This window comes from Flavobacterium cheongpyeongense (genome assembly GCF_003202435.1).
GTDB classification, from domain to species: Bacteria; Bacteroidota; Bacteroidia; order Flavobacteriales; family Flavobacteriaceae; genus Flavobacterium; species Flavobacterium cheongpyeongense.
In genome coordinates this window covers 115,344-173,014 of the sequence record NZ_QJHK01000003.1, presented here as the reverse complement: position 1 = coordinate 173,014, position 57,671 = coordinate 115,344, and the positions used below count along the sequence as shown (strand labels likewise).

The following is a 57,671-nucleotide window of genomic DNA, read 5'->3' as shown; positions in this document are numbered from 1 at the left end:
ATAGTTATCCTACTCTTGAGGTTTTTCGGTTACACCCTTGCTTTTCTGTACAAGTCAGTTAGATATTAAATTGGTTTTGAATTCTTTTATTTTTTGCCTTTCAGCGAATCAATCGCATCTAACAATTCAAACAAAGCAGCACTTATGTCTCCTTGTTCTTTTACCGTTTGCTTTGCTTGCTCAGCAACAGCTTCCATTTTTGCTAAATCATTAGAGGCAATAGCTTCTCTAATTGCTACTCCATACATTGGCATTACTCCCATAACTATTCTGTTTTTTATAATTAGTCCTACTCTTGAGGTTTTTCGGTTACACCCTTGTTTTTCTATTCAGGTCAGTTGATTTTTCGAATCGTTTTTACCTTTTACTTTTTCTTTTTTAACGACTCAATCGCTTCTAGTAATTCCAGCAAAGCCACATGCATATCTCCTTGTCCCTTCACTATTTGTTTTGTTTGCTCTGCGATGGCTTCCATTTTAGCCAGGTCGTTTGAGGCCATAGCCTCTCTAATTGCTGCTCCATAAGGCATTATTACTCCCATAATTTTATTTTTTTAGTTATTAATGAATTATTCGAATTTGATTTTACCTATAAATAATTGCTTTTTATTTGTATCTGTTTTAATTTTTAGAATCTAAACTCTTGCAAAAAAAGTGCAGGTTCGTTAGGACTCAAACAGGTTAAATTACCCATCGTAAAAGTTTTGCCTTCCTTGTTTTTCCCAGTAATCATAATATTTTTCATTCCGGCTCTTAATGTACCAAATCGCTTACCACCGGTTACTTCAATCCCCATTTCGTGAGGTGTCCCTGTTTTAGTGGCGATCACATTCCCCGATCCATTTTCAATTAGCATGATCTCTCCAATTGCAGGAGGCGGGAATAATTGACTCACCGTGACATCTGTAAGAGGACCGAGCGTAATATAAGCGGGCTCTACAGTAGTGCCCATATTAATTGCTTCAGATTCTGGTTTGTTCATCGTAATGGTTCTGCCAAATTGCGGCTGATCACTCGTATTGGTACAATACATCCAAGGGGTAGTAAAAGGGGGTTCGTCTTCTGTCTCTCCCATTGCCACATATCTTTGATGCATACCAAGTTTAGCACTTTGACTTACTGAATCTAGATCCAGATTATAAAATACCGAAATTATAAGTGTGTCCACAGCATAAGTTCCACTAGCTCCTTCAATAACCGGAAGAATAACCGGTCCAATGCCTCCTCCGCTCCAATCTACGTAAGGATATACATTTACATTTTTAACTTTTACAGGTATTGCTTGCATAAGAATTAATTTTTATTCCTACTCATGAGGCTTTTCAGATCCGCCTTTCCATTTCACTGTGCGAAACAGTTCGTTTTTTATTCTCGAGGGACATTTCTCAACAAACATGTTTTTATGAATCCTACTACTTTTCTTTTGAAGAAATACATCAGAAACAAATCCTGAAAATAAATTTTTGACAACTTTATTTTCTGTAATAAAATTACATCAGAAATGAAATCGGAAATAAAAAAATGGTATGGGAAGGAGATTTTTACGTATGGGTACTGTAAAAATTATAACAAAACAATTTATTATTTTTAATCAACTTATTATCAAGACTTAAAACAGTTAAATACAATCAGAAAAATAGCTTGTAAAAAGAAAAAAAATGAGAACATTTACTATTTTAAGGAATGCAGTTGTTATTAAATTTGTTCTTTATTCCTGGATTTAAATGTTACAATAACTTCTCTTTTTTACTGCCTCATTATACTTTAATTTATTTGAGACCTTCTTTCATTGTTGTATCTGATACAAATTATTGTGTTCCTTTTTATTGATTAATTCTTCATCATTTATATCCTTAGCTGATACATCTGAATTATTAAAAAATAAGAAAAGCCACTTAGGGAATCTTGGATATTCCAGGTGCTCAAAATTGTAGAAACAAAAACTCTTTGAGAGCAGGATGTTTTATTAAATTCTCATCGAAAGAAATACAACAATTGATTTCACTTTTTCGGACAGTCTTTCTGAAAAACATCGTTATATCGACAATCCTATTGTTATTGAACAATGTTGCCCTGCGAATAAAAAGGGAAAGTATCAACAGTTATTTCCTGTTGCAGTAACGCAATATCCAGGCTGCCATCATCCTCTGTTTTTATGTAATTTGGTTCTGGCAAATACCGTAATTGAAGGTGCGGATGATACACCGTTTTTCTGCCTTTGCGGAAATACGCACACATTACCGAAAAACTACTATTGGAGCAGACCAGAATATCGGCTTCAACAAAAGATTTAAAAATAGAATGAATTTGATCGTAATTTTTTTCTTCACGATCAGAGCCAATTATTACTCTGGTATGCTTTCTCTTATCAAACCGCTGTAGAATATCTTCTGCATTTTGTTTTTCGGTGTAGATATTAAAATAAACATTACCAGTACCATACGCCTTTTCGATATGCAAAATGATATTTTCGTAATAATCCATATCAAACATATATCTTACTGCAAATGGACTTGTAAAGTGCTGCGGAAATTTTTCTCTGTCATAATCTGTTCCTCTATTAATATGAACAGCAACTTCTACAGGCGATTTGAATTTATTTATTTTTAAAGAGTGAAGTTCATTGAAGTTCTGAGATACTTCTTGTTGAATTTCGGCAAAAATATTTCGAGTCGTTCTTCCCTCCAGATACCAGGGTATCGTTTGAAACGGATGAATTCGCAAAGCATTTTCTAAGATTACCAGTGTGTCATTACTCCTTTTAGGCAAAGCTTTTTCAAAATATTGTAATAACTCTTCATAATCATCAATTCCGCACCATAGAGGTCCTTCAACCCTTACTATATTTTTATATTTCAATTTACGATCTGCTCTTTCTACAACCGGATATCTAAATCCAAGTCCAAAATAATCCAAATATTCGTAAGGAGTATGCACATAATTTAAATTAAATAAGCGACCAATAGTAAGACCGCCTAAAGCATCTTTCAGTTGATGACCGTGATTTCCTCCTGAAGTAAATTCTATTGTAAAGTCCATTTTATATTTTTTATGAAATTTTATTTTATGATTCTCTTTACTGATTTTGCCGATTCAAACATATAATCAACATGGGCTTCTCCTTCTAAATACTCGTAACCATGCTTTTTTTTCCGACTGATTTCACTCATTCGATTGACATATACTTTATGTTTTTTGTATACATAATCTTTACCCAGATATTTATAATGTAGCAGTTTTAATTCAATTCTTGAATCTACATTTGAATTTTCATAAAAGACAGGATTACACAAATGTGCGCCGGGTCTGTAGTTAATCTCTTTTATTTTTTTGGGGTCAAAAATGATTTGTTTATCAAACCTTTCAGATCGCACTCCATGTTTAACCTGCTCTGTTATCCCTTTTTTATAGTCGGCTGGAAACTCATGACTCATCATATTGTATCCCATTACAGCAGGCAGAATTATATTTTGCTGTTTGGCCTGTACTAACTTTTCCTGTAAATTTTCATCATATAAAAATTCATCCATATCACAAACAATGACATAATCTGCGGTACTTCCTTTCCAACAATTATTTTTTGATGCTGTCAATTTATCTTCTACGAATTCATTTCCCGAATCCAGAGATTTGAATACTACATTTTTATAAGTACTGGCTAAGCGCATTGAATCATCTGTACTCTGATTATCAATTATGGTAATCTTACTACAGAATTTAGAATAATAATTTAAAGTATGCCGAATCATCTTTTCCTCATTAAAACAAAGCAGATAAAGCTCAACAGTAATAGTGTTGTTTGGACTCATAATTAGCCTGAGTTACTTTTATGGTTTCAATTACCAAAATATCTGAATCAACAACTTCGAAGAAAAATCTTCCAGTCCTTGGAGTTAAATATTTTTTTATTTCTAAAGTCAAAGCTATAGCAGGAACTTAAATACAAAAGAAAAAATGCCACAAAAAAAAGATTCCTTGTCATAAGACAGACAGAATACTCTTAGAATCACAAAAAAACAATCATCAGCCACCAAAGTACCGGCACGCTTTCGACCCAAAAAGAAGTATAATATTTAGAGCGTTTTGAATTCGCAAACAATATAAATGATATCAACATTCCAACCATAAGAAAATTGATGTAGAGATCACGATAATTACATGTTGAAATACAAAACTCCAGAAACCAAAACGGAATCAGTAACAAGAGTCCCAAAAGTTTCGTTTTTTTTACTCCGATTGTCTGCGGAACGGTTTGTAAATGCGGATCATCATTCGCTAAATCAATAATTTCAAAAACCAGAATCAGTACAAAAACGAGAATAAATCGCTGGATACATTTTATAAAAAAATCAGTAGTGAACAGAATTTCGGCATTTATTAGAGGTAAAACCAAAGTTACCCCTACCCAGCAAAGTGCTACAATATAAATTTTTACGCCAGCCCAGTTTCTGGCATTTTTTTTATTTGGAAAAAAAGGAAGTGTATAAAGCGCCGTTATGGCAAATATTCCTATAGATACAATTTGGGTAATCTGTTTCAATTGAAAAAAATAATAACCAACCAAAATCACCGAAACAAAACTCAAAACAGCAATAATTTTCAGCTGACTTCTAATCGGATTTTTCTTCACCCGAACCAACGCATCATATTTAACAAAATTATACCCCACAATTGTTCCGAAAAAAACAAACAAAGCCATGGGTTCATCATACTGAATATGAAACACATGAAAAGTAATCCGTACCAATGCATAACAGGACAAAGCCACATGAATACTGCTATTGAGGTAAAAATCAAATATTTGTTTTAGTGGTTTCATGTTTCAAATCTAATCAATTGTTAATAAATCAACTCTTTGGTTGAAAAATTCATAAAAATTGAAGTTAAAAATACCCATTAAATTATTAATAATACTTAATTTTGCGCCACAAAAAACAACACATTTACTATAAAATGTAATAAACCTTGTATAACGCAAGATTAATCTGAATTATACTTTGCAAATTACATTTCTCTTTAAAAAAACAGACAGTTACAAATGAGAACAGATGCTTTTGCTTTAAGACACATTGGCCCAAGTAAAAATGACCTTGAACACATGTTCAAAACAATTGGTGTTACTAATATGGATCAATTACTTTATGAAACATTTCCGGACGGAATTCGTTTAAAAAATGATTTAACCCTTGATCCTGCCATGACCGAATATGAGTATGCTGCTCACATCATGGAATTAGGCAAAAAAAATAAAGTTTTCAAATCATATATCGGTTTAGGATACCATCCAACTATTGTACCTGCCCCAATTCAAAGAAATATTTTCGAAAATCCGGGATGGTACACAGCATATACCCCTTATCAGGCTGAAATTGCCCAGGGACGTCTGGAAGCTATTTTAAATTTCCAGACTACCATTATCGAATTGACGGGGATGGAAATTGCAAATGCTTCGTTGCTTGACGAAGGAACGGCTGCTGCCGAAGCGATGGCGTTATTATTTGACGTTCGTACACGCGACCAAAAGAAAAACAATGTAAACAAATTCTTCGTTTCTGAAGAAATATTACCACAAACTTTATCTGTACTTCAAACCCGTTCTACTCCAATCGGAATTGAATTGGTAGTTGGGAATCACGAAACATTTGATTTCTCAAACGAATTTTTCGGGGCTATTCTGCAATACCCTGGAAAATACGGGCAAGTAAATGATTATGCTGCTTTTATCGCTAAAGCAAAAGACAACGAAATCAAAGTAGCTGTTGCAGCAGACATCTTGTCCTTAGCTACCTTAACTTCTCCGGGAGAAATGGGAGCTGCTGTTGTGGTTGGAACTACGCAACGTTTTGGTGTTCCAATGGGATATGGAGGGCCTCACGCTGCCTATTTTGCAACTAAAGATGAATACAAAAGATCTATGCCGGGACGTATCATTGGAGTATCTGTTGATACAAACGGAAACCGTGCTTTACGTATGGCTTTAGGAACCCGTGAACAGCACATCAAACGCGAAAAAGCAACTTCAAATATTTGTACAGCTCAGGTCTTATTAGCCGTTATGGCCGGAATGTACGCTGTTTATCACGGCCCAAAAGGTTTAAAATATATAGCAAATAAAGTGCACGCATCGGCAGTTACTACTGCTGACGCTTTAAATAAATTAGGCGTTTACCAAACCAACACCGCTTTCTTCGACACTATTTTAGTAAAAGCCGATGCTCAAAAAGTAAAAACTGTTGCAGAAAGAAACGAAGTGAATTTCTTTTATGCTGATGCCGATACAATTTCGATTTCATTAAACGAAACCACTTCAATTGCCGACATCAATCAGATTATTAGCATTTTTGCTGAAGCTTTAGAAAAAGAAACTTTAACGGTTTCTGAGTTAACTGAAGCGAGTCAATTACCTGCTTCATTAGAAAGAACTTCCTCTTTTTTAACACATGATGTTTTCAACAACCATCATTCTGAAAGTCAGTTGATGCGTTACATCAAAAAATTAGAGCGTAAAGATTTATCATTGAACCATTCTATGATCTCATTAGGCTCTTGTACCATGAAACTAAACGCCGCTTCAGAAATGTTGCCGTTGTCTATGCCAAACTGGAACAGCATTCACCCATTTGCCCCAATTGAACAGGCAGAAGGTTACATCACAATGCTTAAAAAATTAGAGGAACAATTAAATGTAATTACTGGTTTTTCAGGTACAACATTACAGCCTAACTCTGGTGCTCAGGGAGAATATGCTGGTTTAATGGCGATTCGTGCTTATCACTTATCACGAAACGAAGGGCATCGTAATGTATGTTTAATCCCTTCATCTGCACACGGGACCAACCCGGCTTCTGCAGCGATGGCCGGAATGAAAATCATCGTTACCAAAACCACTCCGGAAGGAAATATAGACGTTGAAGATTTAAGAGAAAAAGCGATTGAACACAAAGACGATTTGTCTTGTTTAATGGTAACGTATCCTTCTACTCACGGAGTTTATGAATCTACTATTATTGATATTACAAAATTAATCCACGAAAACGGCGGATTAGTTTATATGGACGGTGCTAATATGAACGCGCAAGTTGGATTAACAAATCCTGCCACTATTGGTGCTGACGTTTGTCACTTAAACTTACACAAAACTTTTGCTATTCCTCACGGTGGCGGCGGACCAGGTGTTGGACCAATTTGTGTGAACGAAAAACTGGTACCGTTTTTACCAACAAACCCAATCCTTAATGTAGGCAGTGAACAAGCGATTACAGCCATTTCATCTGCACCTTACGGATCAGCTTTGGTTTGTTTGATTTCTTACGGATACATCACCATGATGGGAGCTGAGGGATTAAAAAGTGCTACCGAACATGCTATTTTGAATGCCAATTATATGAAATCCCGTTTCGAAGGACATTATCCTATTCTTTATACTGGAGAATGTGGAAGAGCGGCTCACGAAATGATTTTAGACTGCCGTTCCTTCAAAGAAAACGGAATCGAAGTGGGTGATATCGCAAAACGTTTAATGGATTACGGTTTCCACGCGCCAACAGTTTCTTTCCCGGTTGCAGGAACACTTATGATCGAACCTACAGAATCTGAAGATTTAGCCGAATTAGACCGTTTCTGTGATGCTCTTATTGCCATTAGAAAAGAAATTGAAGCGGCAACTGCTGACGACAAAAATAACGTATTGAAAAATGCACCACACACATTAGCAATGTTAACTACAGATACCTGGGATTTTCCATACACCAGAGAAAAAGCAGCTTACCCGTTAGATTATATCGCTGAAAATAAATTCTGGCCATCTGTTCGTCGTGTTGATGATGCTTATGGTGACAGAAACTTAGTTTGTTCTTGTGCTCCTATTGAAGCATATATGGAAAACTAAAGTTAGTTTCTTAAAACATATCCAACCCCGACACGTTTTAAAAACCTGTCGGGGTTCTTTTTTAGGACAGCCTCGTTTGTTTGACAAGAAACCAAAAGTAATTTAATTCTGAAAACTGTTTATTGTTATTAAAAATTAAAGATTAGATTTTTTTGCATTACTAAAGTTCTGTAATAAATTAGAGGTTTTAAAACCCAAACTGAAACCAATAAAAGAGAATCAAAACCAAGCCAGTTTTGGCTTGGTTTTAAAATAAATTAAAATGATAAAATATATATGTACCACCATAATACTGTCTTTTACAAGTTTAAATGCACAGAAAACAAGTAATACTTTAGAAAATAATCAGTTCAAAGTTAATATAATATCTCCTGGCTTAACTTATGAAAAAAGATTAACAGAATCTACAACCCTATCAACCGACTTAAACCTAAGTACCGGTTTTGCTTATGATAGTAATTCAGGAACCAAGATTTTGGCTACACCTTACATAAGACCGCAGTACAGATACTATTATAATTTTGAAAAGAGAAATTCAAAAAGCAGAAACACTAAAAATAATTCTGCGAATTTCATAGCATTAAGCGGAAGTTACTATTTCAAACCAATCAATAATTCAGACTATGTAAGTGTCTATGATGGATTAACCTTAGGAACAGTATGGGGACTGCAACGAACGTACAAAAGCGGAATAAATATTAGCTTAATTACAGGCACAGGCTATAATTTTGGAACCAATGAAAGAACAGCCAGCTTTGTTCCGGTAATAAATTTTACATTAGGCTGGGTTATTGGTAAATAATAAAAAAATGAAAAAAATTATAGGTCTTTTCTTTGTAATTTCCATAAGCTCTTTCGCTCAAAAAATCAGGCCTTTTGTTGGAGTTTCAGCTTATATTCACACAGATTTTGATAAATCAGTTATTGGAGATCTAAAAGCTGGAGCTGAGTATAGAGCTTTATACTATCTAATGCCAGAAATAGAAATTAATTTTATGTACGGAGTTCTTCAAAACGTCACGAATCGTAATGACATTGGACTTGTTATATCTGAATATTCCAGAAAAGCATCTGTTATAAATTACAGTTTCAGCCCCAAAATCATTCTTGGCAATAAGAATCCAGACGGCTCTGGTTATATCCAGATTCTTCCTAAATATACCTATTCAGACATTTACGCTAAAGGAACTACTTTCAAAAGAAATCCGGCTAATTTATCGCAGCCGCTTGAAGAAAAAGAAAAAGCTTCAAGTAGCCAACATTCTTTTGGAATTGGGATAGGGTATGTGACAGCCCTTTCAGATAATGGATCACAGTCATTAGCATTAAATATTTATTTAAATAATGTTGATCTAGGGAAAGCACTAAATAAATTAAAACATGATAAAACATTTAACACAGAAACTGTAATAGGCATTGGACTTAACTATTACTTTAGTTTAAAAAAGAAATCATGATCTTAAACACGTTTTTAAAATTCAAAAAAATATCATCTTTTCATTTACTAGATAATTAAAACCCTGAAATTATTAATATTTTTCAGGGTTCTACTTTTTGAACAGCCTCTTTTTATTTTAAAAAATAATAAATCTAAATTTCAATCGTTTGAAATCTCTGTAAAATTAAAAAATCATTAAAAAATAATCATTTTATTACTTAAAAAATTACTATTTCATAATTATATGCACGCATAGTAATTTTTATCCCTGTAATAACATATTTATTTATAAATTAGCCTAGAATTTATAGGAAAAGGGACTAATGAAAATAAAGATAATAGGTATCGGAAGTTACATTCCGCAAAAAGAAGTTAAGAATACGGATTTTGATAAACATGTTTTTTTAAATGAAGATGGAACTCCTTTTGGATATCCGAACGAAGTAGTTATTAAAAAATTCAAAGGCATTACCGGAATCGAAAACCGTCGTTATGCAGAAGACAACCATACATCGTCTGACCTTGCTTTTTACGCAGCAGAAAAAGCAATCCAAAACGCTAATATTGATAAAGAAACTTTAGATTATATCATTTTTGCTCATAACTTTGGCGACGTAAAAACCGGAACAAATCAGTCAGATATGATTCCGAGTTTAGCTACCCGTGTCAAAAACAAACTCGATATCAAAAACCCAAAATGTGTGGCTTACGATATTCTCTTTGGTTGTCCGGGCTGGATAGAAGGCGTATTGCAGGCCAATGCGTTCATAAAATCCGGAATGGCAAAAAGAGTTTTGGTAATTGGTGCCGAAACCTTATCCAGAGTAGTTGACGATCATGACCGCGATTCAATGATTTATTCTGATGGTGCCGGAGCTTCAATCTTAGAAGCCTCAAACGATGAAGCCGGATTATTATCTTACGAAAGTGCTACTTTTGCAAATGATGAAGCCAACTTCCTTTTCTTCGGAAAATCATACAATCCGGATCTGGATCCCGATATCAAATACATCAAAATGTACGGGCGCAAAATTTACGAATTTGCATTAAGCAATGTTCCAAATGCTATGAAAGACTGTCTGGATAAAAGCGGAATTGCAATTGATGAGGTTAAAAAAATCCTAATCCATCAGGCAAACGAAAAAATGGACGAAGCCATAATCGATCGTTTCTATAAATTATACGACAGAACTGCTCCAAAAAACATTATGCCCATGAGCATTCACGATTTAGGAAACAGCAGCGTTGCCACCGTTCCAACCTTATTCGACCTGTTAATTCAGGGCAAAATAGAAAATCATGAAATCAATAAAGGAGATGTGGTTATTTTTGCTTCAGTTGGAGCAGGAATGAACATTAATGCCTTTGTTTATAGATATTAGTTTTCAGTCTCAGTATTCAGATTACAGTTTAGCTGATCTGAAAACCGAGACTGAATAATGATTACTAAAAAGTCCGCATTTTAAATGTGGACTTTTTATTTTCCGCCCAATTAAAAAACACAAAAAAGAAGATAACTTTGTATATTTGCGACCTAATATAAAATCAAGAACGAGAGATTGCTTCGTTCCTCGCAATGACTATGTACGAAAAAACGTTTCCCAATAAAAGATTCAGACTTACCTTAGAATTTTTACAAAAACATATAAAAACCTCTGAAACGATCCTTGATCTAGGTGTTGAAAATCCGTTTTCGAAAATCATGAAAGAAGCCGGATATACTGTAAATAACACGACTGGAGAAGATTTGGATCTGAATCAGGATTCTTTAAAAAACGCCAATTCTGATGTCGTAACAGCTTTCGAAATTTTCGAACATTTATTGAATCCCTTTACGATATTAAACGAAATAAAATCAGACAAGCTGTTAATTTCAATTCCGATGCGTTTGTGGTTCTCTCCGGCTTATCGCTCTAAAACCGATATGTGGGACAGGCATTACCACGAATTTGAAGACTGGCAGCTGGACTGGCTTTTAGAAAAAACCGGCTGGAAAATTATCGACAGACAAAAATGGACCAACCCCGTTAAAAAATTTGGATTAAGACCTTTTCTAAGAAGTTTTACAAATAGATATTACATCGTATATGCTGAGAAAGCATAAATTTTAAATTCCAAAAGAATCACAAATTCCAATTTGAAAATCAGTTCGAATTGGAATTTGGAATTTAAAAAATTGGAATTTATTTTCAAATCGTTGGAATTTGGAATTTAAAAAATTGGAATTTAAAATGAAATACTATATCGTCATTCCCGCACACAACGAACAGGATTTAATTGGTCTGACCCTTCAATCTTTAGTTTCGCAAACTGTTTTACCTTCAAAAGTGGTAGTTGTCAATGATAACTCTACTGACAAAACAGAAGAAGTTGTCCTGAGTTTCTCCAAAGAAAACTCATACATTTCAATTGTAAACAAAACTTCTGACACAATTCACATGCCGGGAAGCAAAGTAATTCAGGCGTTTCAGAAAGGTTATGAAACTTTGGACTCTAATTATGATATTATTGTAAAAATAGACGGCGATTTAATTTTTCCTCCTAATTATTTCGAAACTATAATCAAACATTTTGAGGCCGATTCAAAAGTTGGAATGGCAGGCGGATTCTGTTACATCGAAAAAAACGGCGACTGGATTTTAGAAAACCTGACCGATAAAGATCATATTCGCGGAGCCTTAAAAGCATACCGAAAAGAAACATTTCAACAAATAGACGGTTTGCGACCTGCAATGGGCTGGGATACAGTTGACGAATTGCTTTGTAAGTTCTATGACTGGAAAATCGTCACAGATCAGTCCTTACATGTAAAACACCTGAAACCTACAGGTGCCAATTATAACAAAACAGCACGTTATAAACAAGGAGAAGCTTTTTATACGTTAGGATACGGTTTTTTGATTACGGCAATTGCATCTGCAAAACTAGCCATGATGAAGAAAAAACCATTCTTATTTTTTGATTATATAAAAGGTTTTTTGAAAGCTAAAAAGGCGAAAACTCCACTATTAGTTACACCTGAACAGGCTAAATTTATTAGAAATTATCGTTTTCAGAAAATGAAACAGAAGCTTTTTTAGTTGTAAAACTTAAAAAACTGCAAACTGAAACTATTAACTGTAAACTAATCCTTAATTTAGCCAATATTTGTAAAACTATGATGTTAATTCGTTATTTATCCCAGGTAGGAAAATATTTTTTAATGCTAAAAGAAATTTTCAATAAACAGACCAAATGGCCTGTAATGAAAAGTTTAATTTTAAAAGAAATCGACGACCTGATTATTGACTCTCTTGGAATTGTCTGCTTTATATCTTTCTTTATCGGAGGAGTTGTAGCCATTCAGACTGCTTTAAATTTAACCAATCCGTTAATTCCTAAATATTTAATTGGTTTTGCAACACGTCAATCGGTAATTCTGGAATTTGCTCCTACTTTTATTTCGGTAATTATGGCCGGAAAAATGGGGTCATATATTACTTCCAGCATTGGCACTATGCGTGTTACAGAACAAATTGATGCCCTTGAAGTGATGGGAGTTAACTCCTTAAACTATCTTGTTTTTCCAAAAATAATTGCTTTACTAATGTATCCTTTCGTAATTGGAATTAGTATGTTTCTGGGTATTTTTGGCGGATGGCTTGCTTCTGCTTATGGTGGTTTTTCGACAAGCCAGGACTTTATTTCCGGAGCTCAATGGGAGTTTATACCTTTTCATATTACCTACGCTTTCATCAAAACTTTAATTTTTGCCATGTTACTGGCTACCATTCCTTCTTTTCATGGGTATTATATGAAAGGGGGAGCACTTGAAGTAGGTAAAGCCAGTACGGTATCATTTGTATGGACATCGGTTTGTATCATTCTTTTTAATTATATATTAACCCAATTATTATTAGGATAATGATAGAAGTAAAAAATATAGAAAAATCATTTGGTGACAGTAAAGTTTTAAAAGGGATTTCTACCGTTTTTGAATCCGGTAAAACCAACCTAATCATCGGACAAAGTGGATCAGGAAAGACCGTTTTATTAAAAACATTGCTTGGAATACATGCCCCAGATTCAGGAACGATTGAATTTGATGGCAGAGTGTATTCTGATTTAGATAAAGATGAAAAACGCGAATTAAGAACTGAAATCGGAATGGTTTTTCAGGGAAGTGCCTTATTCGATTCGATGACTGTTGCTGAAAATGTGGCTTTTCCTCTAAGAATGTTTACCAGTGACGATCGTGCTAAAATAAAAGAAAGAGTTGATTTTGTTCTTGAAAGAGTAAATCTAGTCGATGCACATAAAAAATTACCTTCAGAAATTTCCGGAGGAATGCAGAAACGTGTTGCGATTGCCCGTGCTATTGTTAACAATCCAAAATATTTATTTTGTGATGAGCCCAACTCAGGGTTAGATCCAAATACCTCAACTTTGATTGACAACCTGATTCAGGAAATTACTGAAGAGTATAATATTACAACTGTAATTAATACACACGACATGAATTCAGTTATGGAAATCGGTCAAAATATTGTTTTTCTGAAAAAAGGGCTAAAAGCATGGCAAGGAACCAAAGAAGAAATTTTCAGGACTGAGAACAAGGATATTGTAAAATTTGTTTACTCTTCGAACTTGTTTAAAAAAGTCAGAGAGGCATATTTGAAAGGATAAATCCTTTTAAATATCAAAATAAAAAATCCAAATTCCAATTTAAAAGTTAGAATTTGGTTTTTTTTTATTGGATTTTAATAATAATTATTGAAATTTTTGATTTATCAATTCCACCTCAGCATTCGGATTAAAAAGATACAATTTCCCGGAACTAATTTCCAGACATTCAAAACGTTTTGTCCGAACAGCTATTTTCCTGAATATTTTTCCGTTTTTAATTCTAAAAACACTTCCGTACGGAAGCTCGAAAACATAATTTTTGTCGTTTTGTGCATCATACTGCTTCAAAGCCAACGACAATGTTGTGTCTGTATCACTGCTTGCCGACGGATTTTTAAAATGTCTTGCTAACAAAGGCAAAATTTGAGCCGGGAATATTTCCGGTCTTATAAATGGTACCATCAAACGCTGAAATGTCAATTTCCATTCATTCCCATGGGGCTTAATATTCCGTCCAAACTTTTCAAAAGCTACTAAATGTGCAATTTCATGAATCAGCGTAATCAAAAATCGATATTTATTTAAACTAGCATTGACTGTTATTTCATGCTTGCCGCTTGGTCCTCTCCTGTAATCACCATGACGCGTCTGGCGTTCGTTTACGATTTTAAGATGCACCTGATTGGCAACGATCAAATCGAAAACGGGCTTTACGGCATGTTCCGGAATATATTTTGCTAAAGTTTCGCTCACAATAGTTATAAATTATTAATTATGAGTTATAAGTTTTTTTTTGGACGTAATTATAATGCTTCTAATTATTTTTAGCACCTCATTACATTGTTGATGTATGGAATCAAACTCTGCTAGAGAAATATAATCCGTTTCTTTTAAGATTTCAAGCCAATACATAGATTCATCACACTCTTTTTGGGCAATTGATAATTTATGAATGAAATCAGCTTTGCTCTGAGCATTGACAGCTTCACGAACATTTGCGCCAACGGAAGTAATAGAACGCAAAAATTGCTTGCTCATTACAAACTCCTTTTTTTCAGAAACTAAATGTTTATAAAAATTAACCCCTCTTACAGCTAATTGAAAACTTTTAGTTTTTACAATACTTTCACTCATAATTCAGAACTCATAATTTATAATTAGTTAAGGATTAGTCGATGAAACTTCCAATACTTTCCCATTAAAATATTTATTACCGTTTAATGTAAAATCAAAAATATAAGTGGCCATTCCCTCTGCAGAAATGGGTGCCTGATACCCCGGAAAGGCTTCGTTAAGCATTTCGGTCTGGACAGAACCAAGAGCCAAAACATTAAAAGAAATTCCTTTTTCTTTATATTCTTCCGCTAATAATTCGGTTAACGTAATTACAGCTCCTTTGCTTGAACTGTAGGCAGCCAAACCTGCAAACTTTAAACTTCCGCGCACACCGCCAATCGAACTGATGGTTACGACGTGACTCCCTTTCTGAAGATAGGGCAAACAGATACGTGTAAGATTGGCTACAGCAAAAACATTCACTTTATAAATACTTTCAAAATCGGCCTGAGTGGTTTCTGCAAAAGGTTTCAGCAACAAAGCGCCTGCGTTATGCACCACAGCATCTACTTTTTTCCAGGTTGAAGAAAGAAAATCGCTTACAATATCGAGTTGTGATTCATCTGCGAGATCAACCGAAAGGCAGGTAACATTTTGGTGTTCTAAAAGAGCCTGTGGAATTTTTCTGGAAATCGCTAACACATTATGTCCTGCATTTGCGAACTGTAAAGCCAGTTCATAACCAATTCCTCTTGAAGTTCCTGTAATAATAATATTTTTCATGTCACAAAAATAATCAAATCTATCAAAAAAGAATCTTTATTTTGTCATCGTAATTTCCTGTGTTGGAGTTGTTGCAATTTGAGTCACAGCAGGTAAAAATTCCTGAATAAATTTCGTGATATGCAGAATATCCATCACCTGAAATTCATCTGACGGATGATGATAAAAATCAAAATTCTCAAAATCAAAAGTACTTATAGACTGACAGGGCTTTTTGAAAACATCATAAAACGAATAATTATCAGAACGATAAAAAAGTTCATATTCGGCTTCTTTTGGCAGGAAACCAATTGTATTCTTTCCTGTGTACTGATTAATTCTCCCGGCCATATTGGACTTATCAAAACCTGTAATATAAGCCTGGTAATCGCGTTTCATTGGTACGCCAACCATTTCGATATTTAATTGTGTGTATAAATTAAAATCTTGTTTTTTAAGTTTTTGAACCAAACTCTTAGATCCCAATAGTCCTTTTTCTTCACCTGCAAAAAACACAATAAGAACACTTCGTTTATTCAATTTCGTCTGAGCAAAATATTTAGCCATTTCTGCAACAACAGTTACTCCGGAAGCATCATCATTTGCTCCGTTATTAATCATATCACCCTGCTTGTTTTTAAGCACACCAATATGATCATAATGCGCACTCAAAACCACAAATTCTTTTTTGAGTTCAGGATCGGTTCCTTCTAAAACACCTACAATATTATAAGCCGTTGTTTCAAAATTAGTAAGCGTATCGCGATAAGACGAAAAATAAGGTTTTACATTGTTTTTCTTTAAAAAATCTTCCAGAAAAACTGCCGCTTTTTCAATACCCCGGGTTCCTGTTTCCCTTCCTTCCAGTTCATCCGAAGAAAGATATTTTAAAAAATCTGAAACGTCTGTTTGTTCGACATTATAAGTTTTTTCACTAACAGTTTTTATATTGGATTTACAAGCCAATAAAACAAATGGTAAAAGAAAGTATCGTTTTTTCATAGCAGAATTTTAGCTTCAAAGCTAAAACGCTGAAGCAGTTGGTTTAAAATATTTTTTATACACCTTAAACACCTGAATGCTCCCTAATAAAACAAAAAAGAGTGGAATAAATACAGGCATTATATACTTTGATAAGTGATTTGTTTTTTGAAGAATAATATGCAATGCCAGGATCAGACTTAACATTCCTAAAAAAATGCCCATCAAAGTGCCTGCAATATAATAATATTTTAACTTTTTTTCGGTTGCAATATAGCTCTCATTCACTAAATATAAATTCCAGCTTGTCCAAAAAGGCAACTGTAAAAAATTAAAACAGTTCAAAACTACTCCAATTACAAATGGAGGATACATTAAATACGAACTCAAATTACTATTTAATCGTGAAGGTGAAGCGGAATTAAAATAAAAGAAATACGCCAAAATAAACATAAAAAAAACGGCAAAAAAATCAAGTGCTTTTATCACTTTTTTATTCTTTACTAATTGTCCGGCAAAAAGCAGCGTAAAATAAATGACAAACGTTTCTATAAAAACAACTCCAAGTAAAAAGAAAACTAAATTAGGAAGTCCTGACTTTGAATAAATTTCTAATCCGGCTAAATTAAGATACCCTAAAGGAATCGACCCAATAAAGCTCACCACAAATCCTACAGCTATATTTTGAGCCTTTTTAAACATTCCTTAAAAATTTAAAATTTTGTTGTTTTGAGCCAAATGCAAGCGGTATTGATTCATACCCGCTTTGTGTTCTAAATAAGGAAACCCTCTTTTATAATTAGCTGCACTTATTTCGTAGAGGTACGTAATGTGTCGCGCCAGTTCTTTCCACGCAAACCATACAGAATGCTTAGAATCGTATATATGTGTTGGTTCACTTGCAGCCCCGTTTAATTCTACAATCTGAAAGTTTTCACCTCTTTCTAATTCTTCAAAAGAGTTGTACATAATATCAAATCTTCCGAAGTAAAACTCTGGAATCTGTGAGCAGATTTTATTAATTGTTTCGGTTAATTTTGGTGTAATCCAGTGGCTTACGTCAATAAATTTTGCACCCCGTGCATGATTGCCAAACGGAACTAAATTCAATTCTTCTCCTTTTGCAAGAGTCCGTTGTAATAAATCTCCATATTCTTTTTGCAATGCTCGCAGCTGTAGCTTAAATCTGGGCGTTTTACGAATTAAATCTTCAATAGTCAAAACGCCATCACCAATAACAATCAGGAATTCTTTGTAAACAATTCCGGTAATTCTGCCTTCATTTTCGTCTGGATGCCGCACATAGAAAACACCAACTTCATTTTTAAACGGAATGATATCCTGAAGCAAAAAATCAAAATTGGCCCTTTCATTATATTTTTTAAGTTCAGAAACAGTATCGATTTTTTTAACTCCTGAGCCCCGTAAACCAATATCCGGTTTTGCGATTAATGGAAAACAAATCCCTTTCTGAGCAAGCTCATCAATAATCGTCTCCAACTGGCTGTTTTCCTTAATTAAAATAGTTTTTGGATAATATTTTTTTGGAAGCAAATCATAAATCTGCTTTTTGCTTTCCATCAGAAATCCTCCGTTTTTAATTTTCGGATTTGAGGCATTAAAGAAAAAAACTGATCTTGCTTTAAGCGCATAATAGGCCCAAAGAAAATAAATCGGAACGTAGAGAACCTGAAAGGGCCAATACTCCCAATTTGCAATTTTATGGAAAAACAATTTCATCTGATAGGGTATTAAATACTAATAAAAGCAGTAGAAAACTCCTTTTCGTTAACTAAATCATGGTAATCAATAACACTCTTGTTCTTGTCTACAATAACTTGGGAGATACTTAATGTTTTTAAAGTATTCTCTCTGTTGATAATTAAGCCGTTTTCAGCATCATCTCCTTCGGTATTTCGATGAAAAACAAGCATATCCAAAGCTGTAATCTCATTTTTTTCTTTTAAGAAATTCACAAACCAGCCGGAGCGTTTTTTTCTAATCTCCTCTGAATATAAAGTTACAGAAGACCAGATATGATTTTGATTTTCATTTAATTGGGAATCTCTTTTAATGAAGCCATCCCAAATAAGTTCATACAGTTTTTTGTCCTGATATAAAACCAGCGTAAATGGTTCGATATCTTCAAGATTGATTTGTTTCCAGAAATCTTTAGGAGAATCACTGCAAATAATATCTAAAGCAATGAGACCCCGGCTTTTTCTATACGAAAACTGAGCTTTATGTTTTTCGATACCGCCATTTAAAAGCACCAGAATAGTTCCGTTTGCGTCAACAGCAAACCACGTCCCGCCGGCTTTTGGATCTTTGGGATACAGGATGTTTTTGCCGTTGCAAATGTAATTTTTAGGCGGAACAGCACCTGGACGTACTATTTTCTCATCTCTATTTGAGGTGATTATTACAGTATTATTGCTATTTATAAAACTTACTGTACACATTGTTTTTTATATTCTATTGTAGATCGTGCCACACCAAAATTTTCATTTAATTCAATATTTTCATATTGCAAAAGAGCCACTTTTATTAAGGCCTGATGATGAATACAATGTTCTAAGTTATACAAAAGTTCCCTGTAGTAGTTACTTTGAATCCTAAACGTAAGTCCATCGATCATTTGATCTAAAAATACTATTTTGTTTTCTTTCTTTAAACTGGCCTTCACATCACAAATACATTGTTTTGCAAACTGTGTTTCGGTTTCAATACGCTTATTGCGATCCCGGTTATCATAATTTAAAACTCCAAAATCGTAACTTTTTTCAAGGCATTGAAACATTTCAAGAATATGTCGTGTATGTTCGCCAATACTGGAATTGGTTAAGGCCTTACAAGATTTTGAGTAAGATTCATCAGACAACTGATCTAACAAATTCACCAATTCATCTAAACTTTGGTTTATTGATTTCAGCAGCATAATTATTTCATTTTTAAAAGATTAATAATTATATTTCTATCCCTATAAAGTAATATCAGACAGCATAAGAATGTAATGACAGCCAGAAAAAAAAGCAGTCCTCCATCGCTCTGAACTTCAATTCCTAAAACAAATAAATGCGAAAGTATCGCACCAATCATAACGCCACACCCGCCTAAAGCTCCCAGCCATGTGGTTTTAGGTATTAAAATTAAGATCACAACAATCAGTTCTGCTATTCCGGAGCCTATTCTCCCATATGGTTCTATACCTAAGCTACGAAAAATATAAACGCTCTCTAAAGCAGCGGTAAATTTAAAATACAATGTCTGTAATAAAATTACCGAAGCAAGTAACCGCAAAATCCAGCTTATTTGTGTTGTTTTCATACCGTTTATTTATAGATTTTTTTCCAGTTCAGATCAGCTTTTGCTTTCAGATTATTTTCGTCTTTATTCCAACTTTTTAATGTATTATTGAAATAAGCATTATAAAAAAGATAGAGCTTTCCATCTGTAATTTTAAATGTTTCGGGATCAATTGTTACTTTTTCTCCGGCACTCCCCATTGCATAAGCACACCAGCCGCCAAACTGAGGTTCAAAACCAGCAGGGTTTTTGAGGAAAATTTCTTTGTTCGCTCCCGATGAGAACTTATAAGTAACTCCCATATAACTTACCGTAAAATCGTTTTTGCCTTTTAGAGGCTTGTTTTGTTTAAAATAAGCTACAGGATCGTAACCCTGAATAGCGAGTTTACTTTCTAAATTGTACTGTGTAATTCTTTTAGCATCATTTTGCGATAATGTTACAACTGATACGAAAAGAAACACTATTGAAAACAGCTTTCTCATCTTGATTTATTTTAAGTTTTTTAAAACTGAAACTAATAATTCAGTTGTCATACGATGTTTAAAATCAGGTGAAACATATTCAAATACAACAGTACCATCTGTGTTTATTACAAAAACAGAAGGAACTGGTAAAAAACCAGTATTAGCTACATTAGAATTTACGTTAATAACTGACTTATAGTTTTCAGGAGCTTCAAAAGCAATTCCAAAGGCTTTGATTAATTCTCCTTTTGAGTCTGAAAGTAAAGTATATTTTACCTTATCTTTAGTCGTTTTTAAATTCTCCGGAGTGTCCGGACTTATGGCAACAATCTGATATCCAGTATCCAGAATTTGTTTTTCGGCTTCCGCCAAAGCAGACAAATGCATGTTACAATATGGGCACCATCCACCACGGTAAAAAACCAAAACTGTTTTCTTTTTCTTAATTAAATCAGAAACACTTACGGCTTCGTTTTCAGATGATTTTAAAATCGAATTTGGAATTTTTTCTCCTATTAGTAAAGGAGCAATATCAGTTGCAGATTTGGGAAGTGCAGTTTGTGCATGGGCAACAGAAGTAAGTATCACCAATATAAAAAGTAATTTTTTCATAATTAATAGTTTTAATCTTTTGATAATGTAAAACTACTGCAGTCTGAAAAAACAAAATGTCGGCTACGTTACACTTGAGACAAAATAATTATAACTTATTGATATCGGCAATAAGGATCTCTTTTCTCTTGTACATTAAAAGATTATTGGCTTCCATTTCATTAAGGAGCTGTGTGGCTGTTTGTCTTGAAGTACAAATAATTTGCGCAATGTCATTTTGAGTCAGATAATTTTCAATCGTAACAGAATTCCCGTTTTTAACCCCTTCCTGCTCTGCCCAGTCTTTTAGGAATTGATATAATCTGGTTTTGGCATCTTTAGAAATTAAGTTCGCATAACTATTCTTGATGCGCTTCATTTTAAGGCCTACAAATTTTGTATAAGAAAGTGCCAGGGTTGGATTTCTTAATAATAAATCTTCAAAATCAGACATTAAAAAACTGCAGATCACAACATCGTCAGAAAGTACTTTTGCGTATTCGTTGGTTTTATGATCTGCCTCTAAAGTTAATTCGCCAAATAAATCCCCTTTCTGTATAATATCCTTGATGGTTTCGTTTCCGTCTTCATCGACAGCAACAATTTTGATATTTCCTTTTTTAAGTAAAAAAATACGGGGCAGATCAGAAGAAGAGAAATAAATAATTTCGCCTTTTGATGCTTTTTTAAAACCTGTAATGATACATAATTGCCTGATTTGACTGAAACTTAAAGTCCTGAACAATTTGTGATCGCGCAAATACCAATATTTTAATTCTTCGTACATAAAAGTAAAATCTATTGCTGTAAAAGTACTTAATTTTTCATCTTAAAATAAAACCCTTTCGAAGCTTGACTTCAGAAAGGGTTTTTATATACATTTAAACAAGGAAAATTATTCTGCAATAATTGCCCTTGAAATTACAATTTTCTGAATTTCTGAAGTCCCTTCGTAAATCTGAGTAATTTTTGCATCACGCATCATGCGTTCTACATGGTATTCCTTTACGTAGCCGTTTCCTCCATGAATCTGAACAGCTTCAACCGCTGTATCCATAGCAACCTGCGAAGCAAATAATTTTGCCATTGCACCGCTTACGTCATAATTTTTGTGCTGGTCTTTATCCCAGGCAGCTTTCATACACAGATGACGGGCAGCTTCGATATTTACCGCCATATCTGCCAGTTTAAAGGCAATAGCCTGATGATTGCAGATTTCGGTTCCGAAAGCTTTGCGCTCTTTGGAATATTTCAAAGCCCGTTCATAAGCTCCTGAAGCAATTCCCAAAGCCTGAGAAGCAATTCCGATACGGCCACCGGCAAGTGTTTTCATGGCAAACTTAAACCCGAAACCGTCTTCCCCAATCCTGTTCTCTTTAGGAACTTTTACATCACTAAACATTAGGGAATGCGTATCAGATCCCCGGATACCCATTTTTTGTTCTTTTGGCCCAACAGTAAAGCCAGGCATATCTTTAGTCATAATAAGAACATTAATTCCTTTATGTTTTAATTCGGCATGCGTTTGGGCAATAACCAAATAAACAGATGCTGTACTTCCGTTTGTGATCCAGTTTTTTGTACCGTTTACCAAATAATGGTCTCCCATATCAAGAGCAGTAGTCTTTTGCGAAGTAGCATCACTACCGGCTTCCGGCTCGCTTAAGCAAAAAGCACCGTGAATTTCACCAGAAGCAAGACCCGGTAAATATTTTTGTTTTTGTTCTTCGGTTCCAAATTCCTGTAATCCCCAACAAACTAATGAATTATTTACAGACATCACCACTGAAGCTGATGCATCTACCTTTGAGATTTCTTCCATTGCAATTACGTAAGAAACCGTATCCAGACCGCTTCCGCCGTATTTTGGATCAACCATCATCCCCATAAACCCTAACTGTCCCATTTTTTTTACCTGCTCGGTCGGAAAAATTTGTTTTTCATCTCTGTCAATTACACCCGGCAATAATTCGTTTTGAGCAAAATCCCTCGCAGCCTGCTGAATCATTAAATGCTCTTCTGTTAGATTAAAATCCATAATAGTCGTTCTTTAAAGTGGTTAAAGGCTCTTTCTGTTTCCATAAAAAAGCTTTTCAAATATAAATTTTAAATACCAAATAACAATGCATGCATAGTATTTTTGTGTGTTTATACAAAAATACGATAACGTTTTCGTAACTGCGTTGAAAATAAATCATTAAAACTTAGATTTCATAGTATATTTCAGATTTTTAGAGGAAAAATATGGATAATAAAATTAAAGGAAAGTGATTAAGATATTAATTAAAACAAAATCATAAGCCATAAAACGACTCTCTAATCTGCAGTGAAATTACCCTTACTATTTTGATTATGAATTCAGTATATTTTAAAAACAAAGACAATATCACAAAAAACTTGTCGTTTAAAGCTCTCAATTTTAGAAATTAAAGGTATTTTTGCAAAAAACAAAAACCACTAAAAACAAAAACCACTAAAAAACAATTATCACGAAAGACTATGAAAAAGATTTTACTAATACTCACGTTACTTTTAAGTCTACAATTTACAGTATCCGCACAAACACATATAGATGTAAATGGCGTTACAGTTCCAAGAAAAATTGATATCCTAAACAAAACTTTACAACTTAACGGTGCCGGCGGGAGATCAAAAATGTGGTTAGAAGTTTATGTCCAGGCTTTGTATTTATCGCAATTGAGCCAGGATCCTCAATTTATCATTGACAGTGATACTGAAATGGCGATACGAATTGAAATTACTTCTTCTATGGTCTCTGCTAACAAATTAACCAAAGCCATGAATGTGGGTTTTGAGAAATCTGCTGGAAGTAACCTTGAAGAATTAAGACCGAGAATCGAACAGTTAAAAACTTTTTTAAGTGATAAAATCACAGAAAAAGATGTTTTTATCTTAGCTTACAATCCGATTGACCAGACCATCAATGTTTTTAAAAATGAAGCCTTTAAAGGAAAAATTACCGGATTTGATTTTAAAAAAGCCTTATTCGGAATCTGGCTTTCTGACAAACCGGTTGATGAAACATTAAAGAAAAATTTATTAGGACAATAACATTTCCTGATTTTACAAATTTTAAAGCCGAAAACAATCTTGTTTCCGGCTTTCTTTTTGCATAAAAGAAAATAGATTCAAAATACATTATTCGCATTATTCTATTTCATACTTTTACAAAAACTAAACATACTTTAACGAAATGAAAGATTTATTGCAGCAATTTGAAAACAAAGACCCTGAAATTGTTTTTAACTGGAAAGATTCTGAAACAGAAGCAGAAGGCTGGACAGTTATTAATTCGCTTCGTGGAGGAGCCGCTGGTGGAGGTACCAGAATGAGAAAAGGACTGGATATGAATGAAGTATTGTCACTAGCCAAAACAATGGAAGTTAAATTTTCGGTTTCAGGACCTGCAATAGGCGGTGCTAAATCCGGAATTAATTTTGATCCGAACGATCCTCGTAAAAAAGGTGTTTTACAGCGCTGGTACAAAGCAGTTTCTCCTTTATTAAAAAGTTATTACGGAACAGGCGGGGATTTAAATGTGGATGAAATTCATGAAGTAATCCCAATGACAGAAGAATGTGGTGTCTGGCATCCGCAGGAAGGTGTTTTTAACGGACATTTTAAACCAACAGAAGCGGATAAAATTAATAGAATTGGACAATTACGTCAGGGTGTAATCAAAGTGATTGAAAACCCGAAATTCTCTCCGGATGTAACCCGAAAATACACTGTTGCCGATATGATTACCGGTTTTGGAGTTGCTGAAGCCGTTCGTCATTTTTATGCAACTTACGGCGGAGATATAAAAGGCAAAAAAGCAATTGTTCAGGGTTTTGGAAACGTTGGTTCTGCAGCAGCTTTTTATCTGGCTGAAATGGGGGCCAAAGTAATTGGAATTATTGACCGTGACGGAGGTTTAATTAAGGAAGAAGGTTTTTCTTTTGAAGAAATCAGAACCTTATTTTTAAACAAAGACGGAAATAAATTAGTTGCCAAAAATATGATTCCTTTTGAAGAAATCAATTCTAAAATATGGACCATTGGTGCTGAAATTTTTACCCCTTGTGCTGCTTCAAGATTGGTTACTCAAAATCAAATTGACAGTTTAATTGTAAACGGACTTGAAGTTATTTCATGTGGAGCGAATGTTCCTTTTGCTGACAAAGAAATTTTCTTTGGTTCTATTATGGAAGAAGTGGATCATAAAGTAAGTTTGATTCCCGATTTTATTTCAAATTGCGGAATGGCAAGGGTTTTTGCCTACTTTATGGAGAAAAAAGTTCAAATGACAGATGAGGCCATTTTTAACGATACTTCAGAAATTATTAAAAATGCAATTGTAAAAACATATGCTTTAAATCCGTTAAAAACAAATATCAGTGCAACAGCTTTTGAGATTGCGCTGAAACAATTAGTATAATTTTTTATAATTCATATATTTTAAACGAGCTAAATTTTTGGCTCGTTTTTTTTATCAAAATTTAACCGCAGTGTCCGGTAAGTTTTACGCAGGGAACACTAATTTATTTCTCGCAATGACCCAAAGTCAGAAAGTTTTTTTTTTAAGTTTTTCTTTGCGACTCTGCCTCTTTGCAAGATTAATACAAACATCTTTGCGAACTCTACGGTAAAATTCTCCCTTTGATTCTAAACAATTTTTAGTACTTTTAAGCGTTTTTATTAAATACAATTACAAAATTCAGAATCAAAATGACTTCTACCGATTCTTCAGATAAAAAGAAATCACTATTAATCTCTACGGCAATTTATGGTATCCTATTATTGCTGTTATTTTTTATACGCTTTTGGCCTCCCTATAATCCGGAAAACAATGTCGCCCTTGCTGATGGTGGCGGAGGTGGTGGTGGCGTAACCGTAAATTTTGGAGACAGTGATTTGGGCTCAGGAGCCAACTACAAAAGTGAAGTTTTAGAAGTTAAAAACCAAGCCAAACAAGCTCCTTCAAAAGCAACTCCGGACGAATCGATTATTACACAGGAAAATGCAGCAACTGATGCCACTGACGTAGTGATTCCGACAAAAGAAAAACCTAAAAAAAATACGCCTGTTGTAAAACCGGAAGAAAAACCTGTTCCTCAAAAACCTAAAGTCTCTAATGCCACAAATGATGCCTTATCGAGCATTTTAAAAGGCTCAAATAAAGGCGGAGATGGGGATGATAAAGTGGCAGGAAATAAAGGAAAAGCTAATGGAAGTTTAGGATCCAATGGGTATTATGGAAACGGAGGTTCCGGTGGCGGAAATGGCGGAGGCAACGGGACCGGAAATGGCATTGGTACAGGAAGCGGTTATGGAGCCGGAAGCGGCGGAGGTTCTGGCGGTGGATCAGGATACTCTTTGGGAAACCGCAAAGCTTTATCTAAACCGGCACCCAAATACACTTGCGATGAGGCAGGAAAAGTTGTAGTAGAAGTTACTGTTGATCAAAGTGGAAAAACAATCAGCGCCACTCCCGGAGTTAAGGGAACAACAAACTTAGCCAGATGTTTATTAGATCAGGCAAAAATTGCTGCCATGAATACCAAATGGGATGCTGACAGTAATGCTCCTGCCAAACAAGTTGGTAAGATTATTTATAATTTTAGTTTGAATTAAAAAAACATATAAAACTTAAATAAGAAAGGCTTTCTGGAAATTTTCAGAAGGTCTTTCTTATTTAAGTTTTGTCAATTTCGACGCTAGGAGAAATCTTCGCGAGAGGCTCGACAAAGATTGGATTTTCGTTACGGAGTTACTTGCGAAGATTTCTCCTTACATCGAAATGACATACTTTATGGCTATGGCTACTATTTCTTTAATCTGTCTTCTTCCTCGTTCCTCTTTCTTCTATGTTCTTGCCTCTATGCCTTTTTCTTTCTTCCATACTTCTCTTTTCTCACGTGAGGGATTACTTCACTTAATCTTTATTTTCATCGGAGTTCAGTGAACTTCGTTTGCAGCTGGCTACCGAAGTAGCGCGTATAGCCAGACCGGAATAAAAAAATGGACCAATCAACTCAATGCTGATTAGCCCATTTTTTTATTGTGGTCACGCCCAAATGATGATTGTTACTTTGGACTTGTGGCAATTACGAATTTCAAATTATTCTTTACTCCTATCTGTAATACATCAACCAAATCCTGCACTTGCAAATTAAACGGAATACGAACAACAACAGTTTGTTCTTTATCGTCTCCAATTTTAGACATCAGGCTCGTTTCTAATTCTTCAAACTCTACCGGTTGTTTGTCGATATAGAATTTTTTATCTTCTGTAACCGATAAACTGATCAGTTGTTTATTTGTTTTTTCGTTAGATTTTGCTTTTGGCAACGTCATCTTAATAACATTCGGATTTGCAAGTGTTGAGATAATAAGGAAAAACAACAGCAGGAAAAACATGATATCACTCAATGATGAAGTCGCCACTTCGGCATGAAATCTTCTTTTTCTCTTAATAGACATACCTATGCTCTTTGAATTATATTGACAAAAGCTAATATTTGTTTCTGGATTTTTAAGGCAAAATCATCAATTTTACCATTCAGAATATGATAAGCACTATAAGCAATAATCCCTACAATAAGCCCTGCCCCGCTACTGATCATTTTTTCATACAATCCACCGGAAATGTTTCCGATACTAATATTTTCTGTTACCGAAATGCTGTAAAAAATCTTAATTACTCCCGAAATGGTTCCAACAAATCCAAGCGTTGGTGCAATACCGGCAATAAGACCAAGATGTCCTAAACGGCTTTCCATTTCACCAATTTCAATATCGGCAGCACGATCCATATTAGCTTCGATTTCGGCAATTGGTCTTCCAATAACCAAAACTCCTTCTTTTAAAATATTCGCAGCAGCAGTATCACTTCTTTCTACGATTGTTCTGGCGAGTTCAATGTTTCCTGTATTTAGCTTATCGCCTACATCCTGTATCAGTCTATTATCTATTTTTGAAGCTTTCGTGATGTAAAGATAACGTTCAATAATTACGTAAAAAGTATAAAATAATAAAATGGCAATTGGTATTAAGAAAAAACCTCCTTTTAAAATAAATCCTAAAACTGAGATTTCGGTATTGGGTGCAATTTTTTCGATAACTACGTTAGATGCGGCGTTTGCGATGGTATCTGTTTGTAATTGAATGAAGCTAAACATATATTAATTCTGGTTTATAATAATTAATTCTAAAAAATATTTGAAATTTGCAATAAAGATAATTTTCACTCTATTATTAAACTAATAAAATCGAAAATTATTTCAATTAAACCCTATTTTATTCCACAATGAACTATCAGGAAACAACAAACTGGATGTTTAACCAATTGCCGATGTATCAGCTTCAGGGAGCTTCTGCTTACAAAGAAGACTTAACCAACATTAAATTATTGGCATCGCATCTTGATAATCCTCAAGACAGGTTAAAATGCATTCACGTTGCCGGAACCAACGGAAAAGGATCGACTTCACATATGCTGGCTTCAGTTTTACAGGAATCCGGATACAAGGTTGGCTTATATACTTCGCCACATTTGAAAGATTTCAGGGAAAGAATCAGAATTAATGGCGTAGAAATCTCAGAAGATTTTGTTATTGCATTTATTGCAAAACATAAAACCTTCTTTGAGGCAAACAACATGAGTTTTTTCGAAATGTCGGTGGGTCTGGCTTTTGATTATTTTGCATCTGAAAAAGTGGATATTGCCATTATAGAAGTTGGACTTGGCGGAAGACTTGATGCAACGAATATCATTACGCCTTTGGTTTCGGTAATTACCAACATCGGTTTAGACCATACCCAGTTTTTAGGAAATACACTGGAAGCTATTGCGGGAGAAAAATCCGGAATTATCAAACCGAATGTCCCGGTTGTTATTGGCGAATATACTCCGGAAACACAGCCTGTTTTTTTAGCTAAAGCCGAAGAAAAAAAGGCACCGATTTATTTTGCATCCGATTTAATTACGGAAGTTTTTCCTTCTGATTTAATAGGTGCTTATCAGTTTCATAATAAAAAAACCGTTCAGCAGACGATTGCAGTTTTAAATGGTCAAAAAGAATTTAAGGTTTCGGATGAAAATTTGAAAAACGGTTTATATAACGTTTCTAAAAACACAGGCCTGCAGGGAAGATGGCAGCAATTGGGTAAAAATCCTAAAATTATTTGCGACACGGCACACAACAAACATGGTTTGACAGTTGTAATGAATCAGATTCAGACAGAAATTTTTGAGAATCTGCACATTGTTTTGGGAGTTGTAAACGATAAAGACCTGGATTCAATTTTACCTCTTTTTCCTAAAAAAGCGCACTATTATTTCTGCAAGCCAGATTCATTACGTGGTTTACCAACCGAAATACTGCAGGAAGCGGCTAAAAAACATGGTTTAATTGGCGAAAAATACGATTCTGTCGAAAATGCTTTTACTGCCGCAAAGGAAAATGCCGGACAAAATGATTTTATTTATGTTGGCGGAAGCACATTTGTTGTAGCTGAATTGCCATTAGGTTAAATGAAACTAAATTTTCATCTAAAAAAATCAAAAAAATCACTTTTATAACAAATTCAATTCCAGCAAAATATAAGTTTCAGCGTAAATTATTTGGAATTTTTAAGCAATTTCTTTGGAGAACTGAAAAACTAACGTATATTTGCACTCGCAATAACGAAAGACATTGCAACCCGAAAGGGCGATTAGCTCAGCTGGTTCAGAGCACCTCGTTTACACCGAGGGGGTCGGGGGTTCGAACCCCTCATCGCCCACTTAAAGAGACGTTCAGATTTGGACGTCTCTTTTTTTTATCAACTCAATGTGTTGATTTACAATAAGTTAAATCCAATAACATCTACTTTAAAAAGTGTTCGATTTTTTTTTGAATTTTTATCAATTAAAATATTTTAGCATCAAATCTTACTGTATATAAGCGTTGCGTGTTCAAAATCTCCCTGACCATTCATTCACCTCATCCGCCTGCTGTATCATCTTTCTTGAAAGAACTTGCCAACAGATATAGAAAATCCAAAATAATAGCCGCCTCGTCTTCATTAACTTTTATACCTCTTTGTCTTAATAATTTTATGGCCTTCCCGACAGAAACCTTTCTGCTTGAAAAAGGCTTCACAATTCTATCATTACTCTTTTGCATAAACTTGAGAATTAGCTTGTTTTACATCTGAATCTATGGCATTACAAATTACTATCTTTTTAATAGCCCGATCGATTTGCAGCGGGTTAAAATCCCTCCTTTGTATGTTTATTGACGAAGGAGAAAACAGGCTCGCAATGTGCCTTTTGCCTACAAAGTCCAGTGCGCTGTAGCACTGGAAAATATTGTTCCCGCTATCTGACCAAATACTTTTATTGCTGGAATCATATCCATTCAGTTTCTGTAGGAGATGTTGCAATCTGCCATTCAAATTATGAATATTTTCAGTATACTCCTTTTTGATAGACCTGAAATCCTCAAAGTCTATTTTCTCGGCAAGCAAGTGCCTTCTGGCTTTTGATATCAACTCTTCAAATTGAGAAATCTCAGTAAGGACAGCTTTTTTTTCATCCAGGCATTGCCTTCTGGCAGAGAAGATATTTTCATCTTCAAGCACCAAACTGAAAAGCTCGTATACGGACGGCGAAAGGCTTATCCTCTTTAACTGGCTTTCATACAAGGCCTCCAGAATGTCAGCCCTATATCTGCCCTTGCATCTCGAAGTAGAGCAATGGTAATATCTGTATTTTGACAATTTTCCCTGTGATATACTGCCTGTAAACCTACATCCGCAAAATGGGCAGTCTGTAAATCCCCTCAGAGGGAATAAAAGCTTTCTGCAAAATTTTGCTTCTTTCTGTTTACGCCTGCCCGTAAGCTGTATTTGGACTTTCCTGAAGAGATCTTCGGATATGATTGGTTCATGTATAGCCTTTACAAATTGGATTTCTTCATCCTTCGTGGCTCTGACCACTATTATTCCGCAATAAATGGGATTTCGAAGTATCTTCCAAAAATTGTTATTGCTGCATTGAAGCCCTTTTTGACATGCCATTGTCCTAACTTGCCTAATGGAAAATGTGCCTTTTGCAAACTGTTCAAAAGCCCATCTAATTAAATCTGCCTCCGGAAACTTCGGTACTATAATCTTCCTGCCTTCTTGTGTTGACTGGTTACTATATCCCATCGGGGCCTTTCCGGGCCACCTTCCCATTTTCCGGGATCTTCGCATGCCATCCGAAGTATTCCTGCCCCTTCTGCTGTTCTCTGCTTCTGGTATTGAAAGGTAAACCGCAAGCATCACTATGCTTTCGGGTACATCGAAATCAATTGGCTGATCGATTGCCCTAGCTTTAGTGTTAAGTCCTCTCAATATCCCCAGCATCTGGTAGGCATATTCAATGTTTCTGCTGAATCGATCCCATTTTATAAATAGTATGCTATCTGGAGGGCTTTTCTTGTTCTTCTTTAATGCATTGATAATTTTCTTCCACTCTGGACGATTAAAATCCTTGGCTGAAAAATCCTCCCTGAATATACCCCTGACTGCAATTTGGTTCTGCTCGCAGTACCTTAACAACCTATCCTCCTGCTCAGGAAGGGAATAGCCTTTTCTTTTCTGCTCGTCAGTACTTACCCTGACATATAAATACGCTGATTTCATAGTATTCAAATTTGATAATTTTCATGTTAAATTACCAAGTTTGATGAAATTAATGATTCTGCTTATGAATTATTGACCTTATTGATATGACCCCAACCCAAGCATGCGCTGAAAATCTATAAAAAGATGCCGTATTCTGCCGCAATGGCATCTATTTCTCATTAGTATCAAAAAGCGCAATGTCTATAATAACTGCCATCGCTTTATGTAATTATACACTGCAAAGCCTTGGGTACTTACTCAAGGTTAATAAAGAATTACAAATTAAAATTCAAAATGACGAACTTGGAAAAGTAAGGTATCTTCTTATCTCAGAGTTAATAGAAGCTATTACCGAAATTATAAAAAGAATTGAGTAACAGCAACGTCCCATAACCACCGCTAACCAAAACTGCCGAGTTTTCGTTAGCATGATGTTTCGATTTCACGAAGGGGCATTATCTTGGGAGAGAGAACAAGCAATCAGTTGGGATTGAAGTTTCCATAAAAAATTATATAGTTGGCTCCAAACTAGGAAAATAATCTATAATGTTTCGTTTATCAACTCTCAAATTGTCTAGCATATTAAAGCAAAAACGACTAACACTACTCTTTTCTTCATATGTAAGTGTGTTAGAAATTACATTATTTGAATTTGCTGTATCAACAATTCTGATGAATTCAATATTTCGTGCAATAAAATAAATTACATTGGTTAAATCTTTCTCAATTTTATTTGTAATTGGTTTTGATTCAAAAGATTTTTTAGCTAACCATTCTAAAAAAATAGATTTAATTTTTAAATTATTTTCAACCTTCCAAATTTTAAGTAATCTTACAATTCTTTGCTCTCTATAATTTAACTTTAGAGACAACATTTGCTTTTCATGATTTGTCTTTTTATACGTTGATTTTTCAAAAAAACCAATTTTATTGACAAATAACTGAACGTCATTTTTTCCATTTTCAATTAAACGAGTTGGAATTATATCTATTCTTTTAACCTCGTTTTCGAGTTGAATTCCGATTCCAATAGAATGTTTTTGTTCTCTTATTTCTTTAATTTCTTTGATTTTTAATTCGTCAAAGATATAATCAGAAATAGTATCATATACACTAGCAATAGAGCCAAAATCTTTTTTAAAACAAAGTTGAATATCTACATCAGAGCCATAAATAGATGTGCCCTTAACAACTGAACCAGTAATTTTAGGCTTCAACGCCAACTCCGATTTAAATTTGGACTGAAAGTTTGATTTTAATTGTTCTGCTTTGTTCAAAAGTAAGGTATTGTCATCTTTGTAATGATTCAATGTTTTATGGAGATAATTTGGGACACTATTAAATTCCAAAAGGACTTTATTCATCTTATTATCACGTATAGCACCTAAAATTAATCCTCCTGTTCCGCCAACTAAGGCACCTTTACCTGCGGCAACAAAAAGTTGACTCCAATCAAATTCGCTGTTTGGGTCATTACTGTTGAGTTGTTTAAATGCATTAATAATTGCATTTCCTATTCCGAATACTAAAGCCCCATTTTGAGCATATTTCTTTCCTTTATTCATACTTATATCTTTTCATCAATTTCAAATCCAACAGCCTTTGCATAAGCATTCAAGTCTATGGCTGCTACTGTTCCAATAGACTGTTGCAAATATCTTGTGAGTTGAAGAAAAAAAGTGACTAAGGAATTTTCCTTTTCACTAAACGTTGTGCTACTAAAAGTCCTTTCAAGGTAGTAATTTGTTATACGTTCCTCGAAATTTGTGTTTGATATATTTTCCTCACCATCATAATTTACATAAAAGCTCCCATAATCTACTGCACATCCCATTTCAATACTTTGCAATCCTGTTAAATTTTTTAAATGTGATTCAATCGTATTATTATTCTTTGAATAGGTATTAGTACTAGCTAATATACCTCCAACAATTTTTGTCAGTGCTCGAGGATTTTGAGGTATTCCAGCATTAATTATGCCGACTGATGTTCTCTTTAATTTCCTTACACTTTCAATTTTCTTTCCGGCGTATTCAAAAAAATTATCACCAGCCGCATTACCCTGAAAATCAGGCTTAACTTCAAAAACTGCATATACACCTTCAGCGGGAATATAATGAATGCCATTTTGGGTAAAAACGAAAGGCGTATATTGCTGATCATAAATCACTAAGTCTAATTGATGACTTAAACTTCCTGTACTATCAATTACTATTGCTTTGTCAACACAATATCTATTAGGTAAATATTTTCTCAGCCATTCTATCCAAACGTTTTCTAAAGAATCTCCTTTTGATCCAGGATGCAAAATAAATTCTCTATTAGTATTTAATTGCGCAACCATTTGATTTTGCAATCCAGCAAATAAGTCACTTATATTTATTTTATTACTCATATCTATATAATTTATTTTTAAATTGAACATAAAAACCAAGTTCAACCTTGGGCTTATCATAACCTATAATCAGCATTAAAGGATTTTTAATTGAAACCTCAGGGTGATTAGCAATTGAATTAATGGCATTGATATCAGTACTGCTGGGGATTGGTAAATTATTTGGATGAGTATGCCACTCACCTAGATAATATTTCTTGGGTTCCTCAGCATAAAATTGCTTTAATTTATCATCAATACCTATCGTATCCCTTTCAAATAAGTAGGGTGTTCCTTTAAATTTATTTGGCAAAATTGTGTTGGTTATTATTAAATGAGTCTGCGTCTCTGAATAATTGCCAATTAAAAAGCCGCCAAATTCATTCGGATAATGTTTTATTCCAATATCTATTAAACTGCATAATAAATCATCTTCGATTTCCAGTGTTAAACCTAATTCATTAATTCTATACATCAAAACTCATCTAATTTTATTGAAAATACATCGCTCTCGTTCGTTTTTAAGACAAAGTTTCTCAAGTTCTTATTGCTATCACTTAATTTTATGTTGATATGCTTAATGGCAAATTGGACCAATGTGTTAATATCATTATATGAAGCCTTGAAAGTTGGACTCCAACATCCGGTTGGGTTATGTAAATTTTCCATCTCATTCTCCAGAACATTTTCATATTGATTCATTACCCAATTATAACTCTTTGGTTCAACTGAGCAAACAAGGTCTTTAGCATTATTAGTTATTGATAATGTTATCAGTCGATTAAGTTCTAATTTACTTAAAATGTATAGCAAATCATTATCCGTAGAACAATCTATTATAATATCATAATGAAGCAGTTTTTTTTGCAATTCAGTATTAGTACTGTTCAATCCTTGTGCTATTTTTGAATCAACATGAAACAATATTGGATTAATTATTCCGACTTCAACAAAAGGAGATATTAAGAACAATTCATTTGATAAATCATCTACTTTATTACAAATTCCTGACAAAAATGAGTATTCTGATCTACATACATTTTCAGGCTCTTTAATATCATAATCAACTACATCAATGCTTGTACAGCCACATCTTGTCAATGTCTTGGCAACCATACTACCTATTGCGCCTATCCCAATAATAAGTATTTTGCTTTTAGTAATATTTTCGGTTAATCTACCTCTGCCAAAGAAATAATCATAAGAACAATTTTTAGTGATACCCCATACAATATCTTCATCAATAAATCCACCTTTCCATACTTTGTCTTCTTTATAAGACTCAATTGGAAATTTTCCGATTTCTAAAATAGCAACCTGCCAATGTATTTCTTTATCTGATACCCTATAACCTATTAAAAAAGGAATTGGTTTTCCATTCAGTTTCAAATTGGTTTTCTGTACACTATAGAGGAAATTATGAAGATTTTGATTAACTAAACCCTCTAGATCTTCCCAATTGCTTATTATAAATTTACCCATCTTAGCAGGAGGATTATCTAAAAAAACATATATACCAAGGTCTTTGTTGGATAATTGTTTTATAGCACTACTCCATTTACACTCTGTAACCTTTTTACTTGAAGAATCTCTGAATTCTTGAATAATATTATTAAAAATAACCTTTTCATGATACAGTCCGTTATTTATTTTTGAAAACTCGAAAAAACCAAATTGCTGATTGCTGAAAATATGGTCGACTTCAGTAAACAAAAAAGAAAAATGATTGCCCTTAAATTCTTTAGGCTGTAAAATCAAATGTTCATAATGCTTGTCATTATCTTTATTTAAGTAATATTTCCAGATCCATCTTTTTAGTGAATTAATATCGATCTCAATTTTTTTCTTTAAATCAGTCTGGTGAGAAGTGTGTCTGCATATAGATCCATCTCCCATCACATGACCATATTCTAAATAATCGCTGTTGGAAAAAGTAATAGATTCTGTATCCATTCTTTTTAATGGGTACTCAGGATAAATCTTAACATCAAAAAACAAGCAATCGTCTGTTGACTCAACTGGAACTTTAATTTTTCCAACTATATTAAATTCTAAATCTGAACTAAATGAGGTCTCAATTGAAATCCCATTTAGTTCAGAAAAAATTTGCTGGATTGTATTTAGTCTTTTGTCTATCATTTAACCGAATCTTTCATTTTTTGGTGGATTAGAATAGAATCCGTTTCCTTTGTTTTCGTATTTGTTGTCACTTTCTTCTTCCTCAAGAAATTTTGAATTTTCAGGGAAATACGTTTTGATATTTTCATCGTTATCCTCAATTCTTTCAAGCATATTCTTCATATCATCAGACAGAGTCTGTCTCTCTGTTGTCGTTAAAGTATCGATTAAATCATTAGAACCATTTCCTGGATCTTTCAATGTAAAACTTTCGCCGGTAACTTCGTCACGGATATATTGCAATACGGTTTCTAGCTTACCCCATAAATTCCCCGACACATCTTTATTGTCAAAAGCTTTAATTGTAATCAATTCTAAAAAGAAGGATTTCGCAGGGTTATTATACTTGGTATTCTTCCAGACTTTAAGCAGACGAATGACCTTTCTAATGGAATCTTTTTCTTTGGTTGCTCTATCTTTAATATTCTTTATTTGAGCTTGTACATTGGTTTTGATTCTCTCACTGCCTTGGTCAAAGTTTCCATATTTATAGTAAACATAAAGATTAAGGTTTTCATCATCCTTGTATTGGTCTTGATTTAGTTCCCGCCCCGGCACCACATCGATTTTGACAATATCCCCGTCTTCATCGGCAAAAAACTCAATCCCAATAGAAACTTTTTGCTTTCTGACATTTGCGTCATCTTTATATTTCTCATATAAAAAATCAAAAACATCTTCATACATCTGCTTTAATGTGCCATTAGAACCAAATGCATTTCTTTTAAAAGGGCATACCATATCAAAATCAAATTTGGTATTCATAGCAGTATTTTTTGCATAGGAACCAGAATTAAAAGGAGAGTAAATATTACTTTCATACTTCTGCTCTAAAGCCTCTTTAACTTCCTTGTTTTTGTCTTTGTGCTTATTTAAAAGCTGCTCCTCTTTGGTAATTTGATGCGTTTTAATTACCGAATCTAAATGTAAACTCTTATCCATATTTATAATTATTTAATTGCTTTCATTGATATTAAATTGTCTAAATTATCCTTTGTTGTAGCATTTGCATCGCTCCTTAAATATTCCTTTCCATGGCTTTGCACATATGTTACTTTAGATTTGATACTAAAGCCAGGATAATCCCATACTACAGTCTTAATAATATTACCTTTTTTTAGTAATGCTATGGTATCTCCCTCTGAAGTTTTAACGCCCATGCTGAAGGAATCTCCATCATTTACCGGATGCAACATTACATGTGTAATATTGTCACTCGAATCTTTCCAAACACCAGATATTAAATAGTTTGCTGACTTGCTCATAATTTATTTTTTAAGTTAAACCTCTCGTATACATTGTAATGCTATATAAATTTCATAAATTGCCATTGCTATGGAAATTTTTTCTAAAATTTAAGCATTACTATATAAATGAAGTCAGATAATAGAAAAGTTGCAACTTTTGATGAGAAATGCAGAGCACTTCAGGAGGTGTATACTTCGGAATTTTATGCTATTCTTTTCAAACACGCTATCATAAGGCTTAAGACTGTTTTTGGAATCAAATACAATCATCAAAAGGGGTTTAGAGGTATTATGATTGAAGACATGATTAATGATACAATCGAAGCCTTTTTAAGAGAAGGGGGGCGGAACTGGTATCTTGATAAGTTTCCTGATTTCCGAAAGCAGATAATAAGTGCATTAGATAGTGTCATTTCAAACACATTAAACGCTGAGCTTGATAAAGCAAATGAAACATTTGAAATTATGGATAATGATGTCGAAATGTCTTTTGACGATTCCGATTACCAATCATTATTATCTATATGCCATGATGAATTAACAGCTATGGGAGCGACAGATGATGAATTATTATTGTTTGAACCATATATAATTAATGGTATGAAACGAAACGATTTGTCAGAGTTATTAGGTATCGGGATCGATGAACTGACAAATATTAAAAAGCGATTAGATCGCAAGTTACCATTTATAAAAGAAAAATTGAAAGTGTTGAATTATGAAAAATAACTTCATCAAAAAGATAGACGAGGCAATTATCTCCCAAATTATTGACGGAGATTCTAGTACCTATGATGAAATTCTTAAAGAGGAAGGTTTCGATATTAATGATATTGAAAATTATGCTCTTAAAAATTTCCGTAAACATTCATTTCTCTTAAAAGGTTATATTAATAAGCAGAGAGACAACGATTTATTAGAAAAAGCTTCTGCATTACTACAAAGTGCAATCGAGAAAAATATTGACAAACCAATTAGTTATTTAAAATCTTTAATTGCAAATAATCAATTTCAGGTACAATATAGAAATTTAGATAATCTAGGAATTGATGAGATTAAAGAAATTATTAAAGATCAAAATTTATTAGAACTACTGGAACAATTGGAAAATGATCAGAAATAGTAGAGGTTCAAATAGAGCTAAAGCGCTATTGAAAGAAATTGGCTTCGATGAAATTACTGATATTCCTTTGGATATTTTTGTTGCCGGACTTGGAGCAACATTAATAGAAGAAAAATTGCCAAGTTCGGACGGTAAAATTATCAGAGGTAATTCCAAAACATTAATAAAAGTAAACTCCAATATTCAGTTTGAAGAGAGAAAAAGGTTTACTGTCGCCCATGAAATCGGACATTTTTTACTACATGACAAACTAGATTTAGAAATTCACGATGAAACACCCAATACACTAAACTGGTTTAATAATGCAGAGCAGCAAGCAAAAAAAGGAATTCAGGAATGGGAAGCTAACGATTTTGCATCAGAGCTTTTAATGCCGGAAGATATAATACGGAAAGCTGCATTTAAAAAAAAATTCTCTCCAGATTTAGTAAAAGAATTATCAGAAAGATTCAAAACCAGTTTAACCTCAATTATTTATAGATTATTATCATTAAATATCTATCCCTTATTTGTTGTTTTTATTAATAATGGTCAAGTTAAATATTGGAGTAAGTCAGATGGTTATTGGATAAAGATTAAAGAAATTACTAAATTATCTCCTCCTGAAGATTCTGTTGCTCAGGAATATATTGATGCTAAATATGATTTTTTATATTCAGGAAAAGATAAAGCGCAATCAATATATAAATCTACATGGTTCGAATTAAAAGATGATGAGGATGATAGCGATTTTTTCGAATATTGTATTCCCTATAAGCAACTTAAAACTATAATAAGTGTAGTTTGGGAAGAATAAAGCATATTATTGTTTCTAATCTTTTGTACAATTAAATCTAAATATTACAAATTGTTTATTGGAATACACTTGTTCAAAACTAGATTGATATGATGCATAAAATGACTTTTATAAATCTTGAGAAACTTATATAAAATAAATGACTATATACGAAAATGAACCAAAAACATGGAAAGATTTACAAAACAAAGTTGCGGAGATTTTAACTGTATGTGGCTATCTGTGTGAAACAGAAAAAGACATAATTACGGTGAGGGAAAAAGTTAATGTTGATGTGTATGCAGAAATAAGCAACCAAGTGTCTAGAAGCGTAATTATTTGTGAATGTAAATTCTGGAAAAAAAAAGTTCCAAAACATGTTGTGCACTCCTTTCGTACAGTTATAAATGACTATGGAGCCAATTATGGACTTATAATTTCAAAGATGGGCTTTCAGAGTGGGGCATTTAATGCAATTAAAAACACCAATGTTCAATTAGTCAATTGGCCTGAATTTGAAAATACCTTCAGGGCAGAATGGATCAGAAAAAAATTAATTGCCATTTCCAAGACGACAAAACCTTTATATGATTATGTTGGTGTCGGTTTTATGGTGTTCTTTAAAGAACAACTTTCAAAACTTTCTCAAGATGAACTTGAAAAATATCACTACTTGACGGAAAAATATTTTAACCCCGTTTTTGCCTCAGCAAATATTGATTACAAAAATGAAGAGACCAAAGAATTTGACATAGAAATGTTTGATAATTTTCTCCCTCATTATATGAGAGAATTAAATATTAATTTTTGTACTTCATATGAAAATTATTTTCTTCATTTAGAAAAAATCTGTACCGAAGGATTGGTCGAATTTGACAAATTATTTAAAGAAGAATTACGTCGATAAAATTAAAATTTCACTAACAATGGAAGCCGAAAGTTGTTATTTTTACACGCAAAGAGCTCATCCGGCGAAATTTTAGCTTTAATTGTATTTACGTGCATCTAAATAATGATCTAATGGAAAAAATTATACCTTACATTTTAGAAGTTGCTGTTATCATTTTCTCTTTATCTGTATTTTATATATTTAAAATTTACTGGCCTAAATATTTCGAATCCAAAGCAACAAATCAAGCAACGAAGGAAGATATTGGAGAAATAACTGAAATTATAGAACATATAAAATCTGATTTATTGCAACAAAATGAATTTTTAAAAGCTCACCTTTTACTTACTAATCAGCATCAATTAGATATAAAATCAGCTGAGCGAGAAGCAATATTTGATTTCAACAAACGAAAATCTGTTTGGATATATTCTTTAATTAGATTTTCATTTTTTAAATATGATCTAGAAAATTATAGAGAAATCAATAGGCTGACTTATTTAGAATATCAAGAAAGACAATATGAATATGACTTGGCTGCTGCACATCTTACACTATTTATGCATGATAATGAGTTTACTGCTTTAAAAGAAGAACTCATTGCTGAAGTAATTGAATTACATAAAATCGTATCAAGTACTACTTATTCTCTTTTTGACGCATTTATAAAAGCTGAAATGCGCTTAGTTATTGAAAAGAATAATCCTTCCGAACAATCAAAAATCAGGTATGAAATGATTGAAGAACTTTTATCGATTCAAAACAAATACAAAGAAACAACAGAAAATCAATTTGAAAAGGTTGAGGCTCTAGATATTCAAATGAGAGATTTGCTTTGTAATCGGTTGAAAATTCTTGAGACAGCAACTACAGGTAACCTCAATCGCAAAGATTCCGATAACTAGAAGTTTATAATTTCACCAAGAAAGTTTATCTTCGGCAGGAAAACTCAGTTCGTTTTAATCCCTGACTGACGGTTACAATCGAAACGTTAGCAGTTATTTACTTCATATTGTCGAAAAACGTCAAATTGGTATTAAGTCTTGGATTTCTGTCCCTGATACTCCACAGAAAGACAAACAACGCGATCGGATCCAATGGCGTTGTTTTTTTTTGTTAACATACTTCATAAATTACTTAGCTTAATTTTTATTGTTTCAAAAACAGATCTCAATTTATTAAAAACATCAATTGTAGTATTCAGTTTTGTGTACTATTGTAAAAACTTGTGCTTGATTACGTAGCGCATAAGCACCCATGATTAAGGTAGATCACTTAAAAGAGCAAACATATATAAATTAATCACAAGCATTGTGGAAATCCGTAAATATCAACGGTTACTTTGTTATATCTTGGCAGAAATAACTATCTATTTCTGAGTTACAAATATGTAAAACGTATATCTCAGTCAATTTAAAACTATATCAATATGATAAAAATTATCGAAATAGAAAACATAAAAGGAATTCATCGTAAAACTTTTAATCTTGACATTTTTCCAAATAAACCTAGTTTACTTGTCGCGCCTAATGGATTTGGAAAAAGTTCTCTAGCTACCGCTTTCAAATCAATGAACAATAGAAGAATAATATTGCAAGATGATGACTGTTATCAATGCAATACCGCTAACCTTCCTCGAATTAGATTACAATACCAAAAGCCCGACAATTCTATCGTCAATGTCGAAGCGACTAATACAACAAATTCGATAAGTACTGAATTCGATTATTTTGTAATTAATAATAACACGAAACCACGTGGAATCGGATCAATCTATGGTAGGGCAACTGCTAGTTTAGAAATAAAAGATATTGTTTTGATTGATCGTATACCGGATAGAATTAGATTTGATTATTCTTATCGTGATTTACAGGAGAGATTTGGATCTAATTCTAAAGTTTTACCGAATGCTACAGCTGCATTATCAAATCTTACTTTGATGCAAAAAATCAGTGAACTATATCAATTTTTGCAACGTGCAAATGGAAACAGAATTAACGCACAGACTAATGCTGTCATTGACCAAATAAATTTACAAACTGGCTCTACGCAAATATTAACCGATTGGATAAGAGATAATCAGCTACAGGAACTAAAACAAATTGATTACTTAAATAATTTAGGTGACCTTATTCATAGTTTTGACTTAGGTTATAACTCAGAGTCAAAAAGTTATCTCGTAGCTATTCAATTAATCTGGATGTTTAATCAGAATCCCGATTCTTTCAAAAATGCTTGCGTATTTAACAACTATCGATTAGACAAACAAGAATTTGATACAACTTTAGCAGATTTTAATAGTACATGGCAAAATATTCGAGCCAGCGAAACGGGAGGGAAATTGATTGTAAAATTTCCTCCAGCTGTAAGTATATCTAATGGTCAGCGAGATATTTTAACTTTTATTGCTATGCTATTTAAAGCTAAAAGAGAATTGAAAAAGGAAGCAAATATTTTGATAATTGATGAAGTATTCGATTATCTTGATGATGCCAATTTAACAGCCGCACAATATTATATAACCAATCTTATAAAAGAATATTCTTCACGAGGAAAAAGATTATATCCACTTATCTTAACACACTTAAATCCACAGTATTTTAAAAATTTTGCTTTTAGCAATCAAAAGGTTTACTTTTTAGATGCATCAACAGTTCAGGTTAATCCGAGTATGACTACATTGTTGCGCAATAGAGAACATGTGTCAATTCAGAACGATGTTTCAAAATACCTACTTCATTACGATCCTAGTGTAATTAATAAACGTGCCGAGTTTCGAGCATTAGGAATTCGTGAACTTTGGGGAGAAGCAAACAACTTTAACCAATACTTGACAGACCAAGCTCAAAACTATTTAAACAATCAACCATACGACCCATTTGCAGTTTGCGGTGCTGTTCGCGTACGAATCGAGGAAATAGCTTATAATAAACTTCAAAGTCAGCAAGCAAGGGATACATTTTTGGCAATTCATAAAACGAGAAGCAAACTTGAAAAAGCAGAGGAAATGGGTGTAGTTTCTCCAGAATCACATTATTTACTTGGAGTAATTTATAATGAGGGCATGCATTGGAAAGATCATCAAGATAATGTTTCACCAATTGCAGCTAAACTTGAAAACCTTGTTATTAAAAAACTCATTCGGGATGTATTGGTTTAACTACTATGTCAGCGTCTAACCGCCACTAAGTCGAAATTGCCGAGATTTAGGTAGTCGGAAGTTGCTTTTCACGAACATTATTTATCTTCAGCAGAGCGAACTCGGCTCGCTTTGATCAGCAACCTCGTTTATCGGCCAAACGTTACGAAATATTTCATTTTATATTCTCGAAAAATGTCAACATAGATATCAAGTGTTCAACTGTAGTCCCTGACAGCCCCACAATGCCAAATGGCGCCAACTGAAGACAGGCGCCATTCTTTAAACATGCTTTCCTATGTAACGCATTAATCCTAGTAAAAAAAAAGAATTAAAATAATAAAAGTATCCATAACCTGATAATCAAAATTTAAAAACGGCTTTGAATAAATTTATTTCTGCCTTTGTCGAGGAAAATCATAGGGGGAGTTATTTGAAAATCATTTCATATCTTATCTAAAAAATCTTTAATTCAGAAGACCTTTTCTTACTTCTTTGAAGAATTAATTATTGATGTTAAAAATGCAGCACAATAAGTAATTCCAAACAATCCTTCCGTAAAAATTAAAATTGCTTTCGCAATGGAAGCATCAGACAACTGCCCGACATCTGAAAATCCAATTGTCAAGAATGTATAAGCCGAAAAATAAAGAGCCTGTACAAAATTGATGTGAAGCAATAAATGGTACAATCCGGCATAAACTATTACAACCCCAATCATCCAATATATCACATAAAGTGGTTTAAAAAAATACCCGAAAATTAAACTTGTCCAATTTGAAGTGGCCTTCGATAGCTGGTAATTAATTTGGCGTTTGGCTTTTATTGATTTGGCACTTTTCAATACAAGCTTATGATAGATTTCTGAAACTTCGTCAAATGTTTGCGCCGTTCTGGTAATGAACCTTTTTTTATCGCGTATAGCAAGGTCGTCAGTGTCAAATTCTACTTTAGAACTTTCAAACTTAAATAATGAAAATTTTTCTATAGCCGAATTTTCTACTTTAAATAATTTACACCGCCCATATTCCGCATGAAATTCAGATAATGTAGAACTATAAAAACTGATTTTTTTATTTTTTCCCGTTACATAAAGTTTGTCAACTTTGCAAGTATCAATATCAATTTTATTACATGCATCCCAGGAAGGCAGGACAAGCTTATTTGGAATATTTGTTTTATAAATGTGAATGCTGTACTCCTTATCGCTGCCTGCATCAGTTCTGCGCACAACCAACCCTTTTTTGAAATCACAATTTCGTATTATAATTTTTACCTTCGTGTCAGGCAGGCACAACGCAACTGTCTCATTGAATATTTTGTTTTCGTATTCGTGTTTTCCATCTGCTTCAAATATCCTTCTAATGTCATTGTCAATATAATCACTGTGATTATTTTGTGATGGGAAAATAACTCTTTGTAAAATATCTTCCTGTATTATTTCTGGTTTCATAATTAAAATATAATCAGTTAAAGTAACCTTCTTTGAATTGTTTATGGTTATGAATGCCTTGGATTAAGCTTGATTTTCTTGCCCATAAAACTATCAAAATACCCTGCCCCAAATTCACCTTTGATAATGGCAATATCTAAGATGCCGTTTTTTTTAATGATACCCTTTTCAAACATTGATAGTTTGTTATGTGGAGAAATATTAAAATGATACATGATTTCATTGATATGGAAGACATATGCAGTATTGCTGTCTTCTTTAATACATCGTGGTGCAACCATTGATTTTGTAGGTCTCGTTCCGTTAGTGTCAGGTCTGACCAATACAACCTCAAAAGCATCTTCGGGCCCAGCATAATTCTCAAAAATCATTTTCCGCAATTGCTCAGCATATTTTGGACCCAGATCAATCTGGCTAAAAAATGGATTCTTCGAAATATGTGATTTCCAGAGAATAGATAATAAGAACAACTTAATAGTAGTGTAATCTAAATTTTTAAACCGGATATAAGGAACGTGTATTGCATCACCGGCAAACTGTTCTGTTTCAAGTTTAGTATGATCACCAAAAATCGTATTGGCAGCGTACCGTTCCAGCTTACTCAACACCTCGTTTTCACATTGCTCACATAGGATGTCCTTATCCTTAAACCCCGTTTGGTGGTAAATAGCGTCACTAAAATCATCAAGATTTATACTCACAAGCCTATGCTTGGCATCAAACAATCCCCGATAAAGAAAATTCGGGATGATATGCGAATTCTTTATGAGTTTTTTATCTTCTGTACAGAGTTGACAAATCATGATTCAGGTTGGTATGGGAACTTAAATTCAAAAAAATCGGAAACGGTCCACTCAGGTTCTTTTTCATTCCGTTCATATATATCTTCCGAAAGGTCGTCGGGAATTTCAATTCCAATCTTATCAATTAGATCCTGAATCCCGTTTAATCTAAGAGTATAATCTTTAATAAACCGCTCGTGTGCGGTACGTCCGTTAATCATGTCTTCGTGCCGGGCCTTCAGTCCTACAAAATCGTTCGCTTCAATAATGTTAACAATTCTTTCCTTCGTTAGTTTTGCTTCTTCGATATTCCCGAGAAAATGCAGTATTTCATATTTCGTATTAAGGCACGAAACCATATTCTCACGATGTTCCAGCATTTCGTAACTACCCGCAATTTTATCCAGTTTTTCACAACCTTCAACAAGGCTGGCTATATCGTTCTGATTCAGTGGTGCATTAAGGTCAAATGATCTGTTATTCCAGTGGCTGAGCAGATGTTTGTGAAAAATTTTCTTGTAGTTCCATTCTATTTTTGATGATGCAAGATTACTGACGCCGAGGAAGTATCCATTTTTTAAGGCAAAATCAGTAAGCAGGTCCATACGTTGCAGGTAAGCCTTTCCGAGTTTAAGAAATTCCAGATAGACCTTGCTCTCCAATGGTTTTTTAGTATACCTGATAATATAAGTGAAGTTTATTTCCAGGTCATGAAAAAGTAATATCGCTTCAGCATCCAGGATTTTGGCATAAGCTGTAATTCGCATATGTGCGTTTCGTTGGTCCTTTTTAATAATGTCACGTATCGTTTTGTAGAACTTTTTGATGCCTATTGACGGTTTAACCTTATGGCTTGAAAGTTCGTTATAAGCTTTTTCGATGGCGAAGAACGATCCTGAATTTTTAGTATCTGTAATTTTTAACATTTCCTTGTCAAAATCCTGTTTGCTCATAATACCCAATAAGAACTTAGTATTTAGCAAAGTATAGGTGAGCATCGCCTGCACTTCAGGCTCAAAGCTTTGCAATTTTTGTTGTGCCAGTTTCAAAAGTTCCATCGCCTTATACATGTTTCCTCTTTGGAAATATGCGATTCCACAAATGAGATTAAATCGAGGCGGAACTTCTGCTCGCGGGTGCGATCGCTGCTCAATTTCAATGATAAAATTAAACTGGTGCCCATTGACGAGATCCGGTCCGAATTGATCGATGTAGGCAATGTTCTCGGCTACGCTGTAAACCTCGTTATTGGCATCGATAATAACACCGCCGACGTTATCTTTCGCAACAGGAAATTTCAGGAACTGGTTAAGTTGCCGCAATAAAATTCCGTTGTCAAATGTTTCTTTGTAAATATCCGCTATTACGGTAGCGTCAAGCAGCTTGCTGAATCGTAGTGAGTGCTTTTCCTGTTTGTTCCATTCGCCATCTTTCTTTTGCAGCTCAGCTACAAAACTGTTGACATTCTCATAATAAAACGACAGGGTTGGTTGGTGATAAAAAACATAAAAGGCGGGCATCCCATTATTAAGCAGATAATTAATGTTTGATGAATAAATCTGTATGCTGAAGCTTCCGTCGGTATTTGCCTGAACCGTTTCGGTTGCCTTTAGCTGCACAGCGAATCTGAAATTCGTATACACCGAATCACCCGATGATTGTTCCTTTTTAAGTTCAATATGAAAATCGATTCCTTTGTCTCTTGCGGTTTCTGAGCGTATTTCAAATTTGTCTACGGTAAAAAGTGGCCTGAAATAATTGTTAGAAATTGTTTCCAGGTCTTCATTCGGGTTTACTTTAGGGAGATTCACATCGTCAAAGTCATATTGTTTCATAAGGTTACCAATTTTAAGAGGTAAAGTTAACCATTTGCAACAAAAGTATTTTGTCTTGAATAATTACGCGTTCTTCGGGCCACTCGTCAAAATCCAGCGGAAGATTATCAGGGAGATAATAAAAATAGAAAAGAGATCGAAAAGCTTCAACGGGATTTTCGGTGTACGAAGGAAAAATACCAAAGTAATCATGTAATCTGTATTCCTGATAAGGAGGTGTGTCTTCAGCAACTCTTAAAGACAAAAATGGTGCAGGGTCAAAATCAATGGTGTCTGAGGTAATAGTACCGATGATTTTATATTCTTCCTTCAGAATTTTAATTCTTCCCCATCCCCAGGGAGCAGGGTATTTAACTACTGTATAATCTGAGGTATAGTAAAGTTCATGTTGCGTACTCCACAATGGTACATCTATAGCGAATAAGTTATCTTTGAGTCTTTTCATGATTTGGCTGCCTGTTTGATTTAGTAAAGCTGTTGGTATAGTTGTTGCTAATGATAAACATGTGATGATAGTACATTAAACGATGGAGAAGATGATGCAGTTGATGCAGCACTTGATCATATAAAGAGACAGTGAAAAAGCAAGTTTTAGATAAATTTGGCATAGATATATTTTTAAAGGTCAGGAAAAGAGAATAAAGATAAATTTTAAAAAATGCTACCGCAACATCCCTCTCAATTTACCAAATATCTCATTTTATATTTTCAAAAAATGTTAAGATTGGGATTAAGTTTTCGATTGCAATCTCTGACAGCTCGCACAAAAACAAACAAAGCCACTGAAACACAGTAGTTTTATTCTTTAAATATTTTTTTATATCACTACTTAACATAAGTGTCTAACAAAATATATACCGTATTAAAAGAGGGCAGTTGATATAAAGCTCATTTCTGATTATATACTTCTACCATAAACGATTCTATTACAGTGCCAAATTCGTGGAAATCCCCAATTATGATAATCTTGAGCAATTATACTATATAATTCATCGATGTGAGGTTTGACTACTTTCCCCTCCAAATCATCTCTTTTAAACGTTAGTAAGAAACAATACTTTTTATAAATTAGCTTTTACAATTAATCATCAAAAGCTAACTCAATACGCATTACTTTTTCTCCAGTACAATATGGTTGCCGACATATAGCAGTTTTATAACAATCACCATGAAGCTCATAATCTACATATCCTGATACAAGTACGCCTATTATCTTATGTGTTTGATAGTTAAATACTGGCGACCCAGAATTACCCTGAAAACTGTCAAGCGAAGTATAAAAATACTGATGATGAGAATTATCGGATAAGTCAGCATTAATGGCAAGTTTCTGGGGTAGTCCCATAGGGTAACCTAGCATATAGATTTCGTCGCCTTTCTTCAGAGCTTTTGATTTTTCCCACTCCAAGGCAGGACGGTTCAGCTGCCGGTCTGTTTTAAATATTATAAGGTCAAGGTCGCCATAATTCTTTTCCAGGCTTACGGGATAATATACATCCTCAGCCGCTATGCCTGTCTCGGCTGTGCCTAGGCTGTTTATTATTCGGTAGCCAAAAACTATGGCATAATCTTTTAATGGTCGCTGCAACACGTGGGCAGCTGTCATCATTATGTCTTCATCTATAATAAAGGCAGTACCTATACCTACCGTCAGCTGGTTAGCAAAGGCCTGGCCGGTACAAAGATTGTACCTGTTGCCAAGAGTCACCGCTGTATTGAGCTGGTATTGATTACGAGAGATTTTGGTGAGATTTTCTTTTTCTACCACCATGGCAACAGATTCGCTGCATTTGCGTATTGCCACTTGCCAATCAACATCGGGTTTCAGTTGTGCAATTTCAATCCGGCTGTCAAACTGTGCGGGCCCGTGCAGTCGTTTTGGATTAAAAATTTCCTCTAATGAGGGGACTACAGACACTGATATTGCTTTTTCGCCCATCCATTCCGTTCCTTCAGTACTTATTTTAGCCTGTTGCAACTCAAACGTTGCGGCGGCAGGTTCTGCCAGCGATTCTTTTTTTAAATTATTACTTTTTTCTTGTATTTGGTCAACGCTGTTCCGTTCAAAAATTATCTTGTCAGCCTCCATTTTCTTTACAAGGGTTTTCGCTTCTTGCTTTATGGCCTTCTCCACCTGTGCCCAGCACATAGTCGAAAGAAATGCCAGTGATAAGGATAGTATAGCTTTCATATTAATTTTTTGAATGGGCGTGAATTGTGAATAGCGGTATGTCAAGCGTCAGAGCCGTGCTGAAATAAAAAGTCTGTTCTTCTATTGCGTTTTTTAATGCCGGGTCATTCTCATTTTCAGTAAAGCCTCTTAGGCTTGGGCCATATTGTACCCCCACATTTACCGCAAATGGGCCTTTGAAACCTATGCTTAGAAACAGCCCCGGACTGAAAATATCTTTAAATTCAAGATCGGGTAATTGTTCTGTATTGTCTCCCAGACGCAACCTTACTGGGGCTGCAATATCAATCACAGGCATAAAGAGCCCCCATGTTACTGACCTTCCGGATGCAAGCTGGGCATAAATTCCTATTGGTGCTGTAAAGCCCGCAGTATATGAGTCTCCCTTTTCAAGTGAGGCTGTCGTAAATCCGCCGTATAAGCCGGGATAAGCATTTACAGAATAATAACTTCGGGTTTTTTCTTTAAGCGAAGAGCTTCCTGGTGGCAGGGCAAATGTATTTAACGCTTTCTCAACATCTTCGGCACTGTCTGAATTGGCAACGTCATTTACAAAATGTATTAGTTTGACAGTGTTTTCATCTTTAAACTGGAAGATATCAGGGAACATTTCAGGAAGGTAAAATTTCAGGTTAGTAATTAACAATTTCTTATCATCTTCAAGTTTTTCTTTTAACGCAATATCATTTGTAAGGTAATAGTTTACAGAATTATTCAGTATACTATCAACACTCTTAATTATTTCATCCTTAACAGTAATCGTTACCCCTTTTTTCAATAAATAATTTCCAACTTTATCTTTTAATGAAGTAACATCTATCTCTGCATATTTTGAATAGAAATTGCTGGTCAGAAGGTTCTTTTTAAGCTGAGTCATTAAGCTACTAAATTTAGCATCATGATCTTTTCCACTATCTATTAAATTGTATACAGGATCAAAATATGTTATAAATCCCGAAAGTTTAGGGTTGCTTTGTAAAGAAACTAAAATCCACCTGGCAAGTTCCTTTTGGTTTTCCAGCTTCTCAGTATTGGTATACAGTCTTGGGTATTCAAATAATTTTTTGAGGTTCTGCAGTTGCTGTACCGAGTTTAAATTATTAGTAATCGTAAGCATTTCACTATAAAAACTAAACTGATCATTACTCTTACCAAAAGCTGAAGGTATCTCTATAGCCTTAATGATTGCTGTTGTGTAGTTTTTAGTATGCAGGTCTAAGAATATGTCATTTACCGTACGTGCTGTGGTAATGTAAGGTGTAGTTTTGTGGATTAATGGTTTTACATCAAAGTCCCCAAGCAATTTTAATGAAGAATTAGCAACTAATGTGTCTGCTGTAAACAATACATCTTCCGAAAAATCGATTACATCGGCTGTAAGACTGTGCACTTGTTCGGCAGTTATTTTTTCGCCAGCGGCATTCGCTTTTTTAATATCAAGCAAGCTGTTGTGAAGTTTTTCGGCATTCGATGCTATTTTAATAAGGCTACCTGAAACCACTTTAAACTCCGCCGCTTTCTGAGTTACTTTTATTGCAGGGAAATTTGCCATCAGGCCTGAGAAATCCAGTTGCTTATAACGGTTTTGCAGATGATAACCCACATTATAATACTTTTTGTTCTGCTGCTGTAAAAAGCCGATATACAGCAGGTAAAAATTAACCTCGCTGCTGTATGCCGACATAAAGGCCGTATTAGCAAATTTGGGTTTGCTGTCTTCTACAATCATCAGGCTATGTGCAAGCATAGAGGCAAGTTTTATAGTATTGGCAATATTATATTGAATTGGAGGTTTGGCAGTATTTATTTTTTTGTAATTTTCAATAGCAGTTTTTAATAAGCCGGGATTAAGAGTTTCGTAATGAGTAAAAACTGCAGTTGCAGCATCTTTAAATTTTTTATCGTCAGAAGTTTCAAGTTTACTTTTTATGAGCTCCATTTCTTTATTAAAAAGTGCTTCATATGTAAACCCCGCGGTGAAATCATAGTTTGGCGAAAAGGTGTTATATCCGGTATCACGATAGGTAGAATTGTTGATAAAGACTTTTAATTCTGGAAATTGGATGTTTCTGATTTCGATAAACCTATCTATTATTATTTTAGCTCCTGTCTTTGACTTGGTAGGTATGTTAACCATATCTACTAAACTTAAGCTTTCAATATTCTTGTATAATTCGTTAAGATTTCCGGCTTTGTAATTTATAAGAATATTTTTAAGAAGTTCATATACATTATTTGCCCTGGAATCAATCTCTTCTTTATCCAATAATGAAATACCATTAAAAATCTTTGCTTTTTCCGAATTGATCTTCCACATTTTTAAGTCAAGTTCTACTATGGCATTGTCAAGCTTTGTTATAAACCCGGGATCAAGAATTTCTTCAATGTCTAAGGATTGGCTTTTTATAATTCTTAGCTTATATAATTTATTTAATGTAAATGCTTCGTTAAGGTCGACAATCTTATTATCCGCAGCATTTAGGTAGCCATTTATTTCAGTTGTCCTGTATTTTTCAGTCAGGTCTTTAAATGAATTTATGTAAATTTTATTGTCATCATAAATTTTCAATTGTTTTATAATAATGTCAAGCTTACCTTTCAGAAGGGCTTTGACAATAGGATCAGCTTCATTTGTGTACTCGTAATATATTTTGATGGCATCTGGTAAAGCTGTCACCTGTATTTTTCCCTCTTCATAACTGCTGGCCCACCGCTGTATGCTGCGGCTGTTTTCGAGCATGTCAAAATAATCTATCGGGTTTTCAAGTTTTGATATTTGCGGCAATATTTCGAGCGCTTCAAAAGCAAAGTCAAGATCAGGGTGGTCGGCAATATATTTCTTAAACCGTGGCGTGTTTTTCAGGTTGGCAGCATTAGCAATAAGATTATTTAAATCGTCTTCTATATACTGCTTAAGGTCATCAACAAAATTAAGGGTGCGGCTGGCATCAAATGTTTTTAGGTAAGACGTGGTGGTAGGTAAAAGCACCATAAGCTCATTAAGATAGCTTTCCGGCTTTGGGTTGTTCAGGTAGTCCTGTATCTTTTCAACAGCATAAGTGGTGAGTTCGTCTTTTATGCGTTGTGCCAAAAAACGGCTCAGTCCATCTATGGCTTCACTGAAAGCCAGATCACCACCGAAGAATGGCGATGCCTTCTGTATTGATGATGTATAATTCGTTTCGGCAAAATTATCGAAGTTGAGGCTCTTAGCATTATTAAATTTTTGTATGAACAAATAGGTTATGTGAGAAAGATAGCTGTTGGTTATCTCAAAATGATTTCTTATTGCATACAACGCTGTAATATTATGAATGTATTTCTGGTTGTCAAAATCTGTTTTAGTTTTCGTCAGTATAGTTGAAGCATCGTTCAACGCAGTAAAGCCAGGGTTTTGGCCGAGAGTGCTATTTGAAAATGTAACACCCTGACTAGCCTTATTAAAATTATTGTATGCATAAATAGCATCCTGATAAGCCGACAGCGTGTTTGGATTTAGTACTGCTGCCGAAGCGAGGTTTGTTTTAGCATCTTCATCGGCATAAACCATGAGTGTAGCAATTACTTCCTCCATGTCTTTATTGATGGTTTCGGTTCGCAGCGCTATATCGGTAGCGTTATAATCTTTTTTTAAGAGGTCAACTAACCGTGCGGCGTGCCCTGCAACCGGTGCATTTTTTTGTGCTGAAGCTATATTGCTTACAAGCAGTAATAGTAAAATAAAGCTTTTCATGGTGTGGTTTTGTTTATCATTAACAAACTGGTTGTCAGTCCCATAAAAATACATAAAATATTAATATTGTGTTAAAAAATATTAATTCATTAAAAATAAGTCCAATTATCTTTGACATGTAGAGAACATTTGTTGGGCTTAATGTTGACGTCGGAGAACACTAAAAGTCAATATTGGTACTCCTATGAATAGGCGGAGGCAGTAGAGGGTATTTTAACTTGAAGCACAGGAATGTATTTACCAAAGATCTCATTTTATATTTTCAAAAAATGTTAAAATAGGGATTAAGTGTTCATTGCAATCCCTGACAGCCCACACAAAGACAAAGAACGCCATTGGAAGACAATGGCGTTCTTTTTATTTAAAGATGTTTTTCTTCCCAAAATTCTTAGCTTATTCGCGTGAAACGGTTATTACCACACGTTTTTTAATTCAGTTATGTATGCCTCCTTATGAACTTTTTCAACGAAGAACTCAATAAATTCAATCAGCGCTGTTTCAAAATAAATCATATTTCCTTTTAGCAAATCTAGTTGAGATATATTAGTTTTTTCGTGTGAGATAATGCAGTCAAAATCGGCAATCTTATAGTCGATTTCTTTGGTTGTTTCAGAAATTCTAAAAAAGAATGCGTCAGTAAATAATTCTAACCTATTATCAGATGCTTTTTTCATGTCAGTTTTTGACTTAATTAAAAAGCTGTTAAAATTTGAAATTGCACTAATTTTATTTTCATAAACATATTTTTCAGCGCCTTTTAAAATTTTCATCTCGATTAATTTATCTCTATCGTTAGCTATTTTTTCAGGATGCTTCATATAATGTGAGATAACTTCTTTATACTCATCAGGTATAATTTCTTGACTATTCTGAATATACTTTAATAATAAACTGGCAAAATTTTCAGATGCCCTTACTGTATTAGGACTAACGTAATAACCGTCGCAATTTATTGGATTCAAGTCTTCTGCTTCTATTCCTTCAACTGCATTAATATTTTTTTTTGAAAACCTTGATAAGGTAGGTAAGTTGCTAGAGAGTATTAAGTTATAATTCGTAATGTTTTTATCTCGATTTTGATTTTTTAAAGGCTCTTTAAAAACTATAGATTTAGATAAGTTTTTTTCGACAGTTGTAATTCTGTAAACTATCCAATGAGCGCCATTACCAATGAGTTCTTTTATCATTTGATATCGATTAATTTGTCAAAATGTGTGGTAGCTGTTAGCACCAGTTTTTTATATATCGTTTAAATTCAGTTATTACTTCAAATGGAATATGGTAAGCATTAAAAGTTACTTGATTTCCATTTCTTTCCAAATTATTAAATACTTTTATATCATTAGTTTTGGTTTTATATTTTCCAGCAAAAGTTTCTAAATTATAGATAGCATTTTCAATTTCTTCTTTTTGTTTAGTAAAAATAAATTTTTGAATTTTTAGAATAGATGAAGATAAATCCACAATCAAAGGTTTTAAATCAATATCTTCTTCTAGATTCTTAATATCATCGTAAACAATTTTTCCTAAAAGACTTTTCTCTTTTTTTATTAAATCGAGGTCAATTGATAATTGTAAACTTCCGGTCGTTTTTAATGGTGATTCAATATTCTTTTCGGCTTTTAGTTCTAGCCCTTGTAGCGGAAAACCTAAATGAAGAGAATAATTCCTCAATTTTATTAAAAAGCGATATGCAAAAACATTATCAAATTCATAACTTGTAAGTTCTCTAAACTCTTTAGATTCATCAGAGTCTTTTCCATATTTTCTTTTTAAATGTGCTTCCCCATTATCGAGAAAAAACTTAAATGAAGATAGCAAATTCAAAATCACTCTATTTGCTTGGAATAATAATTCTTGACTATGTGCTTTTTTAATATCAACAGTTCCAATATGTAAATCAGATATTTTTTCTAAAAATTTCGAATATTCATTTCCGTTCATTTGAAGATTTTTGAAAATAACAAATTGTGTATAAGCAACTTTTATTATTTCAGAATCGAGTTGAATCTCATCAAAAGTTTCTTGACTTATATTTTTAATTGTGTCAAATTTTCTGTTCTCAAATGTTGAAAGTCTTATAAATTTCTCCATGTTTTTTTAAATTGGTGCTAACGTATCGCCTGTAACGGCAGTTGCCGATCAAAGCGAGCAGAGTTCTATCTGCCGAAGATAAACTTTATTCGTGTAACCCCATCCAGCTACTAAAAACATGGCAATTGAGGTTACAGGCTGTTATATGGCGTACTTTATCGACCTAAACTACTCTAAGCCGTAATGCACGCATATTAGATGAGATGTTAGATTTGTTTTTTCATATCTTTAATTTTTAATAAAAAAATAAATGAATAACTCAAGAGGCCTATTATATCCGGCACTGCATAAATTTTATAGCGCCTTAAACAGTTTAGAAAAATTTGAAAAAGGGACAAACTTCTTCGACAATATATGTTATCTGGATAATTTCTTTTCGGAATATAGAAATGTCACCTTTGTGCTGCAAAAATCTTTGGCTAATACTTTATTCATGCCTACGTACGAAAAGTTGCGCGATCAGTACCTAGTTAATGATGTCGGTAAATGGTTTATAGAAAAGCGGAACGAGGTACTTAAACAACAACCCTTTAATCTGGAAAAACGCATTGTAATTAGTATCTATTCTGGTCAGACTTTGTCACTACCTGAATTAGTTTTTACCATTGATAATGATGTTGAAATTTCAACGATAGTCGATTCGCTGCGGACGACATTTATAAGCTTCGGTCAATTAGAAGTGATGTTTTCGGCAGAGTTTTTATTTTATGAATATGGTCATAGTGAAGATTTATATGATAATTTGATTTTAGGGATAAATCAAATGAAACTCTTATTAGCAGACATGAAAAAGGCAATCAATGAGGATCGTACATTATCCAATGAACTCGAAAGGAAAATAGATAAGATGAATTTCTATCGCGTACCAAAAGATTTGCTTTTCATTGACGACTATATATTTTACTGTAAAAAAGAATATTTTGAGAAAGCTTCAAGGATTGCACTATTGTCCGGTTCAGGTCAGACAAGAGTTCCAATTGAGAATCTAAATAAAATGTATCCTAACGGTGACTTATTTAGTAAATTTGAACTGATGCATGTGGTGATTTTTCAAATGGGAAAATCGCTATTACCGACTTGCCTGATATTATATAGTGATGATACGTTTGAATTAGTTACTTTCGGATTTTCGATCAAAACTACAGTATACAGAAAATTTAATGAAATTGCGAGACGGATTGAAGCGAATAAAATAGTTAACGTCCTTTTCGTTACAGAAATGTATATTTACGATTTAGATGAAATAAATAACCTAGACAGTCGTGAAAGGGTCGAACATGCTAAAAGCGAGATATTAGCATTTTACATGATTGATAGTCATTTAGCAATTAAATCACATTCATATGACACAAAGCAAATTGATGATTTTAAATATATCGGTTCGATAATGTTTTCAAAATCGAGCGAGCAAGTATTACCCAGATATATGAATCCGGTTATGCAAGAGTTTACACGTTTGAAAACAAATTTCAAATAAGTTTAAGTTGGGTAATGACGTTCTCAATCGCTGAATTTACCGGGATTTTCTAGTATACTAAGGTCTATTAAGAAAATTATGCGGATGCAATAGCAATCAATCTGTGTTCGATAGAACCCTCACACATTATATTCACTTGATTTCGACATGATTTAATCCGAATTGAACATGAGTATTATAAAAATGCAATCAATATGTTATTACAAAGCATAGCTACTAACCTGATTAAAAAAATACCCAACTATATGTAATTCAATTAATTAATGATTTTAAATTTCGCTAAATAGAGTTAGAATAGGCACAAGGTGTTCGACTGTAATCCCTGACAGCCCACACAAAGACAAACAACGCCATTGGATTCCAATGGCGTTGTTTTTTTAAGTAATTTCCTACTTTGTTTTCTATTATTAAGCAATCATCGAATATAAATCATAAATAACCTATTACGGATTTTCAGTTCATGTAGCCAATGATTTTGTTTTATAAATTACACGTTACTTTTTAATACTTTAGGTCAATTTCATTGTAAGTTATCCAACGTTTAAGATTGCCTACAAACCTTTTTAGATGATCCTCATTCAGGAATATATTTGTCCAATATTCAAATCTATCACATTGAATACTCATAT

57 protein-coding genes and 1 tRNA gene (1 of these 58 only partly in view) are annotated in these 57,671 nt (G+C 33.8%); 20 read left to right on the top strand and 38 right to left on the bottom strand.

Features of this window, described 5'->3' with window-relative positions:
* Positions 1-86: 86 nt before the first annotated feature.
* The 6 genes from DMB65_RS04820 to DMB65_RS04795 form a co-directional block, all read right to left on the bottom strand.
* Positions 87-263, bottom strand: a complete 177-nt coding sequence (locus DMB65_RS04820) for a DUF1843 domain-containing protein (protein ID WP_110305543.1) — start codon at positions 261-263, stop codon at positions 87-89.
* A gap of 101 nt (positions 264-364) precedes the next feature.
* The gene (locus tag DMB65_RS04815; protein WP_110305542.1) at positions 365-541 is read right to left on the bottom strand and encodes a DUF1843 domain-containing protein; all 177 of its coding nucleotides are present in this window, start codon (positions 539-541) and stop codon (positions 365-367) included.
* Between the two features lie 86 nt (positions 542-627).
* Positions 628-1,287: a hypothetical protein gene (locus tag DMB65_RS04810; RefSeq protein WP_110305541.1), complete on the bottom strand. Its 660-nt coding sequence runs from the start codon at positions 1,285-1,287 to the stop codon at positions 628-630.
* A 767-nt stretch (positions 1,288-2,054) separates the two neighbouring features.
* A complete protein-coding gene (locus tag DMB65_RS04805) occupies positions 2,055-3,038 on the bottom strand; it encodes a hypothetical protein (RefSeq protein WP_110305540.1) in 984 nt (327 codons plus the stop codon).
* A 20-nt stretch (positions 3,039-3,058) separates the two neighbouring features.
* Positions 3,059-3,808 (bottom strand): glycosyltransferase family 2 protein, encoded by a 750-nt coding sequence (locus DMB65_RS04800; RefSeq protein WP_230470608.1) that lies wholly within the window; start codon positions 3,806-3,808, stop codon positions 3,059-3,061.
* Between the two features lie 197 nt (positions 3,809-4,005).
* On the bottom strand, positions 4,006-4,818 hold the full coding sequence (locus DMB65_RS04795) for a UbiA prenyltransferase family protein (protein ID WP_110305539.1): 813 nt from the start codon (positions 4,816-4,818) through the stop codon (positions 4,006-4,008).
* A gap of 219 nt (positions 4,819-5,037) precedes the next feature.
* Here DMB65_RS04795 and gcvP point away from each other — a divergent pair, with 219 nt between their 5' ends.
* From gcvP to DMB65_RS04755, 8 genes are all read left to right on the top strand, one after another.
* Positions 5,038-7,887 (top strand): aminomethyl-transferring glycine dehydrogenase, encoded by a 2,850-nt coding sequence (gene gcvP / locus DMB65_RS04790; protein WP_110305538.1) that lies wholly within the window; start codon positions 5,038-5,040, stop codon positions 7,885-7,887.
* A 262-nt stretch (positions 7,888-8,149) separates the two neighbouring features.
* On the top strand, positions 8,150-8,689 hold the full coding sequence (locus tag DMB65_RS04785; RefSeq protein ID WP_110305537.1) for a hypothetical protein: 540 nt from the start codon (positions 8,150-8,152) through the stop codon (positions 8,687-8,689).
* 7 nt (positions 8,690-8,696) lie between these two features.
* On the top strand, positions 8,697-9,344 hold the full coding sequence (locus tag DMB65_RS04780; protein WP_123955267.1) for a hypothetical protein: 648 nt from the start codon (positions 8,697-8,699) through the stop codon (positions 9,342-9,344).
* A gap of 304 nt (positions 9,345-9,648) precedes the next feature.
* Complete coding sequence (locus tag DMB65_RS04775; RefSeq protein WP_110305535.1) at positions 9,649-10,707, top strand: 3-oxoacyl-ACP synthase III family protein; 1,059 nt, start codon at positions 9,649-9,651, stop codon at positions 10,705-10,707.
* 200 nt (positions 10,708-10,907) lie between these two features.
* Complete coding sequence (locus DMB65_RS04770; RefSeq protein WP_110305534.1) at positions 10,908-11,429, top strand: methyltransferase domain-containing protein; 522 nt, start codon at positions 10,908-10,910, stop codon at positions 11,427-11,429.
* Between the two features lie 127 nt (positions 11,430-11,556).
* On the top strand, positions 11,557-12,405 hold the full coding sequence (locus DMB65_RS04765; protein ID WP_110305703.1) for a glycosyltransferase: 849 nt from the start codon (positions 11,557-11,559) through the stop codon (positions 12,403-12,405).
* Between the two features lie 77 nt (positions 12,406-12,482).
* Complete coding sequence (locus DMB65_RS04760; RefSeq protein WP_110305533.1) at positions 12,483-13,229, top strand: MlaE family ABC transporter permease; 747 nt, start codon at positions 12,483-12,485, stop codon at positions 13,227-13,229.
* Positions 13,229-13,990, top strand: coding sequence for an ABC transporter ATP-binding protein (locus DMB65_RS04755; protein ID WP_110305532.1), 762 nt, complete (start codon positions 13,229-13,231; stop codon positions 13,988-13,990). Before DMB65_RS04760 ends, DMB65_RS04755 begins: the two co-directional genes overlap by 1 nt.
* Before the next feature lie 84 nt (positions 13,991-14,074).
* Here DMB65_RS04755 and DMB65_RS04750 read toward each other — a convergent pair whose 3' ends face one another.
* The 13 genes from DMB65_RS04750 to DMB65_RS04690 form a co-directional block, all read right to left on the bottom strand.
* Positions 14,075-14,683: a SprT-like domain-containing protein gene (locus DMB65_RS04750; RefSeq protein WP_110305531.1), complete on the bottom strand. Its 609-nt coding sequence runs from the start codon at positions 14,681-14,683 to the stop codon at positions 14,075-14,077.
* Between the two features lie 15 nt (positions 14,684-14,698).
* Entirely contained in the window at positions 14,699-15,064 is a 366-nt protein-coding gene (locus DMB65_RS04745) for a four helix bundle protein (RefSeq protein WP_110305530.1), read from the bottom strand.
* Positions 15,065-15,091: 27 nt separating this feature from the next.
* A complete protein-coding gene (locus tag DMB65_RS04740; protein ID WP_110305529.1) occupies positions 15,092-15,769 on the bottom strand; it encodes an SDR family NAD(P)-dependent oxidoreductase in 678 nt (225 codons plus the stop codon).
* 36 nt (positions 15,770-15,805) lie between these two features.
* Positions 15,806-16,750, bottom strand: a complete 945-nt coding sequence (locus DMB65_RS04735) for a M20/M25/M40 family metallo-hydrolase (RefSeq protein ID WP_110305528.1) — start codon at positions 16,748-16,750, stop codon at positions 15,806-15,808.
* Between the two features lie 21 nt (positions 16,751-16,771).
* A complete protein-coding gene (locus tag DMB65_RS04730; protein ID WP_110305527.1) occupies positions 16,772-17,431 on the bottom strand; it encodes a hypothetical protein in 660 nt (219 codons plus the stop codon).
* Between the two features lie 3 nt (positions 17,432-17,434).
* On the bottom strand, positions 17,435-18,469 hold the full coding sequence (locus DMB65_RS04725; protein WP_110305526.1) for a D-alanine--D-alanine ligase: 1,035 nt from the start codon (positions 18,467-18,469) through the stop codon (positions 17,435-17,437).
* Positions 18,470-18,480: 11 nt separating this feature from the next.
* Entirely contained in the window at positions 18,481-19,191 is a 711-nt protein-coding gene (locus tag DMB65_RS04720) for an NRDE family protein (protein WP_110305525.1), read from the bottom strand.
* On the bottom strand, positions 19,179-19,667 hold the full coding sequence (locus DMB65_RS04715) for a DinB family protein (protein WP_110305524.1): 489 nt from the start codon (positions 19,665-19,667) through the stop codon (positions 19,179-19,181). Before DMB65_RS04715 ends, DMB65_RS04720 begins: the two co-directional genes overlap by 13 nt.
* Before the next feature lie 2 nt (positions 19,668-19,669).
* Positions 19,670-20,056 carry a DoxX family protein gene (locus tag DMB65_RS04710; protein ID WP_110305523.1) on the bottom strand — a complete coding sequence of 129 codons (387 nt, stop codon included), beginning with the start codon at positions 20,054-20,056 and terminating at the stop codon, positions 19,670-19,672.
* Between the two features lie 5 nt (positions 20,057-20,061).
* Positions 20,062-20,520, bottom strand: a complete 459-nt coding sequence (locus DMB65_RS04705; RefSeq protein WP_110305522.1) for a YHS domain-containing (seleno)protein — start codon at positions 20,518-20,520, stop codon at positions 20,062-20,064.
* 6 nt (positions 20,521-20,526) lie between these two features.
* The gene (locus DMB65_RS04700) at positions 20,527-21,114 is read right to left on the bottom strand and encodes a peroxiredoxin-like family protein (RefSeq protein ID WP_110305521.1); all 588 of its coding nucleotides are present in this window, start codon (positions 21,112-21,114) and stop codon (positions 20,527-20,529) included.
* Between the two features lie 88 nt (positions 21,115-21,202).
* Positions 21,203-21,880 (bottom strand): Crp/Fnr family transcriptional regulator, encoded by a 678-nt coding sequence (locus tag DMB65_RS04695; protein ID WP_110305520.1) that lies wholly within the window; start codon positions 21,878-21,880, stop codon positions 21,203-21,205.
* A 108-nt stretch (positions 21,881-21,988) separates the two neighbouring features.
* Positions 21,989-23,131: an acyl-CoA dehydrogenase family protein gene (locus tag DMB65_RS04690; protein ID WP_110305519.1), complete on the bottom strand. Its 1,143-nt coding sequence runs from the start codon at positions 23,129-23,131 to the stop codon at positions 21,989-21,991.
* Positions 23,132-23,592: 461 nt separating this feature from the next.
* On the opposite strand from DMB65_RS04690, the gene DMB65_RS04685 reads away from it, so the two are divergent.
* The 3 genes from DMB65_RS04685 to DMB65_RS04675 all read left to right on the top strand — a co-directional run bounded on the left by DMB65_RS04685 (position 23,593) and on the right by DMB65_RS04675 (position 26,730).
* Entirely contained in the window at positions 23,593-24,165 is a 573-nt protein-coding gene (locus tag DMB65_RS04685; protein WP_110305518.1) for a chalcone isomerase family protein, read from the top strand.
* 142 nt (positions 24,166-24,307) lie between these two features.
* Positions 24,308-25,534, top strand: coding sequence for a Glu/Leu/Phe/Val dehydrogenase dimerization domain-containing protein (locus tag DMB65_RS04680; RefSeq protein WP_110305517.1), 1,227 nt, complete (start codon positions 24,308-24,310; stop codon positions 25,532-25,534).
* A gap of 290 nt (positions 25,535-25,824) precedes the next feature.
* On the top strand, positions 25,825-26,730 hold the full coding sequence (locus DMB65_RS04675) for an energy transducer TonB (RefSeq protein ID WP_110305516.1): 906 nt from the start codon (positions 25,825-25,827) through the stop codon (positions 26,728-26,730).
* A 453-nt stretch (positions 26,731-27,183) separates the two neighbouring features.
* On the opposite strand, the gene DMB65_RS04670 is transcribed toward DMB65_RS04675, so the two are convergent.
* Entirely contained in the window at positions 27,184-27,579 is a 396-nt protein-coding gene (locus tag DMB65_RS04670; protein WP_110305515.1) for an ExbD/TolR family protein, read from the bottom strand.
* 2 nt (positions 27,580-27,581) lie between these two features.
* The gene (locus DMB65_RS04665) at positions 27,582-28,277 is read right to left on the bottom strand and encodes a MotA/TolQ/ExbB proton channel family protein (protein ID WP_110305514.1); all 696 of its coding nucleotides are present in this window, start codon (positions 28,275-28,277) and stop codon (positions 27,582-27,584) included.
* 128 nt (positions 28,278-28,405) lie between these two features.
* On the opposite strand from DMB65_RS04665, the gene DMB65_RS04660 reads away from it, so the two are divergent.
* Both DMB65_RS04660 and DMB65_RS04655 read left to right on the top strand, forming a co-directional pair.
* Entirely contained in the window at positions 28,406-29,632 is a 1,227-nt protein-coding gene (locus DMB65_RS04660) for a bifunctional folylpolyglutamate synthase/dihydrofolate synthase (protein ID WP_110305513.1), read from the top strand.
* Between the two features lie 176 nt (positions 29,633-29,808).
* Positions 29,809-29,883: transfer RNA gene (locus tag DMB65_RS04655), tRNA-Val, on the top strand.
* Between the two features lie 200 nt (positions 29,884-30,083).
* On the opposite strand, the gene DMB65_RS04650 is transcribed toward DMB65_RS04655, so the two are convergent.
* The 8 genes from DMB65_RS04650 to DMB65_RS04610 all read right to left on the bottom strand — a co-directional run bounded on the left by DMB65_RS04650 (position 30,084) and on the right by DMB65_RS04610 (position 37,569).
* The gene (locus DMB65_RS04650; protein ID WP_110305512.1) at positions 30,084-30,266 is read right to left on the bottom strand and encodes a hypothetical protein; all 183 of its coding nucleotides are present in this window, start codon (positions 30,264-30,266) and stop codon (positions 30,084-30,086) included.
* Positions 30,253-31,770 carry a recombinase family protein gene (locus tag DMB65_RS04645; protein WP_110305511.1) on the bottom strand — a complete coding sequence of 506 codons (1,518 nt, stop codon included), beginning with the start codon at positions 31,768-31,770 and terminating at the stop codon, positions 30,253-30,255. The genes DMB65_RS04650 and DMB65_RS04645 overlap by 14 nt, the downstream gene beginning before the upstream one ends.
* Positions 31,771-32,261: 491 nt before the next feature.
* Entirely contained in the window at positions 32,262-33,317 is a 1,056-nt protein-coding gene (locus DMB65_RS04635) for a nucleotidyltransferase family protein (protein ID WP_110305509.1), read from the bottom strand.
* A gap of 2 nt (positions 33,318-33,319) precedes the next feature.
* A complete protein-coding gene (locus tag DMB65_RS04630) occupies positions 33,320-34,147 on the bottom strand; it encodes a DUF6602 domain-containing protein (RefSeq protein WP_110305702.1) in 828 nt (275 codons plus the stop codon).
* Positions 34,140-34,601 carry a Mov34/MPN/PAD-1 family protein gene (locus DMB65_RS04625; RefSeq protein ID WP_230470607.1) on the bottom strand — a complete coding sequence of 154 codons (462 nt, stop codon included), beginning with the start codon at positions 34,599-34,601 and terminating at the stop codon, positions 34,140-34,142. The genes DMB65_RS04630 and DMB65_RS04625 overlap by 8 nt, the downstream gene beginning before the upstream one ends.
* Complete coding sequence (locus DMB65_RS04620) at positions 34,601-36,265, bottom strand: ThiF family adenylyltransferase (protein WP_110305507.1); 1,665 nt, start codon at positions 36,263-36,265, stop codon at positions 34,601-34,603. The genes DMB65_RS04625 and DMB65_RS04620 overlap by 1 nt, the downstream gene beginning before the upstream one ends.
* Positions 36,266-37,246 (bottom strand): nucleotidyltransferase family protein, encoded by a 981-nt coding sequence (locus DMB65_RS04615; protein ID WP_110305506.1) that lies wholly within the window; start codon positions 37,244-37,246, stop codon positions 36,266-36,268.
* Between the two features lie 8 nt (positions 37,247-37,254).
* Positions 37,255-37,569 (bottom strand): DUF3892 domain-containing protein, encoded by a 315-nt coding sequence (locus DMB65_RS04610; protein WP_110305505.1) that lies wholly within the window; start codon positions 37,567-37,569, stop codon positions 37,255-37,257.
* Between the two features lie 108 nt (positions 37,570-37,677).
* Here DMB65_RS04610 and DMB65_RS04605 point away from each other — a divergent pair, with 108 nt between their 5' ends.
* From DMB65_RS04605 to DMB65_RS04580, 6 genes are all read left to right on the top strand, one after another.
* Complete coding sequence (locus DMB65_RS04605; RefSeq protein ID WP_110305504.1) at positions 37,678-38,280, top strand: hypothetical protein; 603 nt, start codon at positions 37,678-37,680, stop codon at positions 38,278-38,280.
* Positions 38,270-38,674 (top strand): hypothetical protein, encoded by a 405-nt coding sequence (locus tag DMB65_RS04600; RefSeq protein WP_089478281.1) that lies wholly within the window; start codon positions 38,270-38,272, stop codon positions 38,672-38,674. The genes DMB65_RS04605 and DMB65_RS04600 overlap by 11 nt, the downstream gene beginning before the upstream one ends.
* A complete protein-coding gene (locus DMB65_RS04595; RefSeq protein WP_110305503.1) occupies positions 38,661-39,470 on the top strand; it encodes an ImmA/IrrE family metallo-endopeptidase in 810 nt (269 codons plus the stop codon). Before DMB65_RS04600 ends, DMB65_RS04595 begins: the two co-directional genes overlap by 14 nt.
* A gap of 139 nt (positions 39,471-39,609) precedes the next feature.
* Complete coding sequence (locus DMB65_RS04590) at positions 39,610-40,356, top strand: restriction endonuclease (protein ID WP_110305502.1); 747 nt, start codon at positions 39,610-39,612, stop codon at positions 40,354-40,356.
* Positions 40,357-40,469: 113 nt separating this feature from the next.
* On the top strand, positions 40,470-41,243 hold the full coding sequence (locus DMB65_RS04585) for a hypothetical protein (RefSeq protein ID WP_110305501.1): 774 nt from the start codon (positions 40,470-40,472) through the stop codon (positions 41,241-41,243).
* A gap of 524 nt (positions 41,244-41,767) precedes the next feature.
* Positions 41,768-43,498, top strand: coding sequence for a hypothetical protein (locus tag DMB65_RS04580; protein ID WP_110305500.1), 1,731 nt, complete (start codon positions 41,768-41,770; stop codon positions 43,496-43,498).
* 466 nt (positions 43,499-43,964) lie between these two features.
* On the opposite strand, the gene DMB65_RS04575 is transcribed toward DMB65_RS04580, so the two are convergent.
* The 8 genes from DMB65_RS04575 to DMB65_RS04540 all read right to left on the bottom strand — a co-directional run bounded on the left by DMB65_RS04575 (position 43,965) and on the right by DMB65_RS04540 (position 55,565).
* Positions 43,965-44,930 (bottom strand): potassium channel family protein, encoded by a 966-nt coding sequence (locus tag DMB65_RS04575; RefSeq protein ID WP_110305499.1) that lies wholly within the window; start codon positions 44,928-44,930, stop codon positions 43,965-43,967.
* A 47-nt stretch (positions 44,931-44,977) separates the two neighbouring features.
* Positions 44,978-45,631 (bottom strand): hypothetical protein, encoded by a 654-nt coding sequence (locus tag DMB65_RS04570; protein ID WP_123955265.1) that lies wholly within the window; start codon positions 45,629-45,631, stop codon positions 44,978-44,980.
* 98 nt (positions 45,632-45,729) lie between these two features.
* Positions 45,730-47,547, bottom strand: a complete 1,818-nt coding sequence (locus DMB65_RS04565) for a DUF4365 domain-containing protein (RefSeq protein WP_110305497.1) — start codon at positions 47,545-47,547, stop codon at positions 45,730-45,732.
* Positions 47,548-47,560: 13 nt separating this feature from the next.
* A complete protein-coding gene (locus tag DMB65_RS04560) occupies positions 47,561-47,992 on the bottom strand; it encodes a hypothetical protein (protein ID WP_110305496.1) in 432 nt (143 codons plus the stop codon).
* Between the two features lie 636 nt (positions 47,993-48,628).
* Entirely contained in the window at positions 48,629-49,738 is a 1,110-nt protein-coding gene (locus DMB65_RS04555; RefSeq protein ID WP_110305495.1) for a trypsin-like serine peptidase, read from the bottom strand.
* Between the two features lies 1 nt (position 49,739).
* Positions 49,740-53,471 carry a hypothetical protein gene (locus DMB65_RS04550; RefSeq protein ID WP_123955263.1) on the bottom strand — a complete coding sequence of 1,244 codons (3,732 nt, stop codon included), beginning with the start codon at positions 53,469-53,471 and terminating at the stop codon, positions 49,740-49,742.
* A 413-nt stretch (positions 53,472-53,884) separates the two neighbouring features.
* Positions 53,885-54,658: a hypothetical protein gene (locus tag DMB65_RS04545; protein ID WP_110305493.1), complete on the bottom strand. Its 774-nt coding sequence runs from the start codon at positions 54,656-54,658 to the stop codon at positions 53,885-53,887.
* A 37-nt stretch (positions 54,659-54,695) separates the two neighbouring features.
* On the bottom strand, positions 54,696-55,565 hold the full coding sequence (locus tag DMB65_RS04540) for a hypothetical protein (RefSeq protein WP_110305492.1): 870 nt from the start codon (positions 55,563-55,565) through the stop codon (positions 54,696-54,698).
* A 250-nt stretch (positions 55,566-55,815) separates the two neighbouring features.
* Between DMB65_RS04540 and DMB65_RS04535 the strand changes: the two genes are divergently transcribed.
* Positions 55,816-57,042: a hypothetical protein gene (locus DMB65_RS04535; RefSeq protein ID WP_110305491.1), complete on the top strand. Its 1,227-nt coding sequence runs from the start codon at positions 55,816-55,818 to the stop codon at positions 57,040-57,042.
* Positions 57,043-57,543: 501 nt separating this feature from the next.
* On the opposite strand, the gene DMB65_RS04530 is transcribed toward DMB65_RS04535, so the two are convergent.
* A protein-coding gene (locus DMB65_RS04530) for a phosphotransferase enzyme family protein (RefSeq protein ID WP_110305490.1) crosses the window boundary here: on the bottom strand, positions 57,544-57,671 show its end. The gene runs 868 nt beyond the window's last position; the window shows 128 of its 996 coding nt (coding positions 869-996); its start codon lies beyond the right edge, outside the window — the gene reads right to left on this strand; its stop codon occupies positions 57,544-57,546.

Excerpts from the sequence above, each read along its gene's own strand:
- DMB65_RS04730 (WP_110305527.1), bottom strand. The coding sequence starts at position 17,431 with ATGTTTAAAAAGGCTCAAAATATAGCTGTAGGATTTGTGGTGAGCTTT.
- DMB65_RS04755 (WP_110305532.1), top strand. The coding sequence starts at position 13,229 with ATGATAGAAGTAAAAAATATAGAAAAATCATTTGGTGACAGTAAAGTT.
- DMB65_RS04795 (WP_110305539.1), bottom strand. The coding sequence starts at position 4,818 with ATGAAACCACTAAAACAAATATTTGATTTTTACCTCAATAGCAGTATT.
- DMB65_RS04685 (WP_110305518.1), top strand. The coding sequence starts at position 23,593 with ATGAAAAAGATTTTACTAATACTCACGTTACTTTTAAGTCTACAATTT.
- DMB65_RS04805 (WP_110305540.1), bottom strand. The coding sequence starts at position 3,038 with ATGGACTTTACAATAGAATTTACTTCAGGAGGAAATCACGGTCATCAA.
- DMB65_RS04605 (WP_110305504.1), top strand. The coding sequence starts at position 37,678 with ATGAAGTCAGATAATAGAAAAGTTGCAACTTTTGATGAGAAATGCAGA.
- DMB65_RS04535 (WP_110305491.1), top strand. The coding sequence starts at position 55,816 with ATGAATAACTCAAGAGGCCTATTATATCCGGCACTGCATAAATTTTAT.
- DMB65_RS04675 (WP_110305516.1), top strand. The coding sequence starts at position 25,825 with ATGACTTCTACCGATTCTTCAGATAAAAAGAAATCACTATTAATCTCT.
- DMB65_RS04645 (WP_110305511.1), bottom strand. The coding sequence starts at position 31,770 with ATGAAATCAGCGTATTTATATGTCAGGGTAAGTACTGACGAGCAGAAA.
- DMB65_RS04620 (WP_110305507.1), bottom strand. The coding sequence starts at position 36,265 with ATGATAGACAAAAGACTAAATACAATCCAGCAAATTTTTTCTGAACTA.
- DMB65_RS04630 (WP_110305702.1), bottom strand. The coding sequence starts at position 34,147 with ATGAGTAATAAAATAAATATAAGTGACTTATTTGCTGGATTGCAAAAT.
- DMB65_RS04740 (WP_110305529.1), bottom strand. The coding sequence starts at position 15,769 with ATGAAAAATATTATTATTACAGGAACTTCAAGAGGAATTGGTTATGAA.
- DMB65_RS04815 (WP_110305542.1), bottom strand. The coding sequence starts at position 541 with ATGGGAGTAATAATGCCTTATGGAGCAGCAATTAGAGAGGCTATGGCC.
- DMB65_RS04690 (WP_110305519.1), bottom strand. The coding sequence starts at position 23,131 with ATGGATTTTAATCTAACAGAAGAGCATTTAATGATTCAGCAGGCTGCG.
- DMB65_RS04610 (WP_110305505.1), bottom strand. The coding sequence starts at position 37,569 with ATGAGCAAGTCAGCAAACTATTTAATATCTGGTGTTTGGAAAGATTCG.
- DMB65_RS04670 (WP_110305515.1), bottom strand. The coding sequence starts at position 27,579 with ATGTCTATTAAGAGAAAAAGAAGATTTCATGCCGAAGTGGCGACTTCA.
- DMB65_RS04710 (WP_110305523.1), bottom strand. The coding sequence starts at position 20,056 with ATGAAAACAACACAAATAAGCTGGATTTTGCGGTTACTTGCTTCGGTA.
- DMB65_RS04555 (WP_110305495.1), bottom strand. The coding sequence starts at position 49,738 with ATGAAAGCTATACTATCCTTATCACTGGCATTTCTTTCGACTATGTGC.
- DMB65_RS04600 (WP_089478281.1), top strand. The coding sequence starts at position 38,270 with ATGAAAAATAACTTCATCAAAAAGATAGACGAGGCAATTATCTCCCAA.
- gcvP (WP_110305538.1), top strand. The coding sequence starts at position 5,038 with ATGAGAACAGATGCTTTTGCTTTAAGACACATTGGCCCAAGTAAAAAT.
- DMB65_RS04760 (WP_110305533.1), top strand. The coding sequence starts at position 12,483 with ATGATGTTAATTCGTTATTTATCCCAGGTAGGAAAATATTTTTTAATG.
- DMB65_RS04785 (WP_110305537.1), top strand. The coding sequence starts at position 8,150 with ATGATAAAATATATATGTACCACCATAATACTGTCTTTTACAAGTTTA.
- DMB65_RS04545 (WP_110305493.1), bottom strand. The coding sequence starts at position 54,658 with ATGATAAAAGAACTCATTGGTAATGGCGCTCATTGGATAGTTTACAGA.
- DMB65_RS04725 (WP_110305526.1), bottom strand. The coding sequence starts at position 18,469 with ATGAAATTGTTTTTCCATAAAATTGCAAATTGGGAGTATTGGCCCTTT.
- DMB65_RS04770 (WP_110305534.1), top strand. The coding sequence starts at position 10,908 with ATGTACGAAAAAACGTTTCCCAATAAAAGATTCAGACTTACCTTAGAA.
- DMB65_RS04775 (WP_110305535.1), top strand. The coding sequence starts at position 9,649 with ATGAAAATAAAGATAATAGGTATCGGAAGTTACATTCCGCAAAAAGAA.
- DMB65_RS04820 (WP_110305543.1), bottom strand. The coding sequence starts at position 263 with ATGGGAGTAATGCCAATGTATGGAGTAGCAATTAGAGAAGCTATTGCC.
- DMB65_RS04560 (WP_110305496.1), bottom strand. The coding sequence starts at position 47,992 with ATGAAAAGACTCAAAGATAACTTATTCGCTATAGATGTACCATTGTGG.
- DMB65_RS04780 (WP_123955267.1), top strand. The coding sequence starts at position 8,697 with ATGAAAAAAATTATAGGTCTTTTCTTTGTAATTTCCATAAGCTCTTTC.
- DMB65_RS04700 (WP_110305521.1), bottom strand. The coding sequence starts at position 21,114 with ATGAAAAAATTACTTTTTATATTGGTGATACTTACTTCTGTTGCCCAT.
- DMB65_RS04550 (WP_123955263.1), bottom strand. The coding sequence starts at position 53,471 with ATGAAAAGCTTTATTTTACTATTACTGCTTGTAAGCAATATAGCTTCA.
- DMB65_RS04745 (WP_110305530.1), bottom strand. The coding sequence starts at position 15,064 with ATGAGTGAAAGTATTGTAAAAACTAAAAGTTTTCAATTAGCTGTAAGA.
- DMB65_RS04765 (WP_110305703.1), top strand. The coding sequence starts at position 11,557 with ATGAAATACTATATCGTCATTCCCGCACACAACGAACAGGATTTAATT.
- DMB65_RS04595 (WP_110305503.1), top strand. The coding sequence starts at position 38,661 with ATGATCAGAAATAGTAGAGGTTCAAATAGAGCTAAAGCGCTATTGAAA.
- DMB65_RS04575 (WP_110305499.1), bottom strand. The coding sequence starts at position 44,930 with ATGAAACCAGAAATAATACAGGAAGATATTTTACAAAGAGTTATTTTC.
- DMB65_RS04715 (WP_110305524.1), bottom strand. The coding sequence starts at position 19,667 with ATGCTGCTGAAATCAATAAACCAAAGTTTAGATGAATTGGTGAATTTG.
- DMB65_RS04565 (WP_110305497.1), bottom strand. The coding sequence starts at position 47,547 with ATGAAACAATATGACTTTGACGATGTGAATCTCCCTAAAGTAAACCCG.
- DMB65_RS04735 (WP_110305528.1), bottom strand. The coding sequence starts at position 16,750 with ATGAAAAAACGATACTTTCTTTTACCATTTGTTTTATTGGCTTGTAAA.
- DMB65_RS04665 (WP_110305514.1), bottom strand. The coding sequence starts at position 28,277 with ATGTTTAGCTTCATTCAATTACAAACAGATACCATCGCAAACGCCGCA.
- DMB65_RS04680 (WP_110305517.1), top strand. The coding sequence starts at position 24,308 with ATGAAAGATTTATTGCAGCAATTTGAAAACAAAGACCCTGAAATTGTT.
- DMB65_RS04800 (WP_230470608.1), bottom strand. The coding sequence starts at position 3,808 with ATGAGTCCAAACAACACTATTACTGTTGAGCTTTATCTGCTTTGTTTT.
- DMB65_RS04580 (WP_110305500.1), top strand. The coding sequence starts at position 41,768 with ATGATAAAAATTATCGAAATAGAAAACATAAAAGGAATTCATCGTAAA.
- DMB65_RS04705 (WP_110305522.1), bottom strand. The coding sequence starts at position 20,520 with ATGAGAAAGCTGTTTTCAATAGTGTTTCTTTTCGTATCAGTTGTAACA.
- DMB65_RS04625 (WP_230470607.1), bottom strand. The coding sequence starts at position 34,601 with ATGTATAGAATTAATGAATTAGGTTTAACACTGGAAATCGAAGATGAT.
- DMB65_RS04635 (WP_110305509.1), bottom strand. The coding sequence starts at position 33,317 with ATGAATAAAGGAAAGAAATATGCTCAAAATGGGGCTTTAGTATTCGGA.
- DMB65_RS04590 (WP_110305502.1), top strand. The coding sequence starts at position 39,610 with ATGACTATATACGAAAATGAACCAAAAACATGGAAAGATTTACAAAAC.
- DMB65_RS04660 (WP_110305513.1), top strand. The coding sequence starts at position 28,406 with ATGAACTATCAGGAAACAACAAACTGGATGTTTAACCAATTGCCGATG.
- DMB65_RS04720 (WP_110305525.1), bottom strand. The coding sequence starts at position 19,191 with ATGTGTACAGTAAGTTTTATAAATAGCAATAATACTGTAATAATCACC.
- DMB65_RS04585 (WP_110305501.1), top strand. The coding sequence starts at position 40,470 with ATGGAAAAAATTATACCTTACATTTTAGAAGTTGCTGTTATCATTTTC.
- DMB65_RS04810 (WP_110305541.1), bottom strand. The coding sequence starts at position 1,287 with ATGCAAGCAATACCTGTAAAAGTTAAAAATGTAAATGTATATCCTTAC.
- DMB65_RS04695 (WP_110305520.1), bottom strand. The coding sequence starts at position 21,880 with ATGTACGAAGAATTAAAATATTGGTATTTGCGCGATCACAAATTGTTC.
- DMB65_RS04650 (WP_110305512.1), bottom strand. The coding sequence starts at position 30,266 with ATGCAAAAGAGTAATGATAGAATTGTGAAGCCTTTTTCAAGCAGAAAG.
- DMB65_RS04615 (WP_110305506.1), bottom strand. The coding sequence starts at position 37,246 with ATGGATAAGAGTTTACATTTAGATTCGGTAATTAAAACGCATCAAATT.
- DMB65_RS04540 (WP_110305492.1), bottom strand. The coding sequence starts at position 55,565 with ATGGAGAAATTTATAAGACTTTCAACATTTGAGAACAGAAAATTTGAC.